70 protein-coding genes and 1 pseudogene (1 of these 71 only partly in view) are annotated in these 49,391 nt (G+C 63.3%); 23 read left to right on the forward strand and 48 right to left on the reverse strand.

The genetic code is table 11. From position 1 onward, the window contains the following. From DBY63_RS12045 to DBY63_RS12075, 7 genes are all read right to left on the reverse strand, one after another. Positions 1–940 carry the 5' portion of a terminase large subunit gene (locus DBY63_RS12045; protein WP_108582142.1) on the reverse strand. 743 nt of this gene lie to the left of the window's left edge, so 940 of the gene's 1,683 nt are visible here — the first part of the coding sequence; the start codon lies at positions 938–940; the stop codon falls past the left edge of the window. Then, complete coding sequence (locus DBY63_RS12050; protein ID WP_108582141.1) at positions 937–1,506, reverse strand: terminase small subunit; 570 nt, start codon at positions 1,504–1,506, stop codon at positions 937–939. Before DBY63_RS12050 ends, DBY63_RS12045 begins: the two co-directional genes overlap by 4 nt. A gap of 93 nt (positions 1,507–1,599) precedes the next feature. Next, entirely contained in the window at positions 1,600–1,938 is a 339-nt protein-coding gene (locus tag DBY63_RS12055) for an HNH endonuclease signature motif containing protein (protein WP_108582140.1), read from the reverse strand. Beyond that, positions 1,938–2,123: a hypothetical protein gene (locus DBY63_RS12060; RefSeq protein ID WP_108582139.1), complete on the reverse strand. Its 186-nt coding sequence runs from the start codon at positions 2,121–2,123 to the stop codon at positions 1,938–1,940. Before DBY63_RS12060 ends, DBY63_RS12055 begins: the two co-directional genes overlap by 1 nt. Further along, the gene (locus tag DBY63_RS12065) at positions 2,116–2,340 is read right to left on the reverse strand and encodes a hypothetical protein (protein WP_108582138.1); all 225 of its coding nucleotides are present in this window, start codon (positions 2,338–2,340) and stop codon (positions 2,116–2,118) included. The genes DBY63_RS12060 and DBY63_RS12065 overlap by 8 nt, the downstream gene beginning before the upstream one ends. Then, entirely contained in the window at positions 2,337–2,684 is a 348-nt protein-coding gene (locus DBY63_RS12070; protein WP_108582137.1) for a hypothetical protein, read from the reverse strand. The genes DBY63_RS12065 and DBY63_RS12070 overlap by 4 nt, the downstream gene beginning before the upstream one ends. Beyond that, the gene (locus DBY63_RS12075) at positions 2,681–3,043 is read right to left on the reverse strand and encodes a hypothetical protein (protein WP_108582136.1); all 363 of its coding nucleotides are present in this window, start codon (positions 3,041–3,043) and stop codon (positions 2,681–2,683) included. Before DBY63_RS12075 ends, DBY63_RS12070 begins: the two co-directional genes overlap by 4 nt. 463 nt (positions 3,044–3,506) lie before the next feature. On the opposite strand from DBY63_RS12075, the gene DBY63_RS24740 reads away from it, so the two are divergent. After that, positions 3,507–3,770 carry a hypothetical protein gene (locus tag DBY63_RS24740; RefSeq protein WP_146750249.1) on the forward strand — a complete coding sequence of 88 codons (264 nt, stop codon included), beginning with the start codon at positions 3,507–3,509 and terminating at the stop codon, positions 3,768–3,770. Between the two features lie 293 nt (positions 3,771–4,063). Here DBY63_RS24740 and DBY63_RS12085 read toward each other — a convergent pair whose 3' ends face one another. From DBY63_RS12085 to DBY63_RS12130, 11 genes are all read right to left on the reverse strand, one after another. Further along, positions 4,064–4,618 (reverse strand): hypothetical protein, encoded by a 555-nt coding sequence (locus DBY63_RS12085; RefSeq protein ID WP_108582134.1) that lies wholly within the window; start codon positions 4,616–4,618, stop codon positions 4,064–4,066. A 2-nt stretch (positions 4,619–4,620) separates the two neighbouring features. Beyond that, positions 4,621–4,920 carry a hypothetical protein gene (locus DBY63_RS12090; RefSeq protein ID WP_112298118.1) on the reverse strand — a complete coding sequence of 100 codons (300 nt, stop codon included), beginning with the start codon at positions 4,918–4,920 and terminating at the stop codon, positions 4,621–4,623. Continuing rightward, positions 4,898–5,323 (reverse strand): hypothetical protein, encoded by a 426-nt coding sequence (locus tag DBY63_RS12095; protein WP_108582132.1) that lies wholly within the window; start codon positions 5,321–5,323, stop codon positions 4,898–4,900. Before DBY63_RS12095 ends, DBY63_RS12090 begins: the two co-directional genes overlap by 23 nt. Continuing rightward, entirely contained in the window at positions 5,320–5,757 is a 438-nt protein-coding gene (locus tag DBY63_RS12100) for a VRR-NUC domain-containing protein (RefSeq protein ID WP_108582131.1), read from the reverse strand. Before DBY63_RS12100 ends, DBY63_RS12095 begins: the two co-directional genes overlap by 4 nt. After that, positions 5,754–6,059, reverse strand: a complete 306-nt coding sequence (locus DBY63_RS12105; protein ID WP_108582130.1) for a nuclease domain-containing protein — start codon at positions 6,057–6,059, stop codon at positions 5,754–5,756. Before DBY63_RS12105 ends, DBY63_RS12100 begins: the two co-directional genes overlap by 4 nt. Then, the gene (locus tag DBY63_RS25240) at positions 6,056–6,184 is read right to left on the reverse strand and encodes a hypothetical protein (RefSeq protein ID WP_256594385.1); all 129 of its coding nucleotides are present in this window, start codon (positions 6,182–6,184) and stop codon (positions 6,056–6,058) included. Before DBY63_RS25240 ends, DBY63_RS12105 begins: the two co-directional genes overlap by 4 nt. Then, entirely contained in the window at positions 6,181–6,402 is a 222-nt protein-coding gene (locus tag DBY63_RS12110) for a hypothetical protein (RefSeq protein WP_108582129.1), read from the reverse strand. Before DBY63_RS12110 ends, DBY63_RS25240 begins: the two co-directional genes overlap by 4 nt. A gap of 118 nt (positions 6,403–6,520) precedes the next feature. Next, on the reverse strand, positions 6,521–7,183 hold the full coding sequence (locus DBY63_RS12115) for a replication protein P (protein WP_108582128.1): 663 nt from the start codon (positions 7,181–7,183) through the stop codon (positions 6,521–6,523). Beyond that, positions 7,183–8,022, reverse strand: coding sequence for a helix-turn-helix domain-containing protein (locus tag DBY63_RS12120; RefSeq protein ID WP_256594386.1), 840 nt, complete (start codon positions 8,020–8,022; stop codon positions 7,183–7,185). Before DBY63_RS12120 ends, DBY63_RS12115 begins: the two co-directional genes overlap by 1 nt. Continuing rightward, a complete protein-coding gene (locus tag DBY63_RS12125; RefSeq protein WP_108582126.1) occupies positions 8,019–8,717 on the reverse strand; it encodes a phage antirepressor KilAC domain-containing protein in 699 nt (232 codons plus the stop codon). The genes DBY63_RS12120 and DBY63_RS12125 overlap by 4 nt, the downstream gene beginning before the upstream one ends. Positions 8,718–8,865: 148 nt before the next feature. After that, the gene (locus DBY63_RS12130) at positions 8,866–9,093 is read right to left on the reverse strand and encodes a carph-isopro domain-containing protein (RefSeq protein WP_108582125.1); all 228 of its coding nucleotides are present in this window, start codon (positions 9,091–9,093) and stop codon (positions 8,866–8,868) included. 44 nt (positions 9,094–9,137) lie between these two features. Between DBY63_RS12130 and DBY63_RS12135 the strand changes: the two genes are divergently transcribed. The 5 genes from DBY63_RS12135 (at position 9,138) to DBY63_RS12155 (ending at position 12,215) form a co-directional block, all read left to right on the forward strand. Continuing rightward, complete coding sequence (locus DBY63_RS12135) at positions 9,138–9,890, forward strand: S24 family peptidase (RefSeq protein ID WP_108582124.1); 753 nt, start codon at positions 9,138–9,140, stop codon at positions 9,888–9,890. 114 nt (positions 9,891–10,004) lie between these two features. Next, positions 10,005–10,199 carry a hypothetical protein gene (locus DBY63_RS12140; RefSeq protein ID WP_108582123.1) on the forward strand — a complete coding sequence of 65 codons (195 nt, stop codon included), beginning with the start codon at positions 10,005–10,007 and terminating at the stop codon, positions 10,197–10,199. Positions 10,200–10,213: 14 nt separating this feature from the next. Next, positions 10,214–10,426: a hypothetical protein gene (locus DBY63_RS12145; protein WP_108582122.1), complete on the forward strand. Its 213-nt coding sequence runs from the start codon at positions 10,214–10,216 to the stop codon at positions 10,424–10,426. 444 nt (positions 10,427–10,870) lie between these two features. After that, positions 10,871–11,200 (forward strand): hypothetical protein, encoded by a 330-nt coding sequence (locus DBY63_RS12150; protein ID WP_177411447.1) that lies wholly within the window; start codon positions 10,871–10,873, stop codon positions 11,198–11,200. A gap of 46 nt (positions 11,201–11,246) precedes the next feature. Further along, positions 11,247–12,215: a hypothetical protein gene (locus DBY63_RS12155; RefSeq protein ID WP_108582121.1), complete on the forward strand. Its 969-nt coding sequence runs from the start codon at positions 11,247–11,249 to the stop codon at positions 12,213–12,215. A gap of 282 nt (positions 12,216–12,497) precedes the next feature. On the opposite strand, the gene DBY63_RS12160 is transcribed toward DBY63_RS12155, so the two are convergent. Beyond that, the gene (locus tag DBY63_RS12160) at positions 12,498–12,758 is read right to left on the reverse strand and encodes a hypothetical protein (RefSeq protein WP_108582120.1); all 261 of its coding nucleotides are present in this window, start codon (positions 12,756–12,758) and stop codon (positions 12,498–12,500) included. A gap of 160 nt (positions 12,759–12,918) precedes the next feature. Between DBY63_RS12160 and DBY63_RS12165 the strand changes: the two genes are divergently transcribed. From DBY63_RS12165 to DBY63_RS12230, 16 genes are all read left to right on the forward strand, one after another. Beyond that, positions 12,919–13,179, forward strand: coding sequence for a DUF1654 domain-containing protein (locus tag DBY63_RS12165; RefSeq protein WP_108582119.1), 261 nt, complete (start codon positions 12,919–12,921; stop codon positions 13,177–13,179). Between the two features lie 414 nt (positions 13,180–13,593). Beyond that, on the forward strand, positions 13,594–13,770 hold the full coding sequence (locus tag DBY63_RS24870; RefSeq protein ID WP_158541725.1) for a hypothetical protein: 177 nt from the start codon (positions 13,594–13,596) through the stop codon (positions 13,768–13,770). 61 nt (positions 13,771–13,831) lie between these two features. Then, entirely contained in the window at positions 13,832–14,056 is a 225-nt protein-coding gene (locus tag DBY63_RS12170) for a hypothetical protein (protein WP_058790599.1), read from the forward strand. Then, a complete protein-coding gene (locus DBY63_RS12175; protein WP_108582118.1) occupies positions 14,053–14,274 on the forward strand; it encodes a hypothetical protein in 222 nt (73 codons plus the stop codon). Before DBY63_RS12170 ends, DBY63_RS12175 begins: the two co-directional genes overlap by 4 nt. Before the next feature lie 47 nt (positions 14,275–14,321). Continuing rightward, entirely contained in the window at positions 14,322–14,660 is a 339-nt protein-coding gene (locus DBY63_RS12180) for a helix-turn-helix transcriptional regulator (RefSeq protein WP_108582192.1), read from the forward strand. Next, entirely contained in the window at positions 14,657–14,917 is a 261-nt protein-coding gene (locus tag DBY63_RS12185) for a hypothetical protein (protein ID WP_108582117.1), read from the forward strand. The genes DBY63_RS12180 and DBY63_RS12185 overlap by 4 nt, the downstream gene beginning before the upstream one ends. Before the next feature lie 239 nt (positions 14,918–15,156). After that, positions 15,157–15,360, forward strand: coding sequence for a hypothetical protein (locus DBY63_RS12190; protein ID WP_058790601.1), 204 nt, complete (start codon positions 15,157–15,159; stop codon positions 15,358–15,360). After that, the gene (locus tag DBY63_RS24875; protein ID WP_158541726.1) at positions 15,357–15,623 is read left to right on the forward strand and encodes a hypothetical protein; all 267 of its coding nucleotides are present in this window, start codon (positions 15,357–15,359) and stop codon (positions 15,621–15,623) included. The genes DBY63_RS12190 and DBY63_RS24875 overlap by 4 nt, the downstream gene beginning before the upstream one ends. After that, a complete protein-coding gene (locus DBY63_RS12195; protein WP_108582116.1) occupies positions 15,620–15,991 on the forward strand; it encodes a hypothetical protein in 372 nt (123 codons plus the stop codon). The genes DBY63_RS24875 and DBY63_RS12195 overlap by 4 nt, the downstream gene beginning before the upstream one ends. 16 nt (positions 15,992–16,007) lie before the next feature. Beyond that, the gene (locus DBY63_RS12200) at positions 16,008–17,051 is read left to right on the forward strand and encodes a DNA cytosine methyltransferase (protein WP_108582115.1); all 1,044 of its coding nucleotides are present in this window, start codon (positions 16,008–16,010) and stop codon (positions 17,049–17,051) included. Between the two features lie 18 nt (positions 17,052–17,069). Beyond that, a complete protein-coding gene (locus DBY63_RS24745; RefSeq protein ID WP_146750250.1) occupies positions 17,070–18,026 on the forward strand; it encodes a hypothetical protein in 957 nt (318 codons plus the stop codon). Then, the gene (locus tag DBY63_RS12205) at positions 18,023–18,250 is read left to right on the forward strand and encodes a hypothetical protein (RefSeq protein WP_108582114.1); all 228 of its coding nucleotides are present in this window, start codon (positions 18,023–18,025) and stop codon (positions 18,248–18,250) included. The genes DBY63_RS24745 and DBY63_RS12205 overlap by 4 nt, the downstream gene beginning before the upstream one ends. 751 nt (positions 18,251–19,001) lie before the next feature. Continuing rightward, positions 19,002–19,244 (forward strand): DUF4224 domain-containing protein, encoded by a 243-nt coding sequence (locus DBY63_RS12215; protein WP_108582112.1) that lies wholly within the window; start codon positions 19,002–19,004, stop codon positions 19,242–19,244. 1 nt (position 19,245) lies between these two features. Then, positions 19,246–20,295 (forward strand): tyrosine-type recombinase/integrase, encoded by a 1,050-nt coding sequence (locus DBY63_RS12220; protein WP_108582111.1) that lies wholly within the window; start codon positions 19,246–19,248, stop codon positions 20,293–20,295. A 480-nt stretch (positions 20,296–20,775) separates the two neighbouring features. Next, positions 20,776–20,988, forward strand: a complete 213-nt coding sequence (locus DBY63_RS12225) for a hypothetical protein (RefSeq protein WP_108582110.1) — start codon at positions 20,776–20,778, stop codon at positions 20,986–20,988. A 270-nt stretch (positions 20,989–21,258) separates the two neighbouring features. Further along, positions 21,259–21,498: a hypothetical protein gene (locus tag DBY63_RS12230; protein ID WP_146750251.1), complete on the forward strand. Its 240-nt coding sequence runs from the start codon at positions 21,259–21,261 to the stop codon at positions 21,496–21,498. Between the two features lie 557 nt (positions 21,499–22,055). On the opposite strand, the gene DBY63_RS12235 is transcribed toward DBY63_RS12230, so the two are convergent. The 10 genes and pseudogenes from DBY63_RS12235 to DBY63_RS12275 form a co-directional block, all read right to left on the reverse strand. Continuing rightward, the gene (locus DBY63_RS12235) at positions 22,056–22,322 is read right to left on the reverse strand and encodes a hypothetical protein (RefSeq protein ID WP_108582108.1); all 267 of its coding nucleotides are present in this window, start codon (positions 22,320–22,322) and stop codon (positions 22,056–22,058) included. Beyond that, positions 22,319–22,729 (reverse strand): hypothetical protein, encoded by a 411-nt coding sequence (locus DBY63_RS12240; protein WP_108582107.1) that lies wholly within the window; start codon positions 22,727–22,729, stop codon positions 22,319–22,321. Before DBY63_RS12240 ends, DBY63_RS12235 begins: the two co-directional genes overlap by 4 nt. Continuing rightward, positions 22,729–24,024, reverse strand: a complete 1,296-nt coding sequence (locus tag DBY63_RS12245; protein ID WP_108582106.1) for an SGNH/GDSL hydrolase family protein — start codon at positions 24,022–24,024, stop codon at positions 22,729–22,731. The genes DBY63_RS12240 and DBY63_RS12245 overlap by 1 nt, the downstream gene beginning before the upstream one ends. A gap of 43 nt (positions 24,025–24,067) precedes the next feature. Further along, positions 24,068–24,586: a lysozyme gene (locus DBY63_RS12250; protein WP_108582105.1), complete on the reverse strand. Its 519-nt coding sequence runs from the start codon at positions 24,584–24,586 to the stop codon at positions 24,068–24,070. Between the two features lie 154 nt (positions 24,587–24,740). Next, positions 24,741–24,965 carry a hypothetical protein gene (locus DBY63_RS12255; RefSeq protein WP_108582104.1) on the reverse strand — a complete coding sequence of 75 codons (225 nt, stop codon included), beginning with the start codon at positions 24,963–24,965 and terminating at the stop codon, positions 24,741–24,743. 95 nt (positions 24,966–25,060) lie between these two features. Beyond that, a complete protein-coding gene (locus DBY63_RS12260) occupies positions 25,061–25,699 on the reverse strand; it encodes a hypothetical protein (protein WP_108582103.1) in 639 nt (212 codons plus the stop codon). Then, positions 25,699–26,010, reverse strand: a complete 312-nt coding sequence (locus DBY63_RS12265; protein ID WP_108582102.1) for a hypothetical protein — start codon at positions 26,008–26,010, stop codon at positions 25,699–25,701. The genes DBY63_RS12260 and DBY63_RS12265 overlap by 1 nt, the downstream gene beginning before the upstream one ends. 1 nt (position 26,011) lies before the next feature. Next, on the reverse strand, positions 26,012–28,864 hold the full coding sequence (locus tag DBY63_RS25375; RefSeq protein WP_349254543.1) for a DUF1983 domain-containing protein: 2,853 nt from the start codon (positions 28,862–28,864) through the stop codon (positions 26,012–26,014). A gap of 288 nt (positions 28,865–29,152) precedes the next feature. Beyond that, positions 29,153–32,062: pseudogene (locus DBY63_RS25250) on the reverse strand (host specificity protein J); the annotation flags it as partial. 59 nt (positions 32,063–32,121) lie between these two features. Continuing rightward, entirely contained in the window at positions 32,122–32,739 is a 618-nt protein-coding gene (locus DBY63_RS12275; protein ID WP_108582101.1) for a tail assembly protein, read from the reverse strand. Positions 32,740–33,346: 607 nt separating this feature from the next. Between DBY63_RS12275 and DBY63_RS12285 the strand changes: the two genes are divergently transcribed. Then, a complete protein-coding gene (locus DBY63_RS12285) occupies positions 33,347–33,829 on the forward strand; it encodes a hypothetical protein (RefSeq protein WP_108582099.1) in 483 nt (160 codons plus the stop codon). Between the two features lie 7 nt (positions 33,830–33,836). Here the strand turns inward: DBY63_RS12285 and DBY63_RS12290 are convergent, their stop codons facing one another. The 19 genes from DBY63_RS12290 to DBY63_RS12380 form a co-directional block, all read right to left on the reverse strand. Continuing rightward, the gene (locus tag DBY63_RS12290) at positions 33,837–34,598 is read right to left on the reverse strand and encodes a C40 family peptidase (protein ID WP_108582098.1); all 762 of its coding nucleotides are present in this window, start codon (positions 34,596–34,598) and stop codon (positions 33,837–33,839) included. A gap of 2 nt (positions 34,599–34,600) precedes the next feature. Continuing rightward, on the reverse strand, positions 34,601–35,350 hold the full coding sequence (locus DBY63_RS12295; protein WP_108582097.1) for a phage minor tail protein L: 750 nt from the start codon (positions 35,348–35,350) through the stop codon (positions 34,601–34,603). Continuing rightward, on the reverse strand, positions 35,347–35,685 hold the full coding sequence (locus DBY63_RS12300) for a phage tail protein (protein ID WP_108582096.1): 339 nt from the start codon (positions 35,683–35,685) through the stop codon (positions 35,347–35,349). The genes DBY63_RS12295 and DBY63_RS12300 overlap by 4 nt, the downstream gene beginning before the upstream one ends. Further along, positions 35,675–38,914 carry a phage tail tape measure protein gene (locus tag DBY63_RS12305; RefSeq protein WP_108582095.1) on the reverse strand — a complete coding sequence of 1,080 codons (3,240 nt, stop codon included), beginning with the start codon at positions 38,912–38,914 and terminating at the stop codon, positions 35,675–35,677. The genes DBY63_RS12300 and DBY63_RS12305 overlap by 11 nt, the downstream gene beginning before the upstream one ends. After that, positions 38,911–39,153 carry a DUF1799 domain-containing protein gene (locus tag DBY63_RS12310; RefSeq protein WP_108582094.1) on the reverse strand — a complete coding sequence of 81 codons (243 nt, stop codon included), beginning with the start codon at positions 39,151–39,153 and terminating at the stop codon, positions 38,911–38,913. The genes DBY63_RS12305 and DBY63_RS12310 overlap by 4 nt, the downstream gene beginning before the upstream one ends. A 74-nt stretch (positions 39,154–39,227) precedes the next feature. Then, entirely contained in the window at positions 39,228–39,608 is a 381-nt protein-coding gene (locus DBY63_RS12315) for a phage tail assembly chaperone (RefSeq protein WP_108582093.1), read from the reverse strand. Positions 39,609–39,616: 8 nt separating this feature from the next. After that, the gene (locus DBY63_RS12320) at positions 39,617–40,276 is read right to left on the reverse strand and encodes a phage tail protein (protein WP_108582092.1); all 660 of its coding nucleotides are present in this window, start codon (positions 40,274–40,276) and stop codon (positions 39,617–39,619) included. Between the two features lie 68 nt (positions 40,277–40,344). Then, positions 40,345–40,755: a DUF4128 domain-containing protein gene (locus DBY63_RS12325; protein ID WP_108582091.1), complete on the reverse strand. Its 411-nt coding sequence runs from the start codon at positions 40,753–40,755 to the stop codon at positions 40,345–40,347. A gap of 190 nt (positions 40,756–40,945) precedes the next feature. Beyond that, positions 40,946–41,389, reverse strand: coding sequence for an HK97 gp10 family phage protein (locus tag DBY63_RS12330; protein WP_177411448.1), 444 nt, complete (start codon positions 41,387–41,389; stop codon positions 40,946–40,948). Positions 41,390–41,392: 3 nt separating this feature from the next. Then, positions 41,393–41,782, reverse strand: coding sequence for a hypothetical protein (locus DBY63_RS12335; RefSeq protein ID WP_108582090.1), 390 nt, complete (start codon positions 41,780–41,782; stop codon positions 41,393–41,395). After that, positions 41,782–42,765, reverse strand: a complete 984-nt coding sequence (locus DBY63_RS12340) for a hypothetical protein (protein ID WP_108582089.1) — start codon at positions 42,763–42,765, stop codon at positions 41,782–41,784. The genes DBY63_RS12335 and DBY63_RS12340 overlap by 1 nt, the downstream gene beginning before the upstream one ends. After that, entirely contained in the window at positions 42,762–43,286 is a 525-nt protein-coding gene (locus DBY63_RS12345; protein ID WP_108582088.1) for a DnaT-like ssDNA-binding protein, read from the reverse strand. The genes DBY63_RS12340 and DBY63_RS12345 overlap by 4 nt, the downstream gene beginning before the upstream one ends. Before the next feature lie 42 nt (positions 43,287–43,328). Continuing rightward, the gene (locus DBY63_RS12350; RefSeq protein WP_108582087.1) at positions 43,329–43,763 is read right to left on the reverse strand and encodes a hypothetical protein; all 435 of its coding nucleotides are present in this window, start codon (positions 43,761–43,763) and stop codon (positions 43,329–43,331) included. A gap of 9 nt (positions 43,764–43,772) precedes the next feature. Beyond that, positions 43,773–44,705, reverse strand: coding sequence for a major capsid family protein (locus tag DBY63_RS12355; RefSeq protein ID WP_108582086.1), 933 nt, complete (start codon positions 44,703–44,705; stop codon positions 43,773–43,775). A 9-nt stretch (positions 44,706–44,714) separates the two neighbouring features. Next, positions 44,715–45,155: a hypothetical protein gene (locus DBY63_RS12360; RefSeq protein WP_108582085.1), complete on the reverse strand. Its 441-nt coding sequence runs from the start codon at positions 45,153–45,155 to the stop codon at positions 44,715–44,717. Beyond that, a complete protein-coding gene (locus tag DBY63_RS12365) occupies positions 45,155–46,270 on the reverse strand; it encodes a DUF2213 domain-containing protein (RefSeq protein WP_108582084.1) in 1,116 nt (371 codons plus the stop codon). The genes DBY63_RS12360 and DBY63_RS12365 overlap by 1 nt, the downstream gene beginning before the upstream one ends. Before the next feature lie 28 nt (positions 46,271–46,298). Beyond that, the gene (locus DBY63_RS12370; protein WP_108582083.1) at positions 46,299–47,651 is read right to left on the reverse strand and encodes a phage portal protein; all 1,353 of its coding nucleotides are present in this window, start codon (positions 47,649–47,651) and stop codon (positions 46,299–46,301) included. After that, positions 47,651–48,937, reverse strand: a complete 1,287-nt coding sequence (locus tag DBY63_RS12375) for a terminase family protein (protein ID WP_108582082.1) — start codon at positions 48,935–48,937, stop codon at positions 47,651–47,653. The genes DBY63_RS12370 and DBY63_RS12375 overlap by 1 nt, the downstream gene beginning before the upstream one ends. Beyond that, entirely contained in the window at positions 48,924–49,385 is a 462-nt protein-coding gene (locus tag DBY63_RS12380; RefSeq protein WP_108582081.1) for a DUF2280 domain-containing protein, read from the reverse strand. The genes DBY63_RS12375 and DBY63_RS12380 overlap by 14 nt, the downstream gene beginning before the upstream one ends. Positions 49,386–49,391: the final 6 nt, after the last annotated feature.

The following is a 49,391-nucleotide window of genomic DNA, read 5'->3' on the forward strand; positions in this document are numbered from 1 at the left end:
CGTTGAGGTGCTTGGCCAGGAAGCCGCGGAACGACTCTTCGCCGTCCAGTTGGGCCTGGGCATAGCCGCGCTCAATGAAGGCCTCGTCGACCGACAGCCCCAAGTTGGGGTTGGTCACGTAGGCGTTTGCCGCATCCCGGTGGGCGCCGGCGTCCAGCAGGGCCTTGGGAAACTCGTACAGCACCGGCAAGAAGGACTTGTCGTCGATCTTGCCGTCCCGCACCTGTCGGGCATAGAGCAGCTTCTGCCGGAAGACGCCGGCTGGCGGGTCATCCGACTGGGTGGTGGCCCAGATGATAAAGCCCTCGGGCCGCGACGCCAGGCCGCCGGTGGCCTCCCGCAGCATTGCCTCGGCGTTGTTGCGCTTGCCGAACACCCACAGTTCGTCGATGAAGACGCCGATGGCCTTCTTGCCCGATACCGTCTCGCTGTCGGCAGCCACCACCTTGAGCGTGGCGCCGGTGACGCGATGGGTCACGGTCCGGATGTGGTTCTGCACCTGGATGAGCTCTTTCAACTCTTCGTCGGCGCCGACCATGTCGCGGATCGGGATGTAGCTGTTGTCGGCGATCTCCTTTGTCGGCGCGATGATCACGAACTCGCCGGAGGGTCGCCAGTTGAGGATCAGCGCCGTCAGCATGATGCCGGCGGCGATGGTCGACTTGCCGTTCTTCTTGCTGATCAGCAGCAGGAACTCGGTGATCATCCGCCGCCCAGTCTCGGCATCGTAGGCGCCGAAGATCGCCGCGACGAACTCGTTCACCCAGGGGCGGACGGTCTCGCACATCAGCGGGCTGCCGGTGGCATCCACCATGCGCAGCTGGCCGAACACCTCCAGCGCCTCAGCGGCCTGGTCCGGGAAGAGCGGACCCCGCGGGATGAGCGACTCGCGAGCAACGATCCGGCGCTCCCAGTCGGTGCACGCGGTCGACCACTTCACGGCCTACCGCCTGGCACCGCCTTGAGCTGCGGCGGCTGGCGCGGGCCGAACTTGCCCCCAGCGATCTGACCGGCTTTCTCTTTCGCCTGCTCCTTCTTCCCACCCTCGCCGCGGCGCTGGTGAACGAAGGGCATCAGCGCCTTGGCGGCATCGACGCGCAGCTTCGGCTCGGTGCCCATGTCGTTCATGACCGCCAGCAGGAAGTCCTTCGGGTCGGCATGGGTCAGCGCCTTCGCCAGGTCGAAGCCGGCGGGCCCAGGCTCGTCACCCAGGTCATCATCAGCGACGTGCTCGGGTGCAGCAGCAGGAGCTGGCTCAGCCTTAGGCGCGCTAGGACGGCGCTCCTTCTTCGGGCTGGCTTTAACATCCGCTTTAACACCGCTGCCCTTGGGGGCCAGGGCGTTCAGCTTGTGCAGCTCCAGCTTCACATCCACATCGGCGGCCAGGCGCGAACCCGCTGCCGACGCGGTTTTGGCCGAGTACCCGGCGGCGATTGCCGCATCTTTGTTGGACGCACCTCCCCTGACCGCGTCGATGAAGGCGCGCTTCTTGGGGGTGAGGGCCATTTAACAAAAACCTGTGGGAGGAAAAAAATCTGCGAATGCGAGGGGGCGCGGTCTAGAAGCCCTCAGGCTCCAGACTTTGGACCCGCCTACCCCCTACAGGTCGACGGCCAGAAGCTCCTCACGACGTTTCGTGCTGTCGTGGCACGGCTTGCAGAGTGACTGCCAGTTGCTGCGATCCCAGAACAGTGTCTCGTCGCCGCGGTGAGGAACGATGTGGTCGACCACGGTAGCCTCGGTCACCCGACCACTTCGCTCGCAGTAACTGCACAACGGATGCTGCTGCAGGTGGATCAGTCGAGCTTGCTGCCACTTGTAGCCGTAGCCGCGTTGGGATGACGTCTGTGCCGAAGTGCGCCATGAGCCGGGCGCTACGGTTGCCGTCCGCTCCTTGAGCGTCTTGGTCTTGGGCTTGAGCATCCGGAGCTTGCCCATCAGATCGGCCTGCCTGCCAGGTCACGGCGTGGCGCCTCGTCACCGGCGTCCTCGCCCTGCTGGTCAGCCAGGTAGTCCACCATCTCGCGATTGCTCTCGGCCAACAGCCTGTTGCTCTCGGCCAGTTCCAGCATTGCCTGGGTCTGGCGTGCCAGAGCGGCGATCAGCTCCTGGTGCTCAGTCATCCTCAGCTCCTATCGCCTCAGCCGGCTCGATCCTGTACACGGACAGCAGGCCGACGATCTGGCGCGCCTCCTCGTCCTTGATCGTGCGGGTGATCTGGATGGTGGCTGGCTCCATTGCCTGCAGGCTGATCTGCACGGCGCTGACGTTGGCCGGGTCGATGCCCAGCGCTTCAAGCACCTGCATGCCCAGGGTATTGCTGGATACGATCCTGCTCATGGCTTCACCTGCTCCTGAGCCTTGCCGGCCACCTCTACAGCCTTGGAGGCCTTGGTCGCGGCCTCCTCGGCCTGGGCGGCTGCCTTCTCTACCCGGGGCCCCACCTGCAGCATCAGTCGCTGGTTCACGTCCAGCAGCTCCTTGATGCGCGACACACGCAGCGCATCCTGCCGTTCGAACGAGTCGGTGAGGATCTTCACGGTGTCGGCGGTGGTGACAGCGCTGTGCTTGCTGCCGGCCATCCAGGCTGCGATCGCGACGGCGATCAGCAGGATCCAGCTGCCGTGGTTGTCGAGCAGGCGCCGCGTCTTGCCCTTCTGGCGGGACAGCTCTTGCTCAGTCATGCGGTATTCCTCTTGAGGAGCTCGACCTTCAGCTCGGCAATCTCTTCCGTGAGGTATGCGATCTGCAGTTCCATCTTGGCGTTGGTGGCCTTGATATCGGAGAACTCGCGGATCAGGCCGTTGTTCTGTTGCCGGGACTCTTCCAGCAGTCGCTGGGTCTCGACCAGCTCGGCCTTGGTGTCCTTGTGGGCCTGGCGCTCATCGGCCAGCGCCGTGTTGAGTCGCTCGGTTATCGGCCCGCGCTTCTCGCGCCACTGCAGGATTAGGAAGCCTGCAGCGCCAATGACCACGAGGATGGCCCAGGCGACCCAGTCGCTGAGTCCAGCACCTGGCCCGGGCAGAGGTGGAAGGCTATTCATCTGCCTCTCCGGTGCGCAGATACGAAAAAGGCCCGCAATTGCGAGCCTGTGAATGTGCGTGAGCGTAACGCTACGTCAGACGGTAGCCATATGGTGACGAAAAGCTCTAACTCAAGGGTTTTGAGCCATCACAATGGGCCTTCCAATTTTGATTCGGTACGGTGGCGCTGATGGATCGCTCGAATGCTCTGCAGGAGCACAGACAGATACTGAGCTGCATTGACTCATTGAAGTCGCTGACCTCTCTGGATCCGTTGATGCAGGAGTTCATCGATCAACTTGTAGCTCTGGCAGAAGCCGCGGCGGATATGGTGACAGAGGCTGCGATTACCACAGGGCCCACAGACATCTATGGCTGCGAGCCCGCCACCACATAAGCACGAGAGAAATCGCATCGATCACGCTTGACCGAAGCGTACCTATTGCGTGCAGTCTGCCCTTTTAAACGAGAAGGGACAGAGCCATGCGCAACGAAGTACAGCGGGTTAGTCTGCGCTCCTATGTCCAGGCGTTTTTCCCATCAAATTTTGAGGTGAGCCTGAGGCGGAGCCTAAAAGATCCAGATGATCAGGTCCTAATCGTTCGTGACGTCATTACCGACAATGCCGCAACTTATGAAGGCTCGCTGCTATCAATCCTGGACATCTGCTCGATGGGAAACATCGCAGAGGAACTGCGCTGTAGGCTGAGCGAGCAAGCGTCGCGGCGACGGAAAGCGATCAGCTAGAAGATGATGCCGGCGCTTCCCCGGCGGGCAGATGTTGTCGTCCCAGCCGTTCGCGACTTCGTGGGATGCATGGGCGCTGCCACCATGCTTGGATCAGGGGGCCGGTGCTGATCTCCGACTGCCTTCATGCCCCGCCCATGGACTCACGTGCTGCCCGACGCTTGTATCGCTTCAGTTGCGCATTCCCCTGAAACGAAAAGCCCAGCACGGTGGCTGGGCTTGTGTTCCGCTGCATCTTCATCATTCGCAGGATCGGCAAGATAGGGAAATGTTCGGCCAAACGGCCAACCCTGTCAAGCAACTTCTCTTTCGAACAATTCCTGACCTTCAAGCAGGTGAATTGCAGCAGCAATCGCCAAATCCAGGGCCTCGTTTAGCATCTCGTGGATGTAGCCCCTCCAGCGCCGCATGGTGCGCTCGGAGGTACCCTGGTTGTTGTCCCAGCGCGCCATGTCGTAGATGTTCTCGCGCAGCACGATGGTGGATCGCTTCCCCTCGACGCCAGCGCGCTGCGGCATGGCCCAGGCCAGGACGGCATAGGACTTGAAGTGGTCGTGGGCCGGGGTGGCAATGATTCGGGCCAGGCGCTTGATGGCTGGCGCGCGGTCGGCCGGCTCGATGGTGTAGCGCGCGATCAGGGCGTCCCAGTGGCGTTCCTTCAGGTGCTTGCGCAGGAAGGCCCGGTATTCGCAGTCCAGCTCGAAGCGCTCTTGGCGCGACAGGCCGCCGAAGCCCCCTCTTCCATCTTGGTCAGCGTCCACCCATGCGGCGGATGCGGTCTTTCCCTCGCTGCCGGCGAGGAGGATGCGGACCAGGGTGGATATCTTGCTACTGCTGAAACTCTGCATGGTCAGTCTCCGGTGCGATGCGAGCCGTGCGGGCCGCGGCGGTTGCTCGATTCGTAGGGCTGCATCCGCTGCAGGGTGGCCAGCTGCTGTTCCAGGTGCAGAAGGCGGTGACTCAGGGTGAAAACCAGATCCTCGGCGGGCATCGCCTGGCCAGTGGTGTAGTCGACCCAGCCGGTACCGGCACAGGTGATGCACTCCATCTCGTAGAAGACGCCTTTGGTGACTCCGCGCCCGTGACATGTCACGCAACGCGAAATCGGCTTCACCTTGCGGGTGAGGTCAGGCCCGTGCTGCTTGCGCATTGGCCCTCCGGTTGATCTCCTCGGTGATCAGGTCCTTCTCGGTCTGAAAACGTGACATGTCACGCTGGGCCTTTTCCTCTGCGGCGCGGTCGATGGTGCTGGTGTCGCGCCAGGACCTGAAGCGGTCACCCCGGCCGCGACCAGAGCGCAGGCCTTGGGCGGCAGAGATACGGCCGAAGCACTGACTCCGCTGTTCTTCCAGTACCTGCCAGCGGCGACGCAGCTCTTCATCTGTGGCAGCGGCCAGGCGCTGGGCAGACATAGCGGTCATCTCGGCGATCAGCGCGCGGGCGTTCTCCGGTGCGGCCTGGTAGGCCTTGTCGTGGTGGCTGAGCAGCACCACCAGCGAGTGGCCGAGGATCTGCCGGGCCAGGCCGGCCAGGTCTTGTGCTGGGTGGTTCATGGGCGGGCCTCAGTAGCAGGCAGGCGGAGATAGGCGGTCAGGTGCTCGCGGGCGTCGTGCACGCCGCGGCAGACGATCGCTAGGTAGCCCTGGTCGGTCAGGCGCTGGAGAGCGGCCAGCTGGGCGGCCGATACCGCGGCGTCGTGCGGCGGGGTGGCCTTGAACTCGATCCGCATGCCGAAGTAGCCGCCCCGGGCGATGTCGACGTTGATGTCCGGCATCCCGGCGCGCACGCCCTGCCCTTTCAGCTTGCCGGCCGTAGCCTTGTGGCGGTGGCCACCGTTGGGGACGTGGTAGATCGACTTCGCTTCCTTGGGGAAGGCCAGCTCCAACCAGGTGAAGAGCTGGGTCTGCTCGATGCCTTCCCAGTCGATGGGCTTCTTGCGGGTGCGGGTCTCGCGCGGAGCGGCCCTGGGCTTGAGGGCGGCGGTCATGCGGAACCCCGGATCGTCATCAGCCCGTCGCGGATCCAGATTGCCTGGGTCTCGCCCAGGGCACGGATGACGTCGCGCTGATCCAGCTCACCCTGGCGGCGGCCGTCCAGCAGGTCATGACAGCAGTTGCAGGCGAACACGGCCATGTTGTCCGGGCTCTTCAGGCCCATGCCCTTCTGGCCGCACGCCAGGTGAGCCAGCACCGTGGTCTCGGGGTTGAAGTTGCAGACGCCCGGGATGCGCAGGGTGCAGTCCTGGCCGCGGGCGCTATCGCGGAGCTTCTTGGACTGGGCGCGGCTCATTGGGCAGCTCCCGACCGATAGGCCTGGGCGGTGGTGCGGCGATGAGCACTGCGGCGGTGGCTGATGGCGATCTGGCCGGCGGTGGCCAGGGCCAGCAGCATGGCGAACGTGACGAAGGCGCTCATAGTCCGCGGCCCTCGCCATCGCCCAGGAAGTCGCCGATCGGGCGGCGCGTTGCCGGCGCCTTGCGCTCGCGCTTCACCGGCCCGGCCAGCTCCTGCTCGCGGAAGTGGATATAGGCCTCGGTGTGCTGGATCTTGGGGTCCATGCCGGAGCCGCGGTTGAAGCCCTGGTCATAGGCCAGGCGGCGCGCTTCGTCGTATTCCTGCTGGGTGAACATCATGCTACGTCGGCCTCCGGCCAGATGATGCGAGCGCAGGCCAGCGCCTCGTCGCGGTTGATCTGGGCGCCGACCATTGCGAACGGCGCGCGATTGGGGAGCAGGACCATCCAGCAGGCCTTCACGAGCGGCGGCCCAGCGCGGCGCGCATCTTGGCCAGCTCGGACTTGACGGTCTCCGGCTTGGCCGGGGTGGAAACCTCGGCAGGCAGAGCCTTGGGGATCTCGCGCAGCGGCTGGCCGGCGGCGACCATGCGGCAGGCGATCGAGTAGTTGCGCTCGAACAGCTTCCGGCCGGCGTCTTCGTTCAGGCGGAACAGGTTGCTGAGCCCGGACTCCGTGGCGGCGTGGTGCACGGCCGGATGGGTCCAGCGGGCACCCTGCCCCACCGCCGGGTGCGAGTTGCGGGCGGCCTCCTGGAAGGCCTTCTCGGTCGGCGGCAGGCCCAGCTGCTCGGCGGTGGGCTGGCACCACTCCACGAACTTGCCGACGCTGGGCGCGAAGTCTTGGCCGCTGGCCCGGCAGGTCATTAGGCCGAAGCGGATCTGCTCCAGCGAGTGGATGCCGGCGGCCATCAGGCCCTTGATCCAGGAGCGCTTGGCGCGCTTCAGGGCTTCGTCGTCCGGCCAGGCCTGCTTCCAGGCGGGGAAGATGGACTTCAGCTCGTTAAACAGCGAGTTCACGACCTGGGCGGTGCCCTCGTCGATGCTGGTCGGCTGATGCTGGACCGCCGGGCGAGCCTGGCTGAAGTCCACATGCTTCACGATCTCGGTGGCGTTGCGCATCACAGATCCTCGTTCAGGTTATTGGCCCAGCTGGTGTCGTCGTCGTTGGGGCCTGCGCCAGGGCCCTGCTGGCGCTTCAGGCGATTCACCAGCCACTCGGATTTCAGGCCACGCCAGCCGGCGGCCATGGCTTCGGCCAGGGCCTGGTCGGCGGTGATGCCGTGCGGGGCAAGCTTGGCCAGCTCGATCAGGGTGGTTTTCCAGATCGTGGCGTTCAGCGGGGCCTTGATGCCGCGGCGGTGGGCCAGGTAGTCCTGGGCGACGTCGGTGGCGATTGCGATGCCGGCGGTTTCGGTCAGGGCATGCATGTCGGTCAGGCTGAAGCCCTTGGCGCGGCTCCGGGGTTGATCAGGGGCGGTCTCGGGATCGTTCGAACCAGCCTCACCGGATGCGCTCGCCGCGCCCTCGCGGCCTTGCTCTTGGTTCTGTTCTTGGTTCAGTGACGTATTGGGTGCAACGGCTGCACCCCGTTCTGTCGTGGTTTGCACCCCGTTCTGTTGTGAACTGCACCCCGTTCCTTCACCGGGTGCAGCCACTGCACCCCGTTTCAGCTGGAGGTCGTAGACGTTGGTGATGCGGTCTTTCCGGCCGATGTAGGCTGCGGCGATCGCCTGGTTGCCACGGGTGATCAGGCCCATCTCTTCCAGCAGGTCCAGCTTGTACCGAACGGTCCGCTCGGACAGGCCAGTGTCTTCAGCCAGCTGCTCGGCAGAGGGGAAAGCACCACGACCGTCCTGGCCGGCGTAGTTGGCCAGGCACAGCAGCACGTGGCGGGCGGAGGCGTCGCCCAGGGTGGACTTGGGCATCTGCATGGCCCAGGACATGGCTTGAACGCTCATGCGGCACCTTGAAGCTTGTAGGCAGCCCACTTCCCGGCGATCCACTCGATGCCTTTGGGGGTGAACTTGGCGGCGTTGAAGTTGTGGCCGTTGCCGGCCTGACCGGTCTTGACGTGGACGCGGCCAGCGGCGATGTGCTCGGCGTAAGGGACCCACTCACCGCCCAGGCGATACCAGACGTGGGCATCGGCCAGGAAAAGGCGGAATTCGTTCTCGTTGGCGCCGAGGAGCTTGCAGACCTGGCGGAAGCCCTTCAGGCCAGTGCCATCGACGTAGCGGTCGACGAACTCAGCTTTCGGGGCTGCGATGGCCAGGGCCTGGTTGGCCGCCTGCTGCAGCTCGAACTGTTCAGCCCAGGCGCGCGCAGCGGCGGCCGGATTGTTGAAGTCAGGAATGGCAGCCATGGCCTGGGACTGCTCGAGCTGCTGCCAACGGTCAACCAGGGCGGCAGTGAACTCAGGCGAGAGCTGGGCGACGACGACGAAGCTGTCGCGCTTGCCAATGCGGTATTCGAGCACTACCAGAGGGCCGGGACCGAGATTCGATACTTCCTCAATCTGAGGGAGTCCAATCACGCTGCGCTGCACCAGGGTGTCGATGGTGCGCTTGACGTTGTCATGGCGACGATTGACCAGATCCGCTATCTCACGGCTGCTCATGGTCAGGGTGTTGCCGGTAAGGGTCAGGTCGTTCATACTCGGATCACTCCTCGCAGAGTTGCTGTATAGAAAGCCCGGTTGCCGCCGGGCTTTTTTGTGCCTGCGATTCGCGTACTGGACGGAATCACAGCTATCCCGCGTGACTGCTGGCGCAAGGCCATGACGCGGATAATGGGTTCCATGGTCAGGCGGCCCGGCCCGGAGAGGTCTCAGCCAACAGGACGTTGGCGGCCACCCGACCTTCCGATGCACCAGCCAGGAGAGCCGCATAGCGGGTCTCGCCGGTGTAGTCGGTGCGGGGCAGGCTTCCTGCCTTCAGCCACTTGTAAACAGCCCGAGGACTGACGCCGCAAAGCGCGGCCGCTTTCTCGACTCCACCTGCGGCATCTACCGCCTCTCTGAGCAAGCTCATGGCTTCTCCTGCGACTTAAATTTGTACCCGGAGTACATATTAAGATGGAACTGAAAGTACAGGCAAGCCGTGCGATTATTGAACCCATGGTTCATTCATCGGATTTGCGATCAGGCTTCGCTCAACGCCTGAAGAAGGCGATCTCGGCTGCCGGCTGGCAGGACTGGGGCGCAGGCGCTCGCCTGGCGAAAGCCACCGGCGTGACAGCGAAAGCGGCCAGTAAATGGCTCAACGGCGAGGCGGTACCAGGATCGGAAAAGCTGTTGAAGCTGGCCGACGAGCTGGGCGTGCGCCGGGAGTGGCTGGAGTATGGTGAGGGGCTGCAGCGCCATAGCATCGCTGCAGCCGACTCGCGCGAAGCGCCCAACACCGAGCCGGCCCCGGCCAACCGCGGCAACATCCCGCTGATCAGCTGGGTGCAGGCCGGATCGTTCCATGAGGCAGTAGAGGCCTACGCACCAGGCATGGCCGAGAAATACCTACCTTGCCCTGTTCCTCACAGCGACTGGACGTTCGCGCTGCGCGTGCGCGGCGACTCGATGTTCAATCCCCACGGCGGGAAGTCCTTCAGCGAAGGCGACATCATCTACTGCGACCCCGAGGTCGAGGCGATCAATCGCAGCTTTGTGGTGGTGAAGATGGTCGACGAGCAGGAGGCTACCTTCAAGCAACTGGTGGTCGAGGGGACGTTCCGCTATCTGAAGGCGCTGAACCCGTCCTGGCCGGAGCCCTTCGTGCGGATCGACAGCGAGGCCGTGATCCTGGGCGTGGTGATAGCGAAGCTCGAGCAGTTCTGACCTACCGGCACAGGAGGTGCCCATGAATGCGATCAGGCTTTGGAAAGACGTCTGGCCGAGCCGAAACAGCGATAGGTCAGTGGCCTGGTACGCCGCCGCCCCGGAGGGGATGCCATGGTGAATATCAACTACGAATGGGAGCTTCGCATGGGCAAGCTCTCTGCGACGAACCTCGGCTCAGTGATGCTCGAAGCACAAGCCTCACCGGCGTTCCGCGCGACGATGATAAGGAACTTTGAGGCCCGCGCTGTCGGGAAGCTCTCCACCGAGGAGCGGATGTGGCTCGCGTGGTGCAGGGCAATCAAGTAGCCAAGGAGGCCGTGATGGCATCGGAACACCTGGGGCGTGACCCCTACATCGCTCTGCCGATCATCGATGGCCCGGTGAAGGGACAGTCCTACGCCTGGCCACATAGCTCTTTCCAGATGGACTCTTCGCCCGGGACGCTGGGCTCGCTGCCCATGCTCACAACCTATCACCTGCGCCTGGATCCAGAGCTGGGATGGGTGTGGTCGGTGCAGGAGCCGGAACTGTAAGCAAACCCAAGAGGCCGCCCATGGATGACTTCGAGAAGAAGCTAGTTGTCGCCTTCGGGCTCACCGTCGTCCTGATGGCGATTGGGTTGGCAGGGATGGTTGCCTTGGTCATTAGCTCTCTAGGCTGATAACGGAGCGCTTTAGACTCATGGACGAGATATCTAGAAAGGAAGCTAAGGTACTTGGGGCTGTTGCGATAGTAATGACGATGGGGCTGGCGGGGCTTTTTGCTGGCGCCGCTATGAGAGTCTTCACTTGACGATAGAGGAACACCCGATCTTCACGAAGCTGACCACCTACATCATTGGCACGCTGAACGGCGTCTTCCTGATAGCCACGGCCAGCCTGTGCGCTTTCACCATCTACGCGTGGTGGAAAGGTCTAACCTAAAGCCAGCCGGCAGGATGCCGATACCCCTGGTTATCACACAGCAAGGAAGCCTGTATGCGATACCTCCTGACCAGCTCGGTCACCCTCTTTCTCGCCACCCCTGTCTTCGCCGAAGACACCGCCCTCGCCCAGGCTGCGAACGCAATTCGCCCGGCAGTCGAGGCCGCGACGAGCTATACCCAGAAATCCATCCTGCAGACCTGGGCCGCTGGCAAAGGCCCAATGGCGGACGGCGCCAAGCAGGCGCTCGCGCAGGTTGAACGTCAGGAGCGGATCGAGAACCGAGGGCCTCGGCGCTCCATGCAGGAGTGCATCAAGCCGGGCAGCGTGATCGATGACGACGTGAAGGAATGCACGGAGGGCCTGAGGGCGAAATCATGGTGAGCAATTGCAATAACTCGCCGAGACCAGATGTATCCAGGAACTGCTAATGTCGAAACAGAACGTAGTGACCAGCGCGAAATCCTTTCTGCGGTTTCTTGACGCCGCAGATCCCTCGGCGCAGGTGGTGCCCGTCTTCAAAGGATGGCCCAATTTCGACGTAGAGGTGGAAGGTGATCGGTATAAGGGAACGCTGACCCCGAAACTCATGGAGGGCTTCATCGAATTCCATGAGCAGATGATGCGGGCCTATGCTGAAATACGGTATGGAACTCCCGTCCTCACGAGACTCACACACGCAGAGAAGGCCGACCTTGAGATCGTCTTCAAAATCACCGAAGGGTGCACTCACGGTAAAGGCCCTCTGGATGAATTCATCAACCGTCTGCTTGCAGCGCTTCCCTTGAACAAGCTCTCCGGTAACAACATAACTGCGATTCTGATCGTGGCTGTGTTGAGCTATGCAGGGTACCAAGCCTTCAAAGAATGGAATGGAACCCATGCGGAGCAGGCACGCCTAGATGCATCACAGAAAGTAGAGGACACGCACGCTCGGCTGGTAGAAAAGCTGGCGGACGCGCTCTCTAGAAAGCCTCCTGAGGAGGCAAGAATGCTTAGGGACCGAGCTACTGAAGGCTATAGGTCCATAGTCCAGGGGGCTCCTGACGCGTCATCGATCAGCATCCAGGGTGAGCACTACAACGCTGACGAGCTTGCAAACATTCGCGCGGCAGAACCTCACACCAGAGCGAGGCAGGAAAGAAGGGAGGACCTTTTGATCGACATGATCAAGAGGAATGGCGAAGCTCTGTCGCTGACGCTACGCATACCGGGCGAAGAGTACGCTTTCGCTGGGAAAATTGACCTTTCGAGCTTCGATCCTGAAAGACTAAATGAGCTTTTCGACGCGTTGAGGGATGCGAAGGCTATCAGGCTATTCCACTATTCAGTGGTCGAGAACGGACGAGTGCTTCGCACTAATGTGCTCGCTGTGGACAACTACTCCATTGCTCGGTAGGCGTCACTCTCGCGGCTTGGCGCTCTGCAGCCGGTTCATCTCCGCCCTATAGCAGACGTCTGATCAGCCGATAACCTCCATGACCGTTGTGGTCGTTACGGAGGATTGCCATGAAGAAAATCGTTCTGCTCGGCCTGCTGCTCGCTCTATCTGGACCGATGTTGGCCCAAGCCTGCCCCAAAGGCACCCATCCAGTTGGCGGCACAGGCTCTCATCACAAAGGCGGAAGGTGTGTTTGAGGACTAGCCCGGCCTGGCGCCGGGTTTTCTCTACCTGGCTGCCCTACTCTCGCGGTTTCCCGCTCTGCAGTCGGTTGATCTCGGCCTTCACCATGTTGCGGTACTGCTGAGGCTCCATGCCGGCCAGCTCCAGGTCGGCCCAGGCGCGCCAGCCCTTCCCCTTCTTCTCCTTCGCCCCGAATATCCGCGCGGCATCGCCGTAGCTGCGGTCCTTGTTCGCCTTCCAGAACTCGAAGAGTTCGGCCTTGTGGTCCTCCATGGCGCGGCGTTCGTCCATGGGTAGGTCAGCGAGGTTGTAGGACATGGGTCGTCTCCTGATCTGATGCGGGCGCGATGATACGCCGGCGGGCTCCTGGGGGCCGGGCGAGCCGACGCGATGTAGTACATCCGCACTACCGGCCTTGCGCCTTCCGGTTCGCTACCATACTGTATATTTGAACAGTATCACAGTAAGGAGGTACCCGATGCCGCGTAACGTTGCCACCGCCGAACAGCCCCGCCCACCAGTGGACGCCTACACGCTCCTTTCCCAGCGGGTCATGCGAGCCATCAACGCACCGGCCGCGCAGAAGGACAAGGCTGCGGTGCTGGAGCGCTACCCCAGCGACGACCCTGAAGCCTGGGACCGGGTGCTGGACGAGATCGGCGAGAACGACAACGTGACGATCGCGCATCGCGACGATGGCCATGTCCAGGTGTTCTGGACGGTACCGAAAGAGGACTGACCTGCTGTCACCGAAAGCCCGCCGCCGAGCGGGCTTTTTAATGCCCGCAGAAAAATCTGTACTTTTGGTACTTGACCTGATTTGAACCTATGGTACATATTTACTCCATGGCAGGTCACAACCTGCCGGCAGCGAAAGCCGCCCTGCTCTTTCAACAATTCGGGATCCCCGCGAGCCGATCCGCCACCAGGCGTACAGCGCGGGCTACAAGTTTCGGCTCCCATGCCAGCTCTGGTACTGGCCTCGGCAATACACCCTGCCGAGCGAAGCCACGCAAGCCAGCCGCACACCACCCAGAGAGTGGAGACCGGCCAGAGGGACGACCCCGGCGATGCGCGTGGTGGAGAGCAGTTTTCCTCGCTGGCCTTGGCGACAGGGCCAGCCGGGAAAACCACCCCAAAGGAGCAACACCCCATGATCGAGTTGAAAGAAGGCCAGGCCGTAACCGTAAAGCTGCGTAGCGGCGAGAAGCAGGGCACCTACCTGAACAGCGTCAACCTGGGCAGCGGAAAGGGCCGCGGCGTCTGGCTCAAGATCAACGTGAACGGACAGATCCGCAGTGCTCGCGCAAGCCAGGTAACTGCAGCGTAGGGCATCACTGGCTGGCCTTCCCACGAGGGCCAGACGGGATGCCAACCGAACAGGAGGCCACATGGCCAACGATCTCACCCCGCGCCAGCTGCAGACCCTGCAGGAAGTGGAAGCCTTCCTGTCGGCCCATAACTACCCGCCCACCCGCGCCGAGCTGGCCGAGCTGATGGGCATGGCATCGCCCAACGGCGCCCAGGAGCACTTGGAAGCGCTGGAAGAAAAGGGATTTCTGAAGCTCACCCCCAACACGGCCCGAGGGATCAGGCTGCTGAGGAGCTCGTCATGAACCAGCACTACGTCGCCTGGCTGCGCGCCCAGATCGAAGCGGCCACGCCGGCTACCCTGTACCTGAACATCCTGCCGCACGTTGAAGACCTCGCCGCCATGTACCGGCGCGAGATGCAGCAGGCCTCCACCCCCGGGCTGAAGCTCTACTTCCAGCGCACGCTGGCGGGCTTCGAAGAGCTCCTCAACCAACACCAGTACCACGCCGCAGCGGCGTAAGGATCCACACCGTGATCGAATTCGGGCAATGGCAAGGACGCCTGGGCATGGGCCTGGCTCCCCGAGAACTGGAATGCGTGATGGGCCTGGCCAGCGGCCTGACCCACAAGCAGATCGCCCGCGACATGGCGATTGCCCCCATGACCGTCACCAAGCGCGTCAGCAGCGCGATGTTCAAGCTGGGCGTGCAGCGCGCCCCGCAGCTGGTGGCCGAGGCCATGAAGCGCCAGATCATCAGCCCGCTGTGCGTGGCCCTGATGACCCTGGTGATGGCCCATGCCTTCCTCGACGAAGACCCGATGCGCCGCGACCGCCGCGCGCCGGAACGCCGCACCGCCCAGGTTCGGATGATGCGCCGCGCTGAAGCCCCGGAGATCTACGCATGACCACACCGAAGACCGCCGCCGAGCGGAAGGCCGACCAGCGAAAGCGCGAGGCCGACCGCCTGACCGCCCTGGGCCACCAGGTGATGCCGTTCGAGATGTACCAGCGTACCGCCGAGGCGCTGGACCGGATCTGCGCCGCCGGCGGCTTCAAACAGCGGGCCGAGGTACTGACCCTGCTGATCCACCATGCCGACCAGATCGCCCAGCGTGACATGTCACGTTTCGCCGAAATGGTCATTCCACCCCGCTCCACCTGATTGGGCCGATCGCCTGGGTCACCAGGCTGCATCGGGGTGTGATCTTCCAGACAGGGCGCCCGCTCGCGAGGGAGGTGCTGGTTGGAGTCCAGCGAGATCACACCCCGATGCAGAAGACCGGACGTCGCGCCAGCTATAGGTCAACAGGAGCTCGCACTGCATCACCGCCGGCCACGGTTCAACCCTGAAGCCGGCACCCATTCCCCCGCGCCGCTCGGCGCCATCCCGAGACCATCATCATGATCACCCTACCTATCATCGGGCGTAGCCCGGCGGCAGTGATTTCGCGTGCCCGCATGCTGGGCTTCGAGTGCTGGCCCTATCGCGCCGAGCGCCGCGCCAACGGCACCTGGGTCCACTACTACCGCAAGGCTGACCAGAAGGTCCCCGCCTGGCGCACCGCGGCCAACCTGCTGCGCACTGAAGGGGAGCTCACCGCATGATCCCCGACTTTCAGCACGACATCCGAGCGCGGGAGCCGCAGCGCGCCAGCCTGGGCCAGGCCGTCGAGCAGTACCTGGCCGCCGGCGGCAGCATCGCCACCCTACCCTACCTGGCCCCGGCCGAGCTGACCCGCCCCGCCGAGTTCAACAGCAGCGCGCCCCGGGTGCGGGGTATCGCTGCTGAGTCCCGATCCAAGAAGCGCGCAGCCGATCAGCACGCTGCCACCTTCGCCGGCCTGGTAAAGACGCTGGAGGCATCATGAGCACCTTCGCAGTGTTCGGCATGACTCGTGACGTTGCGCTGGCCGAGGCGCGCAAGAAGGTTTCCACCACTCGCCGAGACGATTCCGGCCAGCGCCTGCAGCTGACCCCGCAGGAGTGGCAGCAGGCCTGCGAGGAGCGCGCGGACAAGATCATGGCCAGCAAGCGGGTGAAGCAGCTGTCGCCGCTGTACGACGCCCCGCAGTACGCCGAGCAGTTCATAGCGATCGCCAGGCGCACGCTCGATTGCCGCGAGCTACAGATCAAGGCCAAGTCCGTTCTCCTGGATGCCCAGGGCGAGCCGCTGAAGGACAAGAAGACCGGCGCCCCGAAGGTTGGCCTTCAGCCCTTCGGATCGAAAGCCGCCTGACCACGCCGAGTAATCAATGGCCGCCTACTACAACGAGATCGACCCGTATGCGGCCGCGTGGCTGCGCTCCCTAATTTCCGCCGGGCACATCGCGCCTGGCGACGTCGACGAGAGGGACATCCGCGATGTTCGACCAGACGACCTCAAGCCCTACACCCAGTGCCATTTCTTGGCCGGTATCGGGGTTTGGTCCTACGCTCTTCGCCGCGCCGGCTGGCCAGATGATCGACCTGTTTGGACCGGTTCCTGTCCTTGCCAACCTTTCTCCCAGGCAGGCGCGGGAGCTGGGTTTGATGACGAGCGGCACCTCTGGCCGGACTTCCATTGGCTCATCCGCGAGCGCCAGCCTCCAGTCGTCTTTGGAGAGCAGGTTGCGAGCAAAAACGCAGGCCCTTGGATCGACCTTGTACAGGCTGACCTGGAAGCCATGGCGTACTCCTTCGGGGCCATCCCGTTCCCGGCTGCGGGCGTCGGTGCTCCGAACATCCGCGACCGGCTCTACTGGATGGCCAACGCTCAGATCAGCGGATGGGGAAAAGAACGTCAGAACGCTGGAAGCCGCACTGCGAGAAATCGTCCAAAAGGGATCGCCACAGGATCTTTGCCAGGCGCTGTTGCTGGCGGGATGGACTACCCCAACATCGCGAGACTGGCGGGACACGGGGGAAATAAAACCCAGAGTCCCAGAGCTGAACACGGTGTTCGGCATGAGGGCGGATCAGCTGGGGCGGCGAGCAGTGCTGGCGGGCTGGCCGACACCAGTTGTGCGGGATCACAAGAACAGCGTGGGCAGCCTGGACAACAGCAGCCGGCACGCGGATCGAGATTTGCCCAGGTGCGCGGGGATGACGCGGACGCCCTCCCCGGTCCGGTTAACGGCTTCTGGCGAGATGCTGACTGGCTCGGATGCCGGGATGGCAAGTTCCGGCCAGTTGAACCCGGCACATTCCCGCTGGCTGATAGGGCTCCCGCCCGAGTGGGACGCCTGCGCGCCTACGGCAACGCGATCAATGCAGAAGCAGCTATAATCTTCATCCAGTGCTGCAAACCGAGCTTGTAAAAACGCGGAAGAGAATTGATGGAAGTAGAAAATACAAATGCCGCCAACAAGCGCATTGAAGCCAGCATAATTTCAGCCGTGATTTTTTCGGCAAACACTTGGATGACGCTTTTCGCACCATTAATAATAGGTGTATTTGCTAGCAAACTTTTTGCGGAGCAGAATTTTTCATTATTGGAAAAAACGATTTACATCGTCACAACAATAGTACACCTAGTATTTGCCGCCGTAATATATATGGCAGGGAGCCGAAAATCTACGACTTTAGCAGTAGACGACCTATTGACAGAAAACAGAAAATACAAAACAGAGATAATACCTAACGCGGAATCTTTATTCGAAACATCCAAAACTCAACAAAGCGTTGTTTATCTTATGACTCTTGAGCTTGAGTCGATCATCGACGAGATGAATGCTGCGCCAGAGAACCTTCCCTTTAATGATCGTTTAAAGTTCTGGGAGCACAGTCTCACTAGAATACTTTCTCATCTGGTTGAGCATAGATCGAAGCTATTTATCTACCAAAATGATGCGCTGTATAATTTCGCGCTTTACCTTCACGACAGGTCCAGTGACGAACTGATCGTCAAGTGGAGAAGCCACGACAACAGGCTAAAAACTTCAAATAGAAGCTGGAAGCCAGGTCAAGGCCATGTTGGTTTGGCGTTTATCCAAGGCGAAGCAAAAATTTGCCAAGACATCACTAAAAGCTCAGAACTCAGTACAACATCTACAAACCCTAGCGATCGTAAATATCGATCATTTATTTCTGTACCAATAAATGATTCAGGACAAATCGGAGACGGTAAAAAGCCGCTGGGTGTAATAGTTTTTACTAGCGACTACCCTGGTCAATTTTCTTGGGGAAGAGATAAAGTTTTCACTCTGACAGTTGCAAAACTGCTATCAATCCTGATCGAACGAAACGTGGCATTTTGTAATGCCGGGTATCGCAAGGAGGAGCTAACCGCATGAGCAAGCACAAGAAAACCGTTTCTGAGCATAAAACATTGTATGAGATCATGAGGAATGCCAAATCATTCGGCTCGGAGTTTGGCTTGATATCAGAAAGCCTAAACTTTGAAAGCGAATTAATAAAAAGCTCAAAAGAGAGTGGGTCGCTATCTAAGGAATGGGTAGAACTAGAGCTTGAAAAAAGCAGAGAATACTTTATCAAAGAGCTCTACAAGGAAGATTAGTGCGCAAATAAATTAGCCAGCGAAGTTCACCAAATATCCGAGCGGGAATAGATATAAATATAGCCTATCTCCTAAGGGTAAGGCAGTACTGGGATAATCCCTGCATTCAGTCCAGTCTGGGTGATGATCATCTTACCCTCCGCGAACTAAAGGTTTACCCAATATGGCCATGTCATTTGCACTGAGCCTACTTTGGATGGGATCGCTCTTCGTTCTTGCCGTCCTTAGCGCATTCCCTAGGCTTTGGAGACCTTATCTTCTGGGAATACTGGCATTCATCGCAGTGGACGTTGTGAGCATGGTATTCATGCTTAACAGCATCGATGGTCCGGCCGTGATCGCAGCTCCCCTTATCCATTTGTCTTTTGTAGGCATCGCCTGCATCGCCCATGCCATTCGCTGGGCGTACGAGGTCGTCCGCTGATCAATAAGGATATTGCGTGGGACGTAGGCGATCCTGGCTGTTGGCATGTTCGGCAGAATAGCCGCCGGCATCTTAGAGCAGCCGCTCCGTAGCGCTTTTTTACGAAGGCTAGGCGCTACATCCAAGCGCAAACTTTGCGATTGTCTTGGAGATTTGGTGAGAAGGGTTATATGCCCTTTCCTCCTGACCGCCAGCTGTAGAAACAGAACCGCGAGCCAAATAGCACCCGCCATCGGATCACTCGCTGAGCCAATCCTGCCTGCTAGATCCGCTACTTCCTATCATCCCGCACCGCTGGCAGCCGGCCGGCGCGAAGAGGTATTGCCCATGGAAAGCGAAATCCTTTCCGATGAAGAGCTGGCCGAGATTACCGGCTACAAAGCCAGAGGTTGGCAACGCCGCTGGCTTGACGATCACCGTTGGCACTACGTCGAGAGCCGCGGCAAGCGGCCATTGGTAGGGCGCCTGTATGCCCGGCAAAAGCTTGGCATTCTTCCAGCACCTGGAGCCTACCAGCCCCCTCCACTGCCGGCCCAGGCCTGGACGCCGGACCTTTCTCGAGTGAAATGAGATGCGCCCTAGAAGCAAGGAGAACCGCGACCTGCCCCCGGGCGTCTACCGGCGCAAGCGGGCCAGGAAGAACGGCAAGGTCTGGGTGGCCTACTACTATCGCGATGCTGCCGGGAAGGAGATCCCACTGGGGGGCGACTTGGACGTCGCCAGAATGCGGTGGGCGGAGCTGGAAGCGAAGGAGAAGCCACAGGACCTACGGGTGATGCGCTCCATCTTCGATCGGTACGTCCGGGACGTGATCCCCAAGAAGGCGCCCCGCACCCAGCGGGACAACCTCGCCGAGCTGCGTCAGCTCAGGCCCGTTTTCGACGAAGCGCCTATCGACTCAATCACCCCGGCAACCATCGCCCAGTACCGAGACGCCCGGACGGCGAAGGTGCGAGCCAATCGCGAGATTGCCACGCTATCCCACGTCTTCAACATGGCGCGGGAATGGGGGCTGACGGTCCGGGAGAATCCATGCCAGGGCGTCAGGAAGAACCGGGAAGCACCCAGAGACTACTATGCCAATGACGCGGTGTGGGCTGCTGTCTATCAGAAGGCCACGCCGGAGCTGAAGGACGCCATGGACCTCGCCTACCTCACCGGCCAGCGCCCGGCCGACGTGCTGTCCATGCGCTGGGATGATGTCGAGGGGGAGTTCCTGACCGTGCAGCAGGGGAAGACCAGCAAACGCTTGCGCATCCTGTTGCAGGCCAATGGGGCGGACAACAGCCTGGGCGCGCTGCTGCGGATGTTCGTAGCCCGCTACCCTGTCCGGGTCAGCCCGTTCCTGATCGTCACCGGTCGCGGGCGCCGCCTCACGACGTCAATGCTGCGGATCCGCTGGGATGCGGCCAGAGACTTGGCGAAGATCGCCGCGATGGAGGCAGGCGATGCGCAACTGGCGCTCCGGATCGGCCAGTTCCAGTTTCGCGACATCAGGCCGAAAGCGGCCTCTGAAATCCTCGATCCGAAGGAAGCGAGCAAGCTTCTGGGCCACACCGAGGAGGACATCACCGAGCGTGTCTATCGTCGTCTGGGCGCTATCGCGAGCCCCACGAAATAGGCGGAGTTTCGGAACTGTTCCGAAATAGTTTCGGAACTCCTCCTTTTTTACCCGCCCAACGGGCCTTGAAATCCGCCCCTCTAGACAGCAAAAAGCCCCGTAAGAACGGGGCTTCGAAGGTGGCGGAAGCGCAGAGATTCGAACTCTGGGACCCTTGCGAGTCGGCGGTTTTCAAGTCTGCCGGCAAATCCAGCAATGGCGCGGCCTGCGTAGCTTTCTCATTTCCGTAAGTCATACCTATTGAATACGTCTCCAGGCCAGCAACGGCGCGGCACGTCGATTTCAATACGGAAACGATTTTCTCCCCTCTCCCGGCGTTCTGCCGACACCCGATCCCCTGACGTTTTTCCTGCAGCTAAATGACCTGGCTGAGCAGTCTTACCCTGAATGCCCGCGAAGCCGAACGGTGGCACTTCGCCAATTGCTTTGGGTCTACTGAGCCCCGCCATGGCTCTAGCAGCCGACATCAAAGAGGCCGCTATGACCAACCCCGATAGCGAAGTTCGCACCCGACTCCTACTACTCGAACAGCTGAATCTCAGCACGGTTATGGATCAGGCCCGACAGGATCCCATTTTCTTGGCTCAGCTGATTCATAGGCTCGAAGAGAGAGGCATCGACGATCGTACTGATGAGGTAGGATCGCTGCTCGAATGGGCACGATCTACCCAGCGGTTACAACGCGAAGAATGACTGACTAAGAGCTCAAAGCAGCTATAGTGATTCTGTTGGTCTAGATCGTGATAACGGGTATTGTGCTGCTCTCAACGGTGCTCTGCTTCTGGTAAAGCTCGCCACTCACGATTTCTGGTCCGTTCACTCAAATCGATAGCCAGGCTTGGGCCAGGCCCGCATCACACCGGGCTCTTTTACTCTTTCGCCAAGGACGGCGTCTTTACCACCAACCTCAGATCAATGCGCAAGTCCTCTCTCGTCCAAGCCCTGCTCGACTCCCACCTACGTATGACGCTGGCCGAACGCTCTCCGGACGAGCGCGACAATCTGTGCGAGCAGATCGCTGACCTTATGGGCCGGGACATCGTCATCAGCAATACCGCTGGACAGCAGGATTGGCTACTGGCAAAAGCCTGGGCTTCGGCCGCTGGGAGAACGAAACGGTCCCTACGCCACTCGGGGCCGCGCCGGCCGCCGAACATTGAGCAGATCCGCGCCATCCTCGCCGAGGTGCCGAAAGGTGAATAGGTGGGATCTTCCCACCATGTAATCCCTCGCCTATGAGGGGTTACTGGCATGCCTCTACTCCTGCCCCCTCCCGGCGCAACCTGCTGGCTCGCCGGACGTGACACACCGAGGCCAATGCGCATATCTGCAGCCTCATTCGCGGAATCGTCTGATGATTAATGTCAAAATGACATCTAATCCTTATCGCGCGAAGGAGGTAGGCGTGCAAAGAAAAAAGCAATTGAGGTGATCGCGATTGCGACGTGTGGCGCGTCATTCGCCTTGCTATCCGCATTCGTTATCGCAATACTCAGCGCGAATGGTTTGACCATAGAGTTCAAGCCAGAGACCGGAAAGGAGCGTTCGGTTGCGCTATCAGTTATCAAGGACAGTGACGCTATTCAATCCTGGTGGCCACTATCAGGTGAGCAGGGTTCCACCTCTCTCAGGGCCGGCTAAGGAGGACAGTAGCGGCGGCGAGCAACCGTTCCTATTACTTGCGCTAAGCGCAATGTGCGTAGGACTAGGCGCGGTCTTATTCGCTGCGATACAAGCCAGTTGAAGTTCTTAGGACTCGGTCACTGGCAGCTTATAGCTGCAGCCTCTAGTTCCTTGATGTACCCCTTAGCCTGGCGACGTTCTGCGAGCAAGGCCCGCACCTTCACCTCCAGGCCGTCCTCCCTCCGCAGTCCATCCGCCGCCCAAACCGGCACTGTCGGTTCCTTCACCCGGCACGGCACCTGGACTGGCACCTCGACGCGCACCACGCGCGGCTCGGGCTCGACAACGGGCTGGGCGCCGCACCCCGCCAGCGCGACCAGCACCCCCACCATGATCCACCTCATAGCCCCAGCTCCTTGTCGATGATGGCCGCGGCGGCCGTCGCCGGGTCGCCGCCAGTGCGCTCCTGCTGCAGGCGATTGGCGGCCTGGTAATCGCCGGCGGCTGCCTTCGCCGCCTGCTCCTGGATCGGCTCCGCCTTCTTGGCTCGTTCCTCGGCGGCCTTCCGGAGATCCGCCAGAGCCAGGTTCTGCTGGCCGACCTGCCCTTCCAGGGTGCTGCTGGTGGTGCGGCAGGACGCCAGGGTGCTGGCCGAGGCCGTCACCTTGTCCTGTAGCTTCTCGACGACGGGTCGGTAGTGGTCGGCGGTGAGCCAGTAGGCCACTCCGCCGCCGACCACTCCGCCCAGGCCGAGCAGGACGACTGCGGCAACCGTGAGCGCGGCTGCCCTGTACTGCTCGAGCACGGCCATCACGCCACCCTATCCAGCAGCAGCTGGAAGTAAGGCTTCACCGTGTCCTTGAGCAGGTCGTGGCCGAAGTCGTTCGGATGGACGTTGTCCCCGGTGGCGCCGTCCCGGATCTGATCCTGGCCAGTACCGTCGCGGCCGCCGGTGATCGCCGCAGCAAAGCCCTTGATGACGATGCCGCCGGACACCCTGGGCAACCAGGTGGCGTTGTAGTCGCGGCGGGCCTGGTCGTTGGCACCCACGTTTCGATAGCCGGTATTGACCGGCGTGGCCTCGGGCAGCAGCACGATTGGGCGAAGGCCTGCCGCCTGGAGCGAGGAGAACACCCTGCCGAGCGAGGCCTTGAGCCGGCGCATGGCAGCGGGGGTGATTCCGGTACCAGCCGCCACATCGTTCCCGGACCACGGCGAGTAGGTGACGATGGTAGGACGTACGACCGCTACATGGTCCGCCAGGAATCGGCTGTAGACGTCCGGGCCTTGGGCATGCAGCGCCGCGTTGAAGTACTCCAACGGCCGGTCAGGCGTCGACAGCTCGTAGACCGATCGCTGCATGGCGCCATAGCAGCGCACGTCCCCGCCGATCCCCTCCTGGATGCTATCGCCGCAGATCATCACCTGGTGGCCGCGGGCAACCGTCTGGTACTGGACGACCGGCACGACGGCATAGTCGTCACCGCCCTTGGTTGCGGCATAGGCGGCCTGGTTGGTGTAGGAGGCCTTGGTGGTAACCCCCTGGACGGCCTGGCTGCTGGTGCGCAGCACGCGGGGCGCCTTAGAGCCGCGCCAGTAATACTGGTTGTTGGCTGGCATTGACGCGACGGAGTTCGCCGGGAACTCGATGCGGTAGATGATGAGGGTCCGACCGTTGGCGACGTCGGTGCGCGCTACGCTGGCCAGCGCCGCAGCATCGATATAGGTGATGCTCGGGCGCTCTTCGCCGAGGCGCTTAGGGAGATCGATGGTGAAATCCAGCCACTCGTTGTTCTCGGGGTTGATCCACAGCTGATAGTCAGCCGCGGGCACCGAGGACAGCACGCCGATGCTCACCTTCACGCCAGCGATCGCATCGGTATGGATGTTCGGGATGCCCAGGCACAGGGATAGGAACTCAGCCTCCAGCTCCATGTTGCCGTTGAACGTGGTGGCGGCGGTGAGTGGCTCGGCACGCAGGCGGCCAAACAGGTTTTTAGTCAGGACGTTGGTGCCGGTGGTCATAAGGCCATCGAGGCGGTCCCTTTCCTCCATCTGGTCGTAGACCGGCCCCATGGCGTTCGGTAGGCGGCGTTGATACTGCATAGTCCCTCTCCTATGAGGTGACGCGGTTGTGGGTCTGCTCGCCTCAGGCGGTGGCGCGCTTCGCCTGCTCACCCGCGGCGATGGCCACCCGGGCTGTGGAGCCCAGGAACAGGGCCTGCTCTGCGGTGCGACGCTTGGTCAGGCCGTGCATCACCGCGCCGTCGTTCTTGTTCCAGCGGAGGAACTGCTCGGCGGCGCCGGCATAGTCCTTGGCGTTCAGCTTGCGCAGGAGCGTCGATTCGCCCAGGCCCTCGGCCTTGCCGTTCTTGTTCTCGTCCAGGCCGACGTTGTAGGCGAACGAGACCAGGGCATCGAACTGGCCCTGGGTCAGAGGTACCTTGACCAGGCGCTGCACGCCGGCCTCGGTTGCAGCCAGGTCTTGGACGAAGGCGGCGTCGGCCTGCGCCTGCGTCCATACCAGGCCTTTCTTGACCTCGGGCCCGGTGTGCCCCCAACCGATAGTCCAGGGATGGCCGTCCTTGCTGCCCGGGTCCGGATAGGCGACCAGCCGGCAGCTTTCAAAGTGGTGCATGAGGGCGACGCCCTCGGCGGATGTCCGCATGGTTTTCTCCAGGCACAAAAAAGCCCGCTCGGGGGCGGGCTGGTGAACTACCAAGGAATCCTGAGTAGTTGGGCTGTCCTCATGAGCGTAAGGATTGCGGGGAATGGCCGGTGATTCGGCAGGCGATTCCTTAAGATCGTGAGGACAAAGCGGCTCAGGCCGAGCCGACGTCGCCGGTCTGGGCGGGGGCCGCGTCCTCAATTACCGCCGAGGTCACCCGCACGCTGGCGCTGTATTTCTTCAGCAGCTGGGCAGTGCGTACCTCAATGCTGGGATTGGTGTTAAGCATCTCCTTCGCCTTGGCTTCGGCTTCTGCCTCGGTGGCGAACTCCATGGAGGCGTCGAGGTTGTAGAACTGGGCGAGTACGACATAAGGCATAGCGGTGTCCTCCGGACATGAAAAAGCCCGCACGCGGCGGGCTGATGAGATTTGATAGTTAGGGCGGTGGTCGCCCTGGCGAACCTATATCTGTCCTACCTATTGGTCGGATAATTGGTCACATCGGCGATGAGACACATAGCGGAGGACCCTCCATCCAGCGCGACACTGCTGTTGTAGTTATCCACCGCCTGGTTCACGTAGTAACCACCATTGCCGCCGGTTAGGTAGCTGAAGGAACGATTGACGTCGTACATGTTGATATCGATCTGGTCACTGTAGTAATCGAATGCTAGGCCGCTTCCCAGGAAGGCGAGTAACCGGCCAGGCATAGACCTGAAGGAGGATGAGCCGGTGTAATTGGCGGTTAGGGTCTCCATTCCTGCCACTCTCAGATACTTCTGCCCTGCATCGAACACTAATGCTCCGTTTCCATCGAAAACTTGGAAACCTACATTGGTCTGCTCGTCGCTCCAGTCGAACACGTAGAAAACCCCACCGGCCTGCTGGGCGTAGAAATAGAAGGTGAAAGTGCTACCGCTCTGGCGTCGATCAGTGAGATGGATCCGCCCGTCCGAACGAAAGAAGATGAGTGGGTTTGAACCGTTTACCGACAGCGCTTGGAGATTGGGCGAAGCTCCAAAGCCGCCCGCCCTAGTCAGGGCCTGGCAACGCCAGTCGGCATCTATCTGCACTACCCCATCATCGTTGAAACACTGGAAGCCAGCGCCCATCAGAAATCTCCCCAGATGATCAGGCAGTGCCTAGCATCGCCCCCCGCTGTCCCGCGTGAGTACCAAGTGAGCGTGCTTCCCTGAATAATAATTGTCGGATTCTCGTACAGCGCTAGGTTGCCGATCTCAGGAGCACCGATTCTCAGTAGGGTGTACCAGGGACGCCGGTTACCCGGATCGCCAAATTGAGGGATGTCGATCGCGCCGTTCGGAGTAGTAGGCTGGTGGAAGCCGAGATAGCGTGTTAACCGGTCGTTTGTATCGAGGACGATGTTTCCGCTCTCATCGAAAACCTGAATGCCCTCTGGCATATCACCACCTCCCTACCCGAACCCGGAGCCGATTGTTGACATAGCAGCGGAACGCCGCGCGGTCGATCTGGATTTCTGATAGGCCCGTCTCCTCGCTTCGGATGTAAAGCGCACCCGAGGCGAAATCGATGTTCATGATCGGAAGACCAGCCCAGGTCAGGTTCTGGGAGTACAGGTTCTGACCGATGATCCCTTCCCGGATGTAGGCCTTGTTGATGAACGCTGTGTCGATGAATGTTTGCCCATTCACCACCGAGAAGAACGCCTTACCCTTCCCGTCGATGCCTGGGCCCAGCACCAGGAAGCGGTCAGCGGCGACAGCGACAGTCGACTGCAGCCCCACATTGCCACCGCCCGCTTCAATGCCAACGCCGATACCAGCCATGTAATAGGTGCCTTCCTTCGTGACACCCAGCTTCACCGCCCAGTTGGCATTCACCTTCCCATCCGTGTTGGCCTGGGCCTGGCTGACTTGCTGCACTGACGCATTGGTGTTCCCCAACGACGTCTGCAGCGTGCTGATCGACGTAGCCTGAGAGGTCAGCGTGGCGCCCTGCTGGGTCACCTGCGCCTGGGTATCGGTCAGCGCGGTGGCAGACGCTGCCGCGGCACGGCGCCCGATGGCGATGTAGGCGATGTCCACCACCGCGGACGTGTCCTGAGCGTTCAGGAAGTCGAAGCGGATGGTGAAGTTGCCCGTCTTGCTCGCCCAGGCCGCGTTGCCCGACAGATCGATCTCGATGTCCTGCCAGTCGGTGGTGTTCAGGTTGATGCTGAACGATGCCGTCCGGGCCTCCGACAGCCCACCATCCTCGTTGGCCCAGTAGATGCGGCCAGGATTGCGGGTGGTGTTGCGCCGGCGGATCCGCATCTTGATAAGGTAGTTCTGGGCTCCGTTGGTGTTGGCGAACGTCGGCAGCCGGAAGTTGGCGTAGCCGGTCAGGGTCGCGTTCTGCTGGTAGGCAGTCAGCGTTGCCCCGCTGGCGGCCTGTTCCAGATAGGCGCCACGCAACGTGTTCAGGAACTCGAAGTTGACGCCCGCCGCGAACATGCCGGTGCCGGCGATCTGCGCCTGCAGGTTCGTCAGCTGGGTGGCCTGGCTGGTGATGTTCCCTTCTGCCGAGGTGACGCGAGTCCCGAGGTTCGTCGTGGCCGTCGCCGCCGCGTCAGCGGTGGCCTGGGCCTGCTTGGCCGCCGTGATGTTCTCGCAGTGCCAGTCGGTGACGTACCAGGTGGCCGTCTCCGCGTTCAGCGTCTCGATCTGCAGCATGGGGTTCAGGAACGTTTGCCCAGCCGGGATCGTGTGGTCCCAGGTCACGCGGGTCCAAGTCTGCGTGACCGCAGTAGGCGGCGAGCTCTGGTAGGCGGTCCGGCCCCCGAACGGCGTGGTCGACCTTGTCGCGTAGTGCTGGAACGGCCGGGTACCGGTGTTGGCGCCAGCCGCTACCAAGGCACTGAACCGGTAGACGTCGCCCGCCTTCACCGGAAAGTTCGGCAGGCTGTTGATGTCCGGGAAGTTATCCCGGGCGGTGATACGGGCCGCATAGGGGAACGGGCAGTTCGCCGGCACGCCCGCCGCGGTGGTCTGCACGATGTAGAAGCCCATCGTGTTGAACGCCGGGTCGAACGTGGGGTTCGGGACCATGTTGAACGCCTGCTGCACCGCGCCCTTGATGCTGGTGCTCAGGCTGGTGATCTGGCCGGCCTGCGACGTGATGTTGCTGCCTTGCTGGTTCACGGTCGTGGTCAGGCCGGACAGAGCAGTGGCGGTCGCATCCTGCTGCGCCGAGAGCACCTTGGCGTTGTTGCTCCAGCCGGTGACCGCGGTACCGACCTCAAGCTGTGCCCTGGTGCCCTCGACAAAGCCGTCCGCAACACCGGAAGCTGCAGGGCGGACCCGGTAGAACAGGGACACCATGGCAGTATCGGCCGGCAGCCCGGGGTGCGTGAAGGAGAACCGCTTGCCGGTGGCGTCCAGTTCGAACAGCTGGGACACCGGGGCGCCAATCGCAACGCCGTCGGCCTTCAGCGCCTGGATGAAGATCTGCATCCGGATGCCCGGCGTGCCGCGCATGTAGATCGATGCGGTGACGGCCTGGCCCGCGCCGGCCTTGACCCGGTACGCGACCGACGTGTTGATCGAGAAATAACGGGTATTGAGGTCCACGCCCTTGAAGTCGATCCGCATCGACTTTTCAGCCGAGCTGAGCCAGGACTGCACCAGACTCGCGGACGCCGAGGTCGTCGAGTCGACTACCCCGCCATCCATGTTCCAGCCCAGCGCCAGGCGAGGATCTGGGCTCACCTCGGTGAACGCCGGGTTGTAGAGGAGGTTCTCCCCGCCGGCGTTGCCCAGGTCGCTGCGCAGATTGGTGAGGCTGGTGGCTTGGCTGGTGAGCGTGCCCTCTACGTTGGTCACCCGACCCGCCAGCTGGTTGGTGGCCGTGGCCTGTCCGGCGAGGCTGTCGATGACCGTCTTGGTGTTGTCCTTCCAGCCGGTCACGGTCGTGCCCAGCTGCAGCTGCGCGTTATCGCAGTCCACGGTGACCGTCGACAGCGTGGCGGTGCCGTAGACCCGCAGGATAAGCCGGATAGCGACCGTCGAGGCCGGGCATTCGCCCAGGCAGGTCAGCCGCTGTGCGGTGCCATCCGCCACAACACGAGTGCCCTCGGCGTAATAGACGGCATTGCCCGCGGCGTCGAAGGCGCGGAACGCCACGAAAACGACGGCCCCTGCGGTCGCCTTGACGTAAATGGACGCTGCCAGCTTCTGCGCACCGGTGACGACCTTGTTCCGGACGTCCTCGTTGTAGATGTAGGCGCCGGCCGACGCCGACATGCTGGTCAGCACCATGCGCTGGGCGAAGGTCTGGGCGTTCAGGAAGGACGCGACCTTGCTGTAGGTCTTGCCCACGTTCGCATCGCCGTCCGCGTACCAGCCGGCAGCGACCACGAAACCATCGGCCCAGGTTTCAAATCCCGGGTTGTAGAGCAGGTTTTCGCTGCCGCTATCACCCAACGCCACGTTGATGTTGGTGATCGCCGAGCCCTGAGCGGTGACGGTGTTGCCCTGGCTTGTGACCTGATTCTGCAGGGCCTGCACGGTGGTGCTTTCGGCCTTGCCAGACACCGAGGTCTTTAGCTGGGTGATGTCGTTGCTGTTGGCGGTGATCTTGCCGCCCTGGATGCTGACGGTGTTCTCGGCCGAGGTCACGCGGGAGGCCAGTCCATCGCCTTCCCGGATGATCGCCCCGGCGTCGCGCCAGTAGGCGGTCGCAGGCGGCGCGTTGCTGCCATCGGCGGCTGCCGGTACGTCCTTCTTGGCCTGGAACAGGGCGTTGTCCACCGTAACGATGGCGCCGGCCTTGTAGGCCTCGTCCTTCTTGTATTCCTGAGCGTCAGCCAGGTCGCCGATCTGGTCGACCTGGTTCTGGACGGCGTCCAGCTCCTGCTGCAGCGCACTGCGGGTCTCCGCGATGCGGTTGCTGACCGAGCCCGGTACCGACGCGTCTGCGTCCACCAGGTCGATACGATCGAACAGCTCCTGGCCCAGCGCGCTATGGACGAACTCCTCGGTGATGAGCTGGTTGTACTCGGTGGCATCCGTGCTGGCAGTGCCCACGGTCCAGTTGGTCCAGGGGCCCACGTTGCCGATGCGGTCGATGAGTCGGCCACGGAAAAACAGTCGAGCGCCGGCCGCCAGCCCGTTCAGGGTGTAGGTGTTCGTCGGGAACGCGAACAGACCCATGCTCTGGGCGTTGTCGCCCTGGGCGGTCATGGCCTGCTGGATCTCGGTATAGGCACTGTCCCCTGCCCCTTCGGCCGGGAATGCCCAGTCCAGCGTGATCTTCCAGGGGCCCGCGGTGGTTTTCAGGAGGGCGAGCGCCGGCGGTGCGCCGACCTTGCCGGTCAGCTGCGTCAGGCTCGACGTCTTCCAGACCGAGGCAATGTCCACGGCGTTGACCGCGCGCACGCGCGCCAGGTAGCCGCCGGCGTAGATGCTCGGCACGTCAACGGCCAGGCTGCCGGTGCGCTGGATGCGAACCCAGTTACCGCTGTCCTTCCGCCACTCGACGTCATAGGCCACCGCGCCAGGCACCGCCGTCCAGGAGATGGTCATGGTGGTGACGGTGATGCCCTGGCTCACGGCGTGGTAGGCCGACAGCGCCACGCTGGCCGGTGCCTCGACGGTACCGGTGGGCAGGATGCTGATCGGCCGGCTTTCCAGCTTGGCACCGGTATCGATGGCAGCAAACTTCGACGGCTCGAATTGCAGCGCCGAGATTTCGAAGACGCCCTCTTCTGGCCGGGTGACCTTCATAACGCGGTACAGCGGCACGGCCAGGTCGTCGGCATCCAGAGTCCAGACCAGTTCAGCCTGTGGGGTTTCGCTGTACGCGGTGGTCACGGCGATCTGGCGGCCCGCCACCTGGCGGATAGTCCTACCCTCGCAGGCACCGCTGGGCAGGTTGATGATCAGGCGGTCGCCCACCTTCGCCCGAGTGTTGCGGTCCAGGGTGATGACGGTTCCAGCAGCCGCGCTGATGCGCCCGCCGATCTCGGCGCCGGAGATCAGCTTGTCCGCCACCGGGATGACATGGCCCGGCAGCGGAATGCGACCGTCCATGCCCACACGGAAGGTCACGGTGCGGTCCTGACTATTCGTCAGCAGGATCCATTTGCCGCGGCGCTGGGCCTCGGACTCGCGGGTGCAGCCGATGGCGCTAGTCTCGATCGGGTTATCGCCGTAGCGGCGCTGCAGCTTGGCGTCGGAGGCGGCAGCTACTTCGGTGTCGTAGTTGTTCGCTGGGTTGTCGAAGCTCACCAGAGCGCGGGTGTAGCGGGTGCGCTCGCTCGAAGAGCCATAGGTGAATTTGCCGTTGATGACGTTCGCCCGGGTGAAGGCGAAATCGAAGTCGGCCGAGCGCGGGATGTCCGCCTGCACGTTCAGCTGGCCCTGGGCCCAATAGGTCATGCCGCGGTAGATGGCGGAGATATCGCGCAGCAGCTCCCAGGCGCCGGTGCGGCTTTGCAGATTCAGGTCGCAAAGGTAACGGGGCTCTTGGCCGCCCTTCCCGTCCGGCACCAGCTGGTCGCAGTACTGGGCGATGCGATAGAGCTCGTACTTGTCGACCATCCAAGGCTTGATGCGCTTGCCCAGACCGAAGCGGTCGTTCGTGGCGACGTCGAAGGTGATCCAGGCCGGGTTGTTGGTCCAGGCCGACTTGAAGCTGCCGTCCCAGACGCCCGAATAGGTGCGGTTCACCGGATCGTAGGTGGTCGGCACCTGTACCTTGCGCGCATCGCACTCCAGAGTCACCGCCGGGATGTTGCTGAACTGCTCGGCGCTGAACTCGACGTAGAGCAGCGCCGTATTGGGATAGCGCAGCTTGGCATCAATAACTTCGGTGATGCCCGCAATGGACATGGTGTCGGCGATGCGGTTGTTGTTCTGGTTGGCAGTGATACGGCGGACACGGATCTGCCAGCCGCTGCTGGCTTTGGGCAGGTCGATCCGGCGGGAGCGCTCGTAGCGGGTCGTGGTCTTGCCGTCCACGGCCTCGAGCAGCACCTGCTGATAGGCGCCACCGTCAGTGGCCACGTCCACGGCGTACTCGATCCGATACCCGTTGATGTTGCCTTCGCTATCCTGCTGCTGCAGAGCAGGCCAGGCGAAGCGCAGGCGCACGGCGGACAACTGGGTGTTGCTGACCGAGCGCACCCAGGCCGCGGTGCTGCGCAGCTCCACGTTGATGGTGGTTTCGTTCTCAACCGACGGCAGGCCAGGGATATAGGGCTGCTCGACGGTACCCGGGCGCCACTCCCAGGAGACGCCGGTGAAGTTGCTATTGCCTTGGGCATCGGCCAGCGGGGTGTTGTCGAGGTAGATGGTCTGCGCCGTGGGCGCGCCAGCGAACTCCCCTTCGCCCACGGCGATGAGCATCTTGGCCTTGGCGATACTACGCAGGCTGTCGACGGCCTCGCTGGGCTCCTTCGGCTTGCTGCTGCCGCCCTTGCGGCCGGTGAGTTCGGGAGGCAATGCGGCTGTCATGCGTTACTCCAGGGCATGAAAAAGCCCGCACTGGGCGGGCTCGGTGTTCGGGGAACAGATCAGGTGGCGTCTTCGGCGTAGATGCCGGCGCTGATGATGGCGCCGCCCCAGCGCCGACGGCCGTAGCAGATCGGGACGGGGTTTCCGCTGGCGGTAGTGTTCTTGGCGCTGCCGAAGGCGTAGCTGGGCTGGTTCTCTGGCGCGGCGCTGGTTTTGAGACCCTTAGCTTGGGGGCTTAACATCTGAACGACACCGCCGGCTACGAGGCCAATACCCGCTGATACCATTGCGCTACCGATAGGTGCAGCGAGTCCCCCGGACAGCCCCGACACGAACAAGCCAGCGACGATCAAAACCGCCCCGACAACCGTCTGCAGCACACCTGCTCGCTTGCTACCGCGCAGCACCGGTACGATCCGAATCTCCCGGGTACCGCACAACTCGAACCGGTCAGCTCCGACATTCTCACGATTGCGGAAGACCGCGTAGACCAAGCCGCGGCGTTCTAGGGCGACGATGGCTTCGCGGAAGCCGTCCAGGGTATTGCGCAGGGCACTGAAGGCCTCCTCAGCAGTTCCCCGATCCAGGAAATAGCGATGGGTGCGACCGAACAAACGTGCCAGCGGGCCAGATAGCTTGATGGTGGTCGCCGGGGTGTAGTGCGCTGCAGATGCCATGGTTTCTCCAGGTATGAAAAAGCCGCCCGGAGGCGGCTGGTTACAAGCAATTTTGGGCGGCTGTTATCCACCCGCCCGTTCCGGGTATCCATTGGGCTGGCAAGCGCACGGCGACACGAGTTCCCTGGGGCGTTTGATCCGCGGTTGCCATGGCAACGACCCCGTTGTAAGTGGCGGATGCGAAAATCCGAACACCTGTCTCGGTCTCGACTGAAGTTGTTCCAGGATTGAAGTCCTGCCACTTCGGTGCCAGGCACCGCGAATACTGGACCGGCGATTTCTTGCTGACCCCGACAAATGCAGGTTCCTTTTCTGAAAGCCCAGAAGTTGTACACCCCGCCAGCGTCAGCGCGCCCAGTCCCATCACAATCCACCGCATAACGCCTTCCTCGGCTAGTTTTCGTCGAGTCTAGCGCAAACGAGGAGTAGCACTGCTCGCAGCACAGCTGCAGAGAGAAGGTGACGACAAGGCACACCTGTCGGACCGCTCGGCAGATCCAACACCCTCAAGTCAGGAGAATGGTTGCCGATACGTTGCGCTACCGCGCTTAAGCCGGCATCCGAAGCAGGTCATACCACTTCGCTTCTCGCTCACCAAGGAATGGTCATGCTAGACACCAATCTCGCAATCAAACTCGCGTTATGGCTTTGGGAAAACGCTGCCGCCGCTCTATTCGGCGCGGCTGTCGTGTGGATCACTGGCCGCGGTATTCATCGTCTGAAATCAGCCGTGAAAACCAGTCATGCCAGCCTTCTCAGATCACTGAGAGCTCTCACCAGGCGCTTCGAACTGCGCGAACGTCGATGGATCCGAAAGTATCGATTCGACTCGGTTTGGATTGACCGTGAAGTGAGTAGAGGCCATACAAGCCAGATCATTTTCCTGCTGTGGTTTGGGCTATGGATAATCGCTATGGGCCTGAAAGAGAGCTTTCTAATCACTGACGCCCCTCTCGCGCGGTCTCCAATCGCCGCGATGGTTTCTGCTGTACCGATGTACCTCTTCGAGATCGCATGGATTAGATACTCAGGCCGAGCAGCAAAACTCATCAACTACCGGCAGAAGGTCCGCATTTGGCGTTGGCACTGATCTACAGCTACGGCGGTGGCGCGCTTCGATGACGCAGGATCAGCCGCACCCGCTCGTGCCAGTTCCCGCCGTAGACGATGACCTCCGAGGGCCGCCCGTGCAGGTGGTGTAGCAAGAACGGGCCTGGGCCGAAGACCTGGGCCTGCTCACCCGGCAGCGTAGGGTCGGTGCCGAGGTAGATGCCCGCGTGGTTCGGATGAGCCGTGCGCCCGATCTGCAGCACGATCATGTCGCCGCGCTGCGGCCGGTCCACCGGGTAGAACCCTGCGGCCTCGTAGTGCTGCTCGTAAAGGCTGGCGTTCTCGGCCAGCTCCCACCAGCCATCGGTGCGGCTGTAGGCTGGAAACTCAAGGCCCCACTCCCGCCGGTACCAGTCGGCGCAGATCGCCCAGCAGTCCTGGACGCCGTGGACGAAGGAGCGGCTGAGCAGCGGCACGTTTGCTTCAGGCACCAGGGTTCGTAGATCGCCCTCCGGCCAGCTCAGGATGTACCAGGTGAGGCCGGAGGCGTTGCACATGGCGACGTCCGCCGGCGAGGGTCTGCTGCTGGCGTCCGGATGACTATGCACCACAGCGAGGATCTCGCCCTGGTCCTCGGCAGCAGCGTAGGCTTCCGGCGCGATGCGGAACTCCTCGCCTGGGTCGGCCGCGGTGTTCTCGCACGGCAGGTACCGCTGGCGGCGCCCGTCCTTGATGACCAACCCGCAGCACTCGCGCGGGTAGACCTCGGCAGCGTGCGCCTGCACGGCCGCCAGGATGTACTTCAGCATGATCAGCTCCTGGCGATCAGGGAGACGGCCGGAAAGCCGCCGTGGGGTAGCTCATTGCCTTCGCCGAAGCGCGGCACACATCCTGTCCCGAGCGTGCCATCGCAGACGTCCCGAGCCGGGTCGTCAGTCGGCTTGCCGTCTTCGTCTCGATAAGGCCCGGTGTAGCCGCAGTTCGGCCCACGGTAGCCGCCGGTCATGGCCCAGTGGCAGAAGGTCGTGCACTGCCGGCCCACGGCCTCGCCGGTGAGGTCACCTGGCGATGCCAGCTCCCAGGCCACCGCCTCGCCGTCCTCGCTCGTCTTTTGGTCCAGGTACCAGACCTCGACGACCTCCTGGGAGGGGTCGGCAGTCGGGTTTCCGGAAGGGAAGTTGCGCGCATCCAGGTACTCGACCAGCGTTTCCCGCAGCACCAGGCGGAACTGAAGCAGGTCCTCGAAGGCAAGGCACAGGGCGGTGATCCGCCCCGAGACGTTGCCCGCCGAGAACGTTGGCCGCGGCGCCGTCCCATCGCTGGTCGCCTCGATGCCCTCCAGCTGGACAGGCCAAGCCGCGTACTCGACGCCCTTCCACCAGATCGACTTGGCCGGCAGCTGATCCGCGTTGGCGCCCGCTGCGGCAATCTCCTCCGGGGTGTGCGGGATGGCGTGGCCGTGGAAATACAGCACGTCCGCACCGAAGTCGCTACCGTCCAGCTCGAACAGCCGGATCTCGGCGCCAGGCTCCAGCTGTTGATATCGGGTCTGCAAACTCATGGGTGGAACGCCTGCTCGAAGGTTGCTGTGAGGGTATATACCGCGCCGCCGACCGGAGAGATGGACACCTCCTTGGCCCGGTAGAAGCCGATGCTTCCCAGCGGAGGCGTCCAGAGGAACGAACGGTAGCCTGCGTGTCGATCCAGGAAATCCCGGATCTCGATGATGGTTTCGCGACGCCCCTTGAACGTCAGTGGCCAGGACTGTGAGCGGTTGTTGGGGCCGTCGCCGACTACCTGGGCGTAGCCATCACCGAACTGGGAGGTCCGGGTGCGGTGGTCGATCTGCCCCTGGGCGCCGCTCAATGGCCGCCAAGTGAAGGTTTCAACGGCCATTCACAAGCCTCCAGATGGCGCCGCCGGTGGCGAGCTGCTGCTGCACGACGCGGAGCGCGCCGTCGTTGATCATCTTCCCGAGCTGCTTGCCCGCGTCGCCCGCTCCGTTGGCGTCGGTCGTTGTGGTGGCGTTGCCATTCGCATCGATGTGCACCTCGGTATTGATCTGGATCGACGGCGCTGCCATCGCAGCGCTAGCGCCCGGGTTTCCCAGAGGGGTGATGGAGCCGCCCTGCCCGCCCATCATCAGGTAGCTCTTGCCACCCTGGCTCAGGAGCTCCGGACCGCGCTCGTTGACCTGGTACAGCGAGCCCGCCGACACGGGGCCGCCAGTGGCGCGCTGCCCCGCTACCCAGGTACTGAAGTCGGTACCGGTGTACCCCGCCTGAGTGGCACCCGCTGACGAACTGGCGCCGCCACCGAAGTAAGACGACGCCACCGAACCCGCGATGCTCAGCAGGCCGGAAAGCGCCTGGCTGCTCGCAGACCGGACTGCAATCCTCGCCAGGTCGGCCAGGACGGACCGCGCGAACCCTGAGAAGGACAGCTTTCCGGTAGTGGCGAAACTCACTACCGCGTCTTCCATAGAGCTGAAGGCGCTGGTGAACAGCGTCTTTGTCTGGCCGGCGATATCTCGCGCCGAGTCCCGGTAGTTGTCGAAGGCAGCGGTCATGCCGCTGCGCCAATTGCCCTGGGCCTCGGTCATGTCGCCGTAGTTGGCCACCACCGTGGCGCGGAGGTCGTTCTCCGTGGCCTTGAGGGCATCCAGCTTGCGCTGATACTCCTCGATGCTCATCCCGCGCGAGCCGTCGCCGTACTGGTTGGCCAGCTCCAGCCGACTGCTGTTGATGCGGTCGGTGATGGCGTTCTGGCTGTCGTACAGCGAGCGCTGGCGGTCACCCATGCCGAGAGTGGCGGCAGAGCGCTGGCCCTGTTCGCGCAACGTGCGAACCTGCTGCTGCAGGGCATCGGTATAGGTCCGGACCGACTCCTCCTGCTTCTTCAGGCGGCCCTGCTCGTTCAGCGCCAGGACCGACAGCTCACTGTCTGCATCCTTCTGGGCCTTGACCATGCTGGCGCGGGCATCCGCGATCTTCTGGTCGAGCTGGACCCGCTGCTCGGCGCTGGTGGTGCTGCGGGCCTTCGCCTGCTCCAGCGCATCGATCTCGCCCTGGTAGGCGGCGGTCACCTGCTCCTTCTCGGCGTTGATCAGCACCACGCGCTGGCGGTAGTAGGCCTCCTGGGTGATCAGCCCAGCCTTCTGCTGGGCCTCCAGTTCCTTCTGACTGTTGGCGTAGCTGGAAACCAGGGCCTTCCGGGCGTTCTGCTCGTCGTTGAGGTCGGTCAGGTCGACGGCGCTGCGGCGCGTGCGAGTACGGGTCTTCGGGTCCTTGTACTTGTCGTCGATGTTGGCCAGGACCTTGTCCACGTTGGCCTGCTTAACCAAATCCGAATCAGGGTTCGCCTGCCGGATCTCCTTGATTAGGCGGAGGTATTCCTCCTTCTTCTTGTTCCGCTTCTCTTCGTTGCTGAGCGTCTCATCGGTCAGCGCCTTTACCTTGGTCGCGGCCTCGATAGCGTCTGCGTTCTGCTTGCGCCGATCACCTTGCTCCTTGGAGCGCTGCTGCTCAGTTGCCAGCTGCGCCTTCAGGGCCTCCAGTTGCCGCTCGTAGTCGGTGTTGTCGTATCCACCCAGCTTCGCGCGCTTTTCGATGAAGCTGGACAGCTTGTCGATCCGGGATTGGAGAGTCTCCTCCCGGCCGATCCCGAGCATGGCGTCCCAGGCGCCCTTGGCAGCAGAGGCCAGGGAGTTCCAGCCGCGTTGCAGCGAACCCAGGCTCTCCTGGACCCGACTTGCCATCTGATCCTGAGCGTCAGCGAGGGCGGTCTGTGCCAGCGCCGCGGCCTGCTCACGTTCACCCTGGGCCTCAAGCGCGGTGATCTGCTCATAGACCGCGGCGGTCAGGTAGCCGTACTGGTCATTGAGCTTGCGCGATGCCTCCACTGGCTCCTTGCCCAGGGCGACATACTGCGCGACCACGTCCTCAATGGCGGTGCCGGTGGCCTTGGAGAACGACACGGCGGAGACGCCGATCTGCTCCATGTTCTCGGCGGCGATCTTGCCGCTCTGCGCCATCAGCACAAGGGCCGCGGCTGCCTGGCCGGTGGTACCAACCACGTCGGAGATGTGCTTCGCGGTCTCTGCCAGTTCGTCTGCGGTGGTGCCCGCCGCATAGCCGGAAAGGATTAGCGCCTTCTCGAATGCGGTGGCCTCTTCGCTGCCCTGGTAATACGCCAGGGTGAGCACGGCGGCAGCAGCGGCGGCGACCGTAAACGGATTGACCAGGCCGAGCACGTAGCCGCCCAGGGCGCTCGCCGCTGGCCCGATGCCGCCGAACATGTCCTTCAGCTGGCCGCCCTGTTGCAGTAGCACCGTCAGCGGGGCCTGGCCGGCCTGAAGGCTGACAACGATGTCGGTGAACTGCGCCGGCACGTTGCGCAGCGCCGCGGCGGTCTGCTTGGCGGTGTTGCCGGTACGGGTGAGGCCCGAGTCGAAGTCGTTCAGCCCAGCCCGGGTCTGCTGGATTTGGCCGTTGAAGCGCTCGAACGTCTCGGCATCGATCAGCCCTTTCGCCTTGAAGCTCTGCAGCTTGCGCTGCTGGGCGTCCAGACGATCCAGGGCAGCGACGGTCGGATCAATCTGGCCCAGCAGCTGGGAAAGCTGGTCCTTCTGCGACTTCAGCGGCGGGATGGTCTTCGGTGCGGTGACCGCCAAGGCCTGCAGCTGCGCCGTCATCTCCCGCAGCGACGCCGCGGCAGCCCGGAACTCGGCCGTCGACCGATCAACGGCGGAGCCAAGGTTCGCCGTCGACTGCACGGACTGTTGCTGCTGAGCATTCAGCAGCTGGAGCTGTTCAACGGTCTGCCGCGATGAGAGAGCCATGTCGCCCATGGTCTCGGCGGCATAGGCCTGCTTGAGGCCCAGCGATTGAAGCTCGTGATTGACCGTCACCGCGGCCTTGGCGATCTGCGCCAGCGACGTGGCCGACTCGCGCTGCCGCTGCGCCATGTCGGACAGGGAGCGCGTAGCCTCGCGGGACTTCAGATTGAGCGCGGTGAGTTCGGCGTTGGTGCGGGTGCCGACCTGCACCAGGCGGTCGAGATCAGTGGCGGCGGTATCGACGCTCTCCGATTCGACCCGAATGCCTAGTTGGGCGATGTTCGTCATTCTGGTTTCTGCTCCGCCATCACTGCCAGCGCCTCGGCCTCCATGATGCGAACGTCATGGAACACCTGGTCGCGATCCTTCTTGGGCACGCCCACCAGGCGCATCACCGCGGGTAACGCGGCATAGTCGAGCCCGCTGGCGCCGGCCATGCCAGTGCGCCACTGGGTCGACATCGCCTCGAACACGCTGAAGGCCTGCCAGTTGTGCTGCCAGACCTCCACGTCGTCCTCTTCGAACATCGCCGCCGATAGGCCGAAGGCCGAGAGTGCTGCCTCGGGCGGCGCGCCACCGTAGAGCGCACGCGCCGCCTCTCTCAGTTTCCCGACTTGGCCGGCCGATAGGCCTGGTGATAGGCGCTGAGCACCGCGGCGGGAGCGTTGACCGAGGTCAGCGCCAGCGCGCGGATGGAGTCCTCGTTGAACTCGTCGTCGAAGCCCCAGCCCACCACCACCTGCTGGATCTGGCCGACCTGCATGTCGACCTCCAGCTGGGTGGCCTCCTCGACCGACTTGCCCTGGGCAACTTCCACCAGATCCTTCTCCTGCTGGTTCCAGCCGTCGATGACCTTGGCCAGCTCGACGCGGTCCAGGAAGCGGAAGGTGAACGGGACCACCATGACGTCACCACCAACGCGGGGCAGCGACACGTCAGCCTTGAAGGTCGGGGCCTGCTGAATCGAGAATTTCTTCGCCATGATCAGCCTCAGACAGCAGCGGTGGAGTAGCGGGTGGGTTCGGCCTGCAGGGCCAGGCCAACGGTGCGCGTCAGGATCTGGCTACGCGCGACCACCGGCTGCTTGGAGTAGGAAATGAACGCGCCGTAGAACAGTGCGTCATTGCCAGGCAGGTTCAGGCGCGCGGCTTCGACCTGCTGGTTCGCATCGGCGGCTTTCAGGACGGGCACGCAGGCCTGGACCGGGTCGTCCGCGATGGTCAGGGTCATGCTCGCCGCAGATTTGTCGGTCGGCAGTTGCCGGCCCTGGGTGTCCTCGAGGAAGACGACGTCGGTGTATTGCTGTTCGCCGCCGGCGAAGGCCACCTCGGTGATCTGCGGGATGACCACCCATGCGGTGATCTTCTTCATGGAGCCCACACCGCCACCAGCCGGGAAGCCGGCCGGGTTGGTGGTGTCGATACCTTCCAGTGTGACCGCGGTGGAGTTCACAGCCTTGACGCGCGCCACGCGCCCATTCAGCTGGGTCCAGCCGGAGGTGAGCAGGACGATGTCGCCCGTGGCGATCGCAGCGCCGGAACCGATGGTAGCGATGGCCTCGCTGGCGTTGCTGATGGCGCTGATTGCGACGGCAGGGCCGTAGGTGGACGCCATCTGGAAGGTGGCGCCGTTGGGGAGCTTGTAGCCCATGGTCTATTCCTCATGCAGAAATGAAGAAACCCGCACAGGGCGGGTCTCGGGTTTGCCCAACGGGCGAATCAGTTGGTGTCGGCGCGGTAGCTGAAGCTGGCCGGCAAGGTGAAGGCGCTGGCCTCGGGGACCTCAGGGCCCTGGCTCACCGGGGACATGATCACCACGGTGAAGGCGTCCCTGGTCAGGCGGTCATACAGCGGGAACAGGTCCGCCAACTCGCCGACGATGTCCTCGGCCTGGCCAGGCCCTTCACCGGTCGGTACCACCACGCTGACCTGGAATACGCCCTGGTACCGACGGTGGTCCCCGGCCAGCGTGTCGCTACCGGTCGGAGCCGGCAGCAGGTAGGCGCGCAGGTAGATGCCTTTCTCGGGCGGAGTGAAACCCTGGTTCTGGTAGGCCACCGGGTAGCCCTCGGCAACGGCCCAGGCCGATAGCCTCGACTCGAACAGCTGGCGGATGCGCTTCTGGCTCATGGAGCCTCCTGCGTGACCAGGGCGGGCGACTTCTCTTGGAGAAACTGCTCCGCGGCGCAGACCTGGCAACGGTGAAGCCACCAAGGGGGCAAACTCATTCGCATAGGCGCATCCGGAGCAACAGTTAGCCTACCTCCGCACTCACATAGGGCGTAACGCAGATAGGTTCGAACCTCGACGCTCTCGTAATTCATACCTGGTGCGCCTCCGCGGCCTCTTTGACCATCTGCTGGAATTGCTCGATAGTGATCCGGACCATGCCATGGGGCGCTTTCTGGCTATGGCCATACTCCAGCGGGATGCCGTAGACCAGGGTATTGACCAGGTAAGCCACCTGCCCGGGCTCCAGGGCATTGGCAGCGGCCACCAGGCGCGCGATGGTGTCGTCGCCCCCCTTGTCGGTGCTGATCAGGCTGCTGTTCGCCGGGGCGCCAATGGTCAGCTGCCAGTTCGCCTTGAACCGGCCGGTGTCCACCGGGCTGAGGTTGATCAGCGACTCGCCGATCTGGATGACGACGTCGCGTAGGGTCTGCTCGATGGCGGCCAGGGCCTGCAGCTGGAACTCCTCCAGCTGAGCCACGAAGTCGCCCTCCAGGCCGCCGTAGCGCGCCGTCATGTGGTGCGTCTTGGCCATGGCCTACGCCCTCCCCTGGACCTCGTAGCCGCAGGCGACGCCCGCGTAGTTCCAAGGCTCGACGCTGATGACCTTCAGCAGCTTCCCATCGAACCGGATCTGGTCGCCGGTGACTGGCTCCGGTAGCTCGGTGCCGTCGGCCTGCACCGGCGAGACCAGGAGCTTCACGTCGCCCTGGTGGATGAGCGTGCCGTCGATGTCGGTCTGCTTGTAGCTCTCGCGCAGGCCCGAGCCGGTGAAGGCCTGGGGCGCGGCCATGACGGTGCTGGTGGCAGGGTCGTAGGCCTTCTGGCCTGGCTTGGTCAGGGTGAGATTCAGGCCCTTACCGCCTTTGGATCGTGGAGCCAGCATGCGGATGGCCAGGGCCCGGCCGCGGTCGTGGATATCGGTCATCACCAGGTCACTCGGTACGAGACCGTGCACCGGCAGTTCGCCAGGTCGGTCCAGGAAGCCCCCAGCGTCTTGTCGCCGGGGTAGTTGAGCCGCGCGCCGGTGGGCGACTGGAACGGCTGGTTGAAGCTCACGCGAACACCGCCGAGGGTGACGTGGGCATGGCGGACCCGTAGGTCGCCCTTGTTGCGCCAGATTTTCTCGACTGACGCCGGCCTTACCGGACCTTCGAGCAGCTGCCCATGCAGCCGGTTGAAGCCGGCATTCAGCGCCTCATGCGCCTGGGCCTTGCTCACCAGCAGCGCGTGCCTGTCGACCTTGGCCGCGGCGTAGGCCGTGGTGATGCGCTGGGCATCGATGACCGTCACCGGCCTGCCCTGCTCGATGGCGCGCTCGACGATCCCGTCCAGGCGCCGGTCGCGGTCGGCCTTGGCCAGGTACTGGCGCATGCGTTCGGCGACGCCGCTGCGCAGCTGCTCGCGCGTACTGGCGATGGCCTGGGCCTCAGGGGCAGACAACCCCAGCACACCGCCCTGGCGGCGCCCGGTGCGCTCGTTGCGGCGGCCGACGACGTCCAGCGCGATCTGGCGCGGCGTGCGCCCGGCGGCGCGGCCGGCAGCGGTCGTGACGCGGATTGCCTCGGCCTGCTCCCGGGCGATGGTGCTGGTCAGGTCGGCGGCGTTCTGGTTGAGCCAACGCTGTGCCGCCTCGGCGTGCTGGTCGAACTGCACCTTTCGCCCGCCGGGCATCTTGATGACCACCAGGGTCCCGCCTTTGATGTAGGCGGCGCGGACGGCCTCCAGCAACGCGGCGAAGGCGCCCAGGGACAGCAGGGTCACTAGCCCCGCGTCATCCTGCTGTGCGATCAGCTGTTCCACCTCGGTGATTACCGCGGCGTCCACGGTGGCGCGGATCTGCTCCAGGTAGGCCCGCTGCAGCGCCGGGGTCATACCGTCGATGACGGCGAGGATTTCGGCCTCGGTCACACGACCACCACGGCGGGCAGCTCGAACCGGGCGACCAGCACCGGCGCGATGATCTCGTCGATGAGGGTGATCACCGGGCGGGTCGGCGCGGCGCCCGGGGCGCTGGCATCCGGTACCGCATAGGTCGTTTCCAGCGGGCCGACCTTCTCGCTCTTGACCAGGCTGGTGGCAACGAAGTCGGGGCTCAGGCTGCCCGGGTTCACCAGCTCGCGCAGGGCGGCCTCGTAGGTGGCCTGCTCGACCTCGGCTGGCACCTCGCCGTCGCCGATGGGGTTGCCGCTGTAGTCCTGCGCGCCGGTGCGTGGCCACTCGCGCGCCTGGGCGCGGCCCAGCGCTTTCTCGCCGGGGAACAGCGACACCCAGCGGCCGGAGCGGTAGCGCTTCCGATACCGGCCGTCGATGTAGACCGAGGCGCGCAGCAGTGCGGCCTGCTTGCTGGCCTCGTCACCTGCCCAGCCGGTGCTGGCGCGGGCGGCGTGGTAGGCGTCGGCGCCCAGCAGGGTGCCGTAGGAATCTGCCATGGCGTCGATCTCGAATAGATGGGCGGCGAACCGCCCGGGGTGTTACTCGGCGGCTTCCAGCTTGGCTTTCAGCTCGTCCAGGCTCGCGGTCTCGTCGAATTCGACGTCCTTGGCCTTGAGGGCCTCGATGACGTCGGTGCGCGACTTGACGGCTTCGGCTTCGGCCAGGGCCTTGCGCAGCTTCTCCAGCCCGGTGTTCGGGTGCATCTGGATGCCGAGCAGATCCAGCTTGCCGCGCAGGTCGCGCTTCTGCTGGTCCTCCTCGGTCTCGGCGGCGCCCTGGTTCGGGTTGGAGGACGAAGGCTGGCCGCCCGCGCTGGCCGCTACGACCAGCACGCTCTGCTGAACGTAGTGCTTCAGGTTGGCTCGGTCCTTGAAGTCGTCCCAGTTGTCCACCGTTGCAGTCTGCTTCGGCGGGATGATGGAGCCGTCGGGCAGGCCAATCGGCGTGCCGCTGGTGTTGGTGATCTCGGGCATGGGACCTCCTTACAGGCCGTCGGCGTAGCGGACTTGCAGCGGCTGGCGGACATCCACACCGCCGAGGCGGAAGATGCCGGGGATTTCCCAGCGCATCGGACCGGCCTGGAATACAGGCAGGAAGCGGTGCGGCATCGGCAGGTGCAGCTTCACCACCGACGGATCGCGGCGGTAGGACACCATGCGGCGAGTACCGCCAGCGCCTGCCTTCTCCAGCCCGCGGAGACCGCGGATGGTCAACGGCTGGCCGGTCTGCGCGGTGTAGACGTTGTTGCGCAGCAGCCAGCTGAGGATGGTCTCGGTGGACAGGTCGCTCACCATGCGGGTCGCCAGCAGGTTCAGGCTGTCCAGGGGCAGCAGCAGGGTGTCTGCCAGGGCGGTGTACAGCGTGCCCTGAGCCTGGCCTGCCAGCTGGTTGTTCACGTCGGCGAGGATCTTGTCCGGCGTGGCAGTTGCCCAGCTACCGTTGGTAACCGAACCGGCGGTGACGTTCGGCGCATTCACCAGGCCGGAGAAGCCCTTCGAACTGTCACCGTAGAGCGCGACACGGTCGACCATCTCCTCGTAGGCCCGGCGCGCGGCCTTGGCATCCTCGCCGTCGAGGTTGTAGCCGAGCATGGCGGCCTGGCTGATCTCTTCGAGACCGTAGCCGTAGCCGATGCCGGCGGTGTGGATCTGGGTCTCGAACTTGGTCAGCTCGGTACCGGCGCGCGGGATGTCGTCCGCGTTGCCGTTGATCCAGTCCGCCTTACCGTACTTGTCCGAGGAGAAGTAGGTGACGGTCTTGGCCCAGGGGCTGGCGGAAGTATCGACCGGCACCAGGCCGGGATACTGGATGTCGGGATAGACGATCTCGTTGACCTGGCGCTCGATGTGCGTGGTCTGGGAGATCACGAAACCCAGGGCGGCCTGGGCGTCCAGAAGCTTGAAGGGGGCGCGCATGTCGGCTCCTTACTTGAGGAAGATGTTGGCGACGGCGCCGGCCGCGGCGCTGGTGTCCCAGCGAGCGTTCGGAATCGTGATGCCACCTGTGTTGCTGAAGGTGCCGTCGGCAGTGACCGTTACCGGGTCGCTCGCCTTGACCGCCACGGCGGCGGTAACGCTGATCGGGCCGTTGAGCAGGATGCGCGCGGACTCGAACTGGACGTAGCCATTGGGGCCGCTGGCGGAGCGGTCCAGGACCGACACGCCCACGAACTTGGCCGCGGTGTCGCCAGTAGCGAAGACGTGGACGGCCTTGTCGGCGGTGCCCTGGAACACCGGCACACCGAAAGCCAGGCCAGCGGCGGATTCGACGGTACGGGAGACCAGGTCAGCGTGGGTCATGTCCGGGATGTGGCCCGGTACGCTGGCGCGGATGTTCTCGGAATAGCTGGTCTGAATGGACGGCATTACTTGGCACCTCCTTTCCAGGCATCACCCAGACGCGCCTCATAGGCGGCCTGGCCGTTGTCGTTGGGGTTCTGGAACTGGCCGTCCTGCGTCTTCAGGTGCTGGCGCACCGGATCGCTGGAGTCCTCGACCAGGATGTCGAAGCGAGCGGTGATGTAGTCGGCGCTCTTGCCGGCCACCGCGGCGTCGCCCAGCTTGGCCACCACGGCAGCTTTGCGGATCTCGTCGTCGCTCTTGCCGCTGTAGTCGGCGTCGGCGATGGATTTGGCTTTGCCGATCAGGTCGCCGCGCGCCAGGACGCGAGCATCGATCTGGGCGTCGGAGAGCAGTTGCCCCTTCAGCTTCTCGATCTCGTTGTCCTTGGTTGCCAGCTCGCGGTCCTTGCCGGCGATGGCCGCGGTGTGAGCATCGGTCAGCGTCTTGACGTTGACGCCTGCGTCGGCCAGCTGCTTGGTCAGCTTCTCGATCGCCTGGGCGCCTTGGTCAGTGGTTTGCACAGACAGGCCATCGACGATGACCGTGCGCAGAGAATCAGCCATGGGATGGCCTCCGTTGTCGTTGGGGTGCGCAGGGGTATTCGCACCGGGGCTGCGCTGGTCCCCGATCCGTAGTTGCTCGCCACCTCGCGCCCGATCAACGAGCGCCAGGTGATTCATCCGCATGCTTTCCACGCGAGCGTCGTAGGGTTCGCCTTGAGGGGTCACGCCATCCTCGAAGACGACGATGGCTTCCAGCCCCATGGAGAGCTCGCGGCGGCCGCCCTCGACATCGCGGATAGCCGCCGCATCCATCACCACCATCGGGACGCGGACGAACTCGCCGTCGCGCAGCACCTCGGCGCCGGTCTGGCCCACAGCCAGTTCTTTCCAGTTAGCGGCGTTCACGTCGCCGTGGTGGCCGTTGGTCATGGGCCGATAGGCGTAGGAGCGCATGGCGTCCTCGGCGAATACGGCCTCGGGCGGGCGGTACAGCCGGACGATGGGCATCTCAGGCTTGCCGACCTCGCTTCCGAGGTAGTCCTGGATGCCAGTGCGCGCTACCCGGGCCTCGGCCACGAGGTAGCCGTCAGTGGTTCGGCGGACAGCCGAAACCGACACGGAGTCGTGCAGGAGCATGGTGTTTTCCTTGGCGCTGGGCGCTACTTCAGGTTGTAGGTGCGGGCTCGGGATCGAGTTGGCCATCAGGGTCCAGATCGCCCTCGCCGCCCTCCTCGTCTGGCAGCTCTTCGCCGTACTTCTCCATGGCCGCCTCCAGGCCGGGCAGGACGCTGAACTCGACCAGGGCCGTCTCTGCGGCGCTGGAAAGCGCGGCGTCCGGGAACAGACCGGTGTCCTTGATCACCTTGATGGTGTCGGCGACGGTCTTGCCGATGGTCGCGCGCTCCGTCGCCGTGGGCTGCCAGAGGCTGTTCCAGACGTAATGGATCTCAGAAGGCCGGCTGCCCAGTGCCGAGCGAATCAGGCACTCGTCCAGCACCGCCAGCGCGGGCCGCACGCTCAGCTCCTGGCCGGACTGGATCCGGTCGTAGTAGTTGCGCAGGTCCGACTCCCCGCTGGCGTTGAGCCCGGCTGGGGACTGGCCGAGGAACCTGGTGGCCGGGATGTCCGCAGCACCGGTCACGTTCTGCAGGAAGCGGTCGATGATGTCGGGCAGCGTGCTGAAGTTGGCCGTCTTGGTCTGGTAGTCCTCCTGGGAGTCGAGCATCAGAGCGCCGTTGATGCTCTTGGCCATGGCGGCCAGCCGCAGGCGCTCCAGCAACAGCTTCTCGAAGCGGGGATCCTCGAGGCTCTGCATCAGGTCCGGGATCTTGATGACGTCGACCTTAGCCTCGAACACCAGGCTCGCCACGTTGGCCAGCGTGCCGTCACTCTGCTTGACGGCCTCCATGACCGAGGTCAGGACCGAATCGCTCCAGCCGTGGCCAGCGCCCTCAACCAGCTCAGGGTCCGCATGCTCGGCGCCCTGGAAGATGGCCAACCGCGAAGGATGGATCTCGACGTTGGAGCCGGCCAGCCGGTATGCCTTGGGCATCCCATAGCGCGGCGACTGGACGTCTCGCTCGATCTCGGTCGGGCTCAGGTGGCGCCGGCTCATGACGGTCAGGTATTTCAATCCACCCTTGCCGATGCGATCCGGCCGCAGTTCGGTCGACGTGTCGCGGTCACCAGTGCCGATGAACACCGCGGCTCCCCCGAATAGCCGGCCGCGGATCATGGCGGTGTGGACCCGGGCGACGAGCGCCAGGCTCTTCTCCGCAGCCTCAATGGCTTGGATCTGTTCCTTGGAGGCCTGCCACCCACGCCAGCGCCGGCAGGCGTCGAGCGCGGGGATGTCGATGATCTTTCGCGGCAACCAGCTGCTGCGGTAGGCCGCGAGGAGCTGCTGGTCGGTCAGGGTGGACACCAGGTAGCTCGAATGGGACGCCTTGTCCCGCTCGGTGCCCAGGTTTGCCACGAGATTGACCAGCTTGTCGGAGAGGAACTGTTTGACACCCATTATGCGACGCCTGCGAGGGAGTACCTGGTGATCGGGTATTCCTTGTGAATGAAGTAGCCGCCGGCATCGGGCCGGTGGTCGTTGCCTTGCTTCTTGTCGGGCTCGCCGTTCTCCGCCCAGACCTGCTGCTCCAAGTCGTCGGCATAGGTCGGGCACTTGTCGGCGTTCACGCGATAGCGCCGCTCGCCCGCTGCGTTGCGGAACATGGCGTTCATGGCGTTGATGCGGTCCTTGACCGGCGGGTTGGCGCCCGGGGCGACGACCATGAACCCGGCCTGTTTGAGCAGGGAGATGTCCGTCTCGCTGGCGCGCACCGACTTGCGGGAATCGCCGCTGGCGTCCGGGTAGATCCGGATCAGCCGGGTGTTGCGGTACTCGGTCCCCGTATAGAGCCAGTACCGCTCCTTGAGCTTCTGGATCATGTCCGGCGTGTCGTAGCCGTTGATGATCTCGTCGACCGCGTGCGGCATACCCAGGCGCTTGACGTGGACGATGGCCGACATCTTGCCGACGTTGAAGTCCATCCCCACGAAGAGCGGCTCCCCGGGCTGGATGGTCTCCAGGCTGCCGTTGAGCTTGCGGTCATAGGCGGTGTAGATCGTGCCCGAGGTCAGGTTCACGAACTGGCCGTCCAGGTAGGCCATGATCAGCTGCTCGGGATAGGACTCCATCAGCGAGGGGATGTAGTCGTCCGGCAGGTTGAGTTCGTTGTCGAAGGTGCTGGCCTGCACCAGCCCGTACAGGCCGGCCAGCGCCGGCTTCTCGCGCAGCTGTTTGACGAACTGCTGATAGACGAACTTGAAGCCCTCGGGGGTCGTGGTGACGTCCACCCCGTTCTTCAGCCCATCCACCTTGTAGCGCATCCGCGCGATGATCTTGCGCCAGGCCTGCTGGGCCTTGGCCGCGGGCAGCACGTCCAGCTCATCCACCAGGGCGTGGCCGATCTTAAAGCCGACGATGGTCTGGGGCTTCTCCATTGACCGGCAGATTGTGGTGCTGCGGTACCGGCCGCCGCTGTAGAACTCGACCTCTTTGTCACTCTCCTTCGTCCGGACCTTGAGGCCCCAATCGAAAGCGACCTCCTCGATGGTCGGGAAGAAGATGTCTCGGATCTGCGGGTAGGTCGGGGCGAAGTAGCCAGAATTGATCCTGGGCCACTCCCAGACGTGCTTGCACAGCGCTGCGCAGCCCACCCAGGTCTTACCCGAACCGAACCCCGCCACGAACCCCCGGAACTTGTGCGGCAGCTGCAGGAACTGCGCCTGGGGCACGTTAAGCGTCGGCATCGCGCACCCTCGCGTCCACCACCTCGACCTGCACGCGGGTCGGCGGCAGATCGTTGTGCGGCATCTCGGCCTTGGTCTGGCGGTTGACGTAGACGTCGCCCACTTCCTTGGCAGCCTGCTCCAGTAGCTGGGCAGTCAGCGCCAGGTTGCGCATCCCCTCGGCCTTCTCGGCCATGCGGCTCAGGGTGCGGAGGCGGTGGGCACGGTTGGCGATCGGGATTTCGGCGGTCTCCTCGCGGAACCGCTTCCGGGTGTCGTCGAAGACGGTGCGCCACTTCTGGTGCAGGTTGCGCCCCTGGTACTTCGTGGGGTCGTAGCACTGCACCTGCTGGCGGCTCACGTCGACGCCGAACTCCTCCTTGACAGAGGTCACCACCAGGGAGGGGGTATCGAAGCAGGCCAGCGCCTGAACGATGAAGGCTTTCACATCGTTGCTCAGGGCGGCCATAGGGGT

It is taken from the genome of Pseudomonas sp. RIT411 (genome assembly GCF_003057735.2).
GTDB lineage: Bacteria > Pseudomonadota > Gammaproteobacteria > Pseudomonadales > Pseudomonadaceae > Chryseomonas > Chryseomonas oryzihabitans.

Bases quoted from the DNA above. Each gene is read 5' to 3' on its own strand.
- DBY63_RS12320 (WP_108582092.1), bottom strand. From the start codon at position 40,276: ATGGGCTACAAGCTCCCCAACGGCGCCACCTTCCAGATGGCGTCCACC.
- DBY63_RS12130 (WP_108582125.1), bottom strand. From the start codon at position 9,093: ATGAGCTTGCTCAGAGAGGCGGTAGATGCCGCAGGTGGAGTCGAGAAA.
- DBY63_RS12220 (WP_108582111.1), top strand. From the start codon at position 19,246: ATGCGCCCTAGAAGCAAGGAGAACCGCGACCTGCCCCCGGGCGTCTAC.
- DBY63_RS12230 (WP_146750251.1), top strand. From the start codon at position 21,259: ATGACGCTGGCCGAACGCTCTCCGGACGAGCGCGACAATCTGTGCGAG.
- DBY63_RS12305 (WP_108582095.1), bottom strand. From the start codon at position 38,914: ATGACGAACATCGCCCAACTAGGCATTCGGGTCGAATCGGAGAGCGTC.
- DBY63_RS12215 (WP_108582112.1), top strand. From the start codon at position 19,002: ATGGAAAGCGAAATCCTTTCCGATGAAGAGCTGGCCGAGATTACCGGC.
- DBY63_RS12225 (WP_108582110.1), top strand. From the start codon at position 20,776: ATGACCAACCCCGATAGCGAAGTTCGCACCCGACTCCTACTACTCGAA.
- DBY63_RS12050 (WP_108582141.1), bottom strand. From the start codon at position 1,506: ATGGCCCTCACCCCCAAGAAGCGCGCCTTCATCGACGCGGTCAGGGGA.
- DBY63_RS12180 (WP_108582192.1), top strand. From the start codon at position 14,322: ATGGGCCTGGCTCCCCGAGAACTGGAATGCGTGATGGGCCTGGCCAGC.
- DBY63_RS12145 (WP_108582122.1), top strand. From the start codon at position 10,214: ATGGCATCGGAACACCTGGGGCGTGACCCCTACATCGCTCTGCCGATC.
- DBY63_RS12360 (WP_108582085.1), bottom strand. From the start codon at position 45,155: ATGCCGTCCATTCAGACCAGCTATTCCGAGAACATCCGCGCCAGCGTA.
- DBY63_RS12170 (WP_058790599.1), top strand. From the start codon at position 13,832: ATGGCCAACGATCTCACCCCGCGCCAGCTGCAGACCCTGCAGGAAGTG.
- DBY63_RS12095 (WP_108582132.1), bottom strand. From the start codon at position 5,323: ATGAACCACCCAGCACAAGACCTGGCCGGCCTGGCCCGGCAGATCCTC.
- DBY63_RS12110 (WP_108582129.1), bottom strand. From the start codon at position 6,402: ATGATGTTCACCCAGCAGGAATACGACGAAGCGCGCCGCCTGGCCTAT.
- DBY63_RS12380 (WP_108582081.1), bottom strand. From the start codon at position 49,385: ATGGCCGCCCTGAGCAACGATGTGAAAGCCTTCATCGTTCAGGCGCTG.
- DBY63_RS12125 (WP_108582126.1), bottom strand. From the start codon at position 8,717: ATGAACGACCTGACCCTTACCGGCAACACCCTGACCATGAGCAGCCGT.
- DBY63_RS12290 (WP_108582098.1), bottom strand. From the start codon at position 34,598: ATGCTGAAGTACATCCTGGCGGCCGTGCAGGCGCACGCTGCCGAGGTC.
- DBY63_RS12055 (WP_108582140.1), bottom strand. From the start codon at position 1,938: ATGGGCAAGCTCCGGATGCTCAAGCCCAAGACCAAGACGCTCAAGGAG.
- DBY63_RS12315 (WP_108582093.1), bottom strand. From the start codon at position 39,608: ATGGCGAAGAAATTCTCGATTCAGCAGGCCCCGACCTTCAAGGCTGAC.
- DBY63_RS12260 (WP_108582103.1), bottom strand. From the start codon at position 25,699: ATGGGCGCTGGCTTCCAGTGTTTCAACGATGATGGGGTAGTGCAGATA.
- DBY63_RS25375 (WP_349254543.1), bottom strand. From the start codon at position 28,864: ATGGTGCTGACCAGCATGTCGGCGTCGGCCGGCGCCTACATCTACAAC.
- DBY63_RS12085 (WP_108582134.1), bottom strand. From the start codon at position 4,618: ATGCAGAGTTTCAGCAGTAGCAAGATATCCACCCTGGTCCGCATCCTC.
- DBY63_RS12285 (WP_108582099.1), top strand. From the start codon at position 33,347: ATGCTAGACACCAATCTCGCAATCAAACTCGCGTTATGGCTTTGGGAA.
- DBY63_RS24875 (WP_158541726.1), top strand. From the start codon at position 15,357: ATGATCCCCGACTTTCAGCACGACATCCGAGCGCGGGAGCCGCAGCGC.
- DBY63_RS12150 (WP_177411447.1), top strand. From the start codon at position 10,871: ATGCGATACCTCCTGACCAGCTCGGTCACCCTCTTTCTCGCCACCCCT.
- DBY63_RS12300 (WP_108582096.1), bottom strand. From the start codon at position 35,685: ATGGCCGTTGAAACCTTCACTTGGCGGCCATTGAGCGGCGCCCAGGGG.
- DBY63_RS24745 (WP_146750250.1), top strand. From the start codon at position 17,070: ATGGAAGTAGAAAATACAAATGCCGCCAACAAGCGCATTGAAGCCAGC.
- DBY63_RS12175 (WP_108582118.1), top strand. From the start codon at position 14,053: ATGAACCAGCACTACGTCGCCTGGCTGCGCGCCCAGATCGAAGCGGCC.
- DBY63_RS12375 (WP_108582082.1), bottom strand. From the start codon at position 48,937: ATGCCGACGCTTAACGTGCCCCAGGCGCAGTTCCTGCAGCTGCCGCAC.
- DBY63_RS24870 (WP_158541725.1), top strand. From the start codon at position 13,594: ATGATCGAGTTGAAAGAAGGCCAGGCCGTAACCGTAAAGCTGCGTAGC.
- DBY63_RS12255 (WP_108582104.1), bottom strand. From the start codon at position 24,965: ATGCCTTATGTCGTACTCGCCCAGTTCTACAACCTCGACGCCTCCATG.
- DBY63_RS12350 (WP_108582087.1), bottom strand. From the start codon at position 43,763: ATGCCCGAGATCACCAACACCAGCGGCACGCCGATTGGCCTGCCCGAC.
- DBY63_RS12135 (WP_108582124.1), top strand. From the start codon at position 9,138: ATGGAACTGAAAGTACAGGCAAGCCGTGCGATTATTGAACCCATGGTT.
- DBY63_RS12265 (WP_108582102.1), bottom strand. From the start codon at position 26,010: ATGCCAGAGGGCATTCAGGTTTTCGATGAGAGCGGAAACATCGTCCTC.
- DBY63_RS12115 (WP_108582128.1), bottom strand. From the start codon at position 7,183: ATGCGCAACGCCACCGAGATCGTGAAGCATGTGGACTTCAGCCAGGCT.
- DBY63_RS12335 (WP_108582090.1), bottom strand. From the start codon at position 41,782: ATGACCGATATCCACGACCGCGGCCGGGCCCTGGCCATCCGCATGCTG.
- DBY63_RS12075 (WP_108582136.1), bottom strand. From the start codon at position 3,043: ATGAATAGCCTTCCACCTCTGCCCGGGCCAGGTGCTGGACTCAGCGAC.
- DBY63_RS12370 (WP_108582083.1), bottom strand. From the start codon at position 47,651: ATGGGTGTCAAACAGTTCCTCTCCGACAAGCTGGTCAATCTCGTGGCA.
- DBY63_RS12160 (WP_108582120.1), bottom strand. From the start codon at position 12,758: ATGTCCTACAACCTCGCTGACCTACCCATGGACGAACGCCGCGCCATG.
- DBY63_RS12100 (WP_108582131.1), bottom strand. From the start codon at position 5,757: ATGACCGCCGCCCTCAAGCCCAGGGCCGCTCCGCGCGAGACCCGCACC.
- DBY63_RS12065 (WP_108582138.1), bottom strand. From the start codon at position 2,340: ATGAGCAGGATCGTATCCAGCAATACCCTGGGCATGCAGGTGCTTGAA.
- DBY63_RS12155 (WP_108582121.1), top strand. From the start codon at position 11,247: ATGTCGAAACAGAACGTAGTGACCAGCGCGAAATCCTTTCTGCGGTTT.
- DBY63_RS12365 (WP_108582084.1), bottom strand. From the start codon at position 46,270: ATGCTCCTGCACGACTCCGTGTCGGTTTCGGCTGTCCGCCGAACCACT.
- DBY63_RS12195 (WP_108582116.1), top strand. From the start codon at position 15,620: ATGAGCACCTTCGCAGTGTTCGGCATGACTCGTGACGTTGCGCTGGCC.
- DBY63_RS12060 (WP_108582139.1), bottom strand. From the start codon at position 2,123: ATGACTGAGCACCAGGAGCTGATCGCCGCTCTGGCACGCCAGACCCAG.
- DBY63_RS12355 (WP_108582086.1), bottom strand. From the start codon at position 44,705: ATGCGCGCCCCCTTCAAGCTTCTGGACGCCCAGGCCGCCCTGGGTTTC.
- DBY63_RS12120 (WP_256594386.1), bottom strand. From the start codon at position 8,022: ATGAGCGTTCAAGCCATGTCCTGGGCCATGCAGATGCCCAAGTCCACC.
- DBY63_RS12105 (WP_108582130.1), bottom strand. From the start codon at position 6,059: ATGAGCCGCGCCCAGTCCAAGAAGCTCCGCGATAGCGCCCGCGGCCAG.
- DBY63_RS12325 (WP_108582091.1), bottom strand. From the start codon at position 40,755: ATGAGCCAGAAGCGCATCCGCCAGCTGTTCGAGTCGAGGCTATCGGCC.
- DBY63_RS12140 (WP_108582123.1), top strand. From the start codon at position 10,005: ATGGTGAATATCAACTACGAATGGGAGCTTCGCATGGGCAAGCTCTCT.
- DBY63_RS12275 (WP_108582101.1), bottom strand. From the start codon at position 32,739: ATGGCATCTGCAGCGCACTACACCCCGGCGACCACCATCAAGCTATCT.
- DBY63_RS12330 (WP_177411448.1), bottom strand. From the start codon at position 41,389: ATGGCCAAGACGCACCACATGACGGCGCGCTACGGCGGCCTGGAGGGC.
- DBY63_RS12310 (WP_108582094.1), bottom strand. From the start codon at position 39,153: ATGTTCGAAGAGGACGACGTGGAGGTCTGGCAGCACAACTGGCAGGCC.
- DBY63_RS12250 (WP_108582105.1), bottom strand. From the start codon at position 24,586: ATGCGGACATCCGCCGAGGGCGTCGCCCTCATGCACCACTTTGAAAGC.
- DBY63_RS12240 (WP_108582107.1), bottom strand. From the start codon at position 22,729: ATGGCCGTGCTCGAGCAGTACAGGGCAGCCGCGCTCACGGTTGCCGCA.
- DBY63_RS12200 (WP_108582115.1), top strand. From the start codon at position 16,008: ATGGCCGCCTACTACAACGAGATCGACCCGTATGCGGCCGCGTGGCTG.
- DBY63_RS12190 (WP_058790601.1), top strand. From the start codon at position 15,157: ATGATCACCCTACCTATCATCGGGCGTAGCCCGGCGGCAGTGATTTCG.
- DBY63_RS12245 (WP_108582106.1), bottom strand. From the start codon at position 24,024: ATGCAGTATCAACGCCGCCTACCGAACGCCATGGGGCCGGTCTACGAC.
- DBY63_RS12090 (WP_112298118.1), bottom strand. From the start codon at position 4,920: ATGCGCAAGCAGCACGGGCCTGACCTCACCCGCAAGGTGAAGCCGATT.
- DBY63_RS12185 (WP_108582117.1), top strand. From the start codon at position 14,657: ATGACCACACCGAAGACCGCCGCCGAGCGGAAGGCCGACCAGCGAAAG.
- DBY63_RS24740 (WP_146750249.1), top strand. From the start codon at position 3,507: ATGCGCAACGAAGTACAGCGGGTTAGTCTGCGCTCCTATGTCCAGGCG.
- DBY63_RS12205 (WP_108582114.1), top strand. From the start codon at position 18,023: ATGAGCAAGCACAAGAAAACCGTTTCTGAGCATAAAACATTGTATGAG.
- DBY63_RS12295 (WP_108582097.1), bottom strand. From the start codon at position 35,350: ATGAGTTTGCAGACCCGATATCAACAGCTGGAGCCTGGCGCCGAGATC.
- DBY63_RS12165 (WP_108582119.1), top strand. From the start codon at position 12,919: ATGCCGCGTAACGTTGCCACCGCCGAACAGCCCCGCCCACCAGTGGAC.
- DBY63_RS12235 (WP_108582108.1), bottom strand. From the start codon at position 22,322: ATGAGGTGGATCATGGTGGGGGTGCTGGTCGCGCTGGCGGGGTGCGGC.
- DBY63_RS12070 (WP_108582137.1), bottom strand. From the start codon at position 2,684: ATGACTGAGCAAGAGCTGTCCCGCCAGAAGGGCAAGACGCGGCGCCTG.
- DBY63_RS25240 (WP_256594385.1), bottom strand. From the start codon at position 6,184: ATGAGCGCCTTCGTCACGTTCGCCATGCTGCTGGCCCTGGCCACCGCC.
- DBY63_RS12345 (WP_108582088.1), bottom strand. From the start codon at position 43,286: ATGGCAGATTCCTACGGCACCCTGCTGGGCGCCGACGCCTACCACGCC.